The 51874-nt window shown below is 56.9% G+C and carries 44 protein-coding genes (1 of these 44 only partly in view); 12 read left to right on the top strand and 32 right to left on the bottom strand.

Annotated features, from left to right (window positions below):
* The 4 genes from ACN08V_RS06265 to ACN08V_RS06280 all read right to left on the bottom strand — a co-directional run.
* Nucleotides 1–3839, bottom strand: the 5' portion of a protein-coding gene (locus ACN08V_RS06265) for a DEAD/DEAH box helicase (RefSeq protein WP_419104915.1). The gene continues 94 nt to the left of window position 1, outside the view; 3839 of the gene's 3933 nt are visible here — the first part of the coding sequence; the start codon lies at nt 3837–3839; its stop codon lies off the left edge, out of view.
* Between the two features lie 195 nt (nt 3840–4034).
* Nucleotides 4035–4493: a cell shape determination protein CcmA gene (locus tag ACN08V_RS06270; protein WP_419104916.1), complete on the bottom strand. Its 459-nt coding sequence runs from the start codon at nt 4491–4493 to the stop codon at nt 4035–4037.
* Nucleotides 4490–5257, bottom strand: coding sequence for a MurR/RpiR family transcriptional regulator (locus ACN08V_RS06275; protein WP_419104917.1), 768 nt, complete (start codon nt 5255–5257; stop codon nt 4490–4492). The genes ACN08V_RS06270 and ACN08V_RS06275 overlap by 4 nt, the downstream gene beginning before the upstream one ends.
* 91 nt (nt 5258–5348) lie before the next feature.
* A complete protein-coding gene (locus ACN08V_RS06280) occupies nt 5349–6926 on the bottom strand; it encodes an alpha-glucoside-specific PTS transporter subunit IIBC (protein ID WP_419104941.1) in 1578 nt (525 codons plus the stop codon).
* 343 nt (nt 6927–7269) lie between these two features.
* Between ACN08V_RS06280 and ACN08V_RS06285 the strand changes: the two genes are divergently transcribed.
* The 3 genes from ACN08V_RS06285 to ACN08V_RS06295 are packed head-to-tail and all read left to right on the top strand — an operon-like array spanning nt 7270 to nt 11636.
* Nucleotides 7270–8100, top strand: a complete 831-nt coding sequence (locus ACN08V_RS06285) for an endonuclease/exonuclease/phosphatase family protein (RefSeq protein ID WP_419104918.1) — start codon at nt 7270–7272, stop codon at nt 8098–8100.
* 35 nt (nt 8101–8135) lie between these two features.
* Nucleotides 8136–9860 (top strand): glycoside hydrolase family 13 protein, encoded by a 1725-nt coding sequence (locus ACN08V_RS06290; RefSeq protein ID WP_419104919.1) that lies wholly within the window; start codon nt 8136–8138, stop codon nt 9858–9860.
* 60 nt (nt 9861–9920) lie between these two features.
* Nucleotides 9921–11636: a glycoside hydrolase family 13 protein gene (locus ACN08V_RS06295; RefSeq protein WP_419104920.1), complete on the top strand. Its 1716-nt coding sequence runs from the start codon at nt 9921–9923 to the stop codon at nt 11634–11636.
* 218 nt (nt 11637–11854) lie between these two features.
* Here ACN08V_RS06295 and ACN08V_RS06300 read toward each other — a convergent pair whose 3' ends face one another.
* The 9 genes from ACN08V_RS06300 to groES form a co-directional block, all read right to left on the bottom strand.
* Nucleotides 11855–13210 (bottom strand): GH25 family lysozyme, encoded by a 1356-nt coding sequence (locus tag ACN08V_RS06300; RefSeq protein ID WP_419104921.1) that lies wholly within the window; start codon nt 13208–13210, stop codon nt 11855–11857.
* Nucleotides 13211–13842: 632 nt separating this feature from the next.
* Entirely contained in the window at nt 13843–15435 is a 1593-nt protein-coding gene (guaA, locus tag ACN08V_RS06305) for a glutamine-hydrolyzing GMP synthase (RefSeq protein ID WP_419104922.1), read from the bottom strand.
* A 167-nt stretch (nt 15436–15602) separates the two neighbouring features.
* Nucleotides 15603–16154 (bottom strand): DUF3817 domain-containing protein, encoded by a 552-nt coding sequence (locus ACN08V_RS06310; protein WP_419104923.1) that lies wholly within the window; start codon nt 16152–16154, stop codon nt 15603–15605.
* Nucleotides 16155–16245: 91 nt separating this feature from the next.
* Complete coding sequence (locus tag ACN08V_RS06315) at nt 16246–17193, bottom strand: SURF1 family cytochrome oxidase biogenesis protein (protein ID WP_419104924.1); 948 nt, start codon at nt 17191–17193, stop codon at nt 16246–16248.
* An 83-nt stretch (nt 17194–17276) separates the two neighbouring features.
* A complete protein-coding gene (locus ACN08V_RS06320) occupies nt 17277–18404 on the bottom strand; it encodes a GuaB3 family IMP dehydrogenase-related protein (protein WP_419099350.1) in 1128 nt (375 codons plus the stop codon).
* Between the two features lie 88 nt (nt 18405–18492).
* The gene (gene guaB / locus ACN08V_RS06325) at nt 18493–20010 is read right to left on the bottom strand and encodes an IMP dehydrogenase (RefSeq protein ID WP_419104925.1); all 1518 of its coding nucleotides are present in this window, start codon (nt 20008–20010) and stop codon (nt 18493–18495) included.
* A 199-nt stretch (nt 20011–20209) separates the two neighbouring features.
* Nucleotides 20210–22351 carry an acyltransferase family protein gene (locus ACN08V_RS06330; RefSeq protein ID WP_419104926.1) on the bottom strand — a complete coding sequence of 714 codons (2142 nt, stop codon included), beginning with the start codon at nt 22349–22351 and terminating at the stop codon, nt 20210–20212.
* Nucleotides 22352–22564: 213 nt separating this feature from the next.
* On the bottom strand, nt 22565–24160 hold the full coding sequence (groL, locus tag ACN08V_RS06335; RefSeq protein ID WP_419099347.1) for a chaperonin GroEL: 1596 nt from the start codon (nt 24158–24160) through the stop codon (nt 22565–22567).
* 54 nt (nt 24161–24214) lie between these two features.
* On the bottom strand, nt 24215–24505 hold the full coding sequence (gene groES, locus ACN08V_RS06340) for a co-chaperone GroES (RefSeq protein ID WP_419099346.1): 291 nt from the start codon (nt 24503–24505) through the stop codon (nt 24215–24217).
* A 238-nt stretch (nt 24506–24743) separates the two neighbouring features.
* Here groES and ACN08V_RS06345 point away from each other — a divergent pair, with 238 nt between their 5' ends.
* From ACN08V_RS06345 to ACN08V_RS06355, 3 genes are all read left to right on the top strand, one after another.
* Nucleotides 24744–25955, top strand: coding sequence for an MFS transporter (locus ACN08V_RS06345; RefSeq protein WP_419104927.1), 1212 nt, complete (start codon nt 24744–24746; stop codon nt 25953–25955).
* Nucleotides 25948–27267: a THUMP-like domain-containing protein gene (locus ACN08V_RS06350; RefSeq protein ID WP_419104928.1), complete on the top strand. Its 1320-nt coding sequence runs from the start codon at nt 25948–25950 to the stop codon at nt 27265–27267. Before ACN08V_RS06345 ends, ACN08V_RS06350 begins: the two co-directional genes overlap by 8 nt.
* A 212-nt stretch (nt 27268–27479) precedes the next feature.
* Entirely contained in the window at nt 27480–28619 is a 1140-nt protein-coding gene (locus tag ACN08V_RS06355) for a glutamate--cysteine ligase (RefSeq protein ID WP_419099343.1), read from the top strand.
* 11 nt (nt 28620–28630) lie between these two features.
* On the opposite strand, the gene tsaD is transcribed toward ACN08V_RS06355, so the two are convergent.
* From tsaD to alr, 5 genes are read right to left on the bottom strand one after another with little or no spacing between them, the layout of a single operon-like run.
* A complete protein-coding gene (gene tsaD / locus ACN08V_RS06360) occupies nt 28631–29731 on the bottom strand; it encodes a tRNA (adenosine(37)-N6)-threonylcarbamoyltransferase complex transferase subunit TsaD (protein ID WP_419104929.1) in 1101 nt (366 codons plus the stop codon).
* Nucleotides 29732–29790: 59 nt separating this feature from the next.
* Complete coding sequence (gene rimI / locus ACN08V_RS06365; protein WP_419104930.1) at nt 29791–30327, bottom strand: ribosomal protein S18-alanine N-acetyltransferase; 537 nt, start codon at nt 30325–30327, stop codon at nt 29791–29793.
* A complete protein-coding gene (gene tsaB / locus ACN08V_RS06370) occupies nt 30324–31004 on the bottom strand; it encodes a tRNA (adenosine(37)-N6)-threonylcarbamoyltransferase complex dimerization subunit type 1 TsaB (protein WP_419104931.1) in 681 nt (226 codons plus the stop codon). Before tsaB ends, rimI begins: the two co-directional genes overlap by 4 nt.
* 4 nt (nt 31005–31008) lie before the next feature.
* Nucleotides 31009–31605, bottom strand: coding sequence for a tRNA (adenosine(37)-N6)-threonylcarbamoyltransferase complex ATPase subunit type 1 TsaE (gene tsaE / locus ACN08V_RS06375; protein WP_419099339.1), 597 nt, complete (start codon nt 31603–31605; stop codon nt 31009–31011).
* Nucleotides 31606–31631: 26 nt separating this feature from the next.
* Nucleotides 31632–32882 (bottom strand): alanine racemase, encoded by a 1251-nt coding sequence (alr, locus tag ACN08V_RS06380; RefSeq protein ID WP_419099338.1) that lies wholly within the window; start codon nt 32880–32882, stop codon nt 31632–31634.
* A gap of 137 nt (nt 32883–33019) precedes the next feature.
* On the opposite strand from alr, the gene ACN08V_RS06385 reads away from it, so the two are divergent.
* The 3 genes from ACN08V_RS06385 to ACN08V_RS06395 all read left to right on the top strand — a co-directional run bounded on the left by ACN08V_RS06385 (nt 33020) and on the right by ACN08V_RS06395 (nt 36736).
* The gene (locus ACN08V_RS06385; RefSeq protein WP_419104932.1) at nt 33020–34237 is read left to right on the top strand and encodes a glycosyltransferase; all 1218 of its coding nucleotides are present in this window, start codon (nt 33020–33022) and stop codon (nt 34235–34237) included.
* A gap of 9 nt (nt 34238–34246) precedes the next feature.
* Entirely contained in the window at nt 34247–35023 is a 777-nt protein-coding gene (locus ACN08V_RS06390; protein ID WP_419104933.1) for a phosphatase, read from the top strand.
* A 240-nt stretch (nt 35024–35263) separates the two neighbouring features.
* Nucleotides 35264–36736, top strand: coding sequence for a sugar transferase (locus ACN08V_RS06395; protein WP_419099335.1), 1473 nt, complete (start codon nt 35264–35266; stop codon nt 36734–36736).
* A 71-nt stretch (nt 36737–36807) separates the two neighbouring features.
* Here ACN08V_RS06395 and ACN08V_RS06400 read toward each other — a convergent pair whose 3' ends face one another.
* The 3 genes from ACN08V_RS06400 to glmS all read right to left on the bottom strand — a co-directional run bounded on the left by ACN08V_RS06400 (nt 36808) and on the right by glmS (nt 40192).
* The gene (locus tag ACN08V_RS06400) at nt 36808–37737 is read right to left on the bottom strand and encodes an ADP-dependent NAD(P)H-hydrate dehydratase (RefSeq protein WP_419104934.1); all 930 of its coding nucleotides are present in this window, start codon (nt 37735–37737) and stop codon (nt 36808–36810) included.
* A gap of 17 nt (nt 37738–37754) precedes the next feature.
* Nucleotides 37755–38183 (bottom strand): holo-ACP synthase, encoded by a 429-nt coding sequence (locus tag ACN08V_RS06405; RefSeq protein ID WP_419099333.1) that lies wholly within the window; start codon nt 38181–38183, stop codon nt 37755–37757.
* A gap of 125 nt (nt 38184–38308) precedes the next feature.
* The gene (glmS, locus tag ACN08V_RS06410) at nt 38309–40192 is read right to left on the bottom strand and encodes a glutamine--fructose-6-phosphate transaminase (isomerizing) (RefSeq protein WP_419104935.1); all 1884 of its coding nucleotides are present in this window, start codon (nt 40190–40192) and stop codon (nt 38309–38311) included.
* 140 nt (nt 40193–40332) lie between these two features.
* Between glmS and coaA the strand changes: the two genes are divergently transcribed.
* The 3 genes from coaA to mscL all read left to right on the top strand — a co-directional run bounded on the left by coaA (nt 40333) and on the right by mscL (nt 42649).
* Complete coding sequence (gene coaA, locus ACN08V_RS06415; RefSeq protein ID WP_419104936.1) at nt 40333–41289, top strand: type I pantothenate kinase; 957 nt, start codon at nt 40333–40335, stop codon at nt 41287–41289.
* A 1-nt stretch (nt 41290) separates the two neighbouring features.
* Nucleotides 41291–42130 carry a M15 family metallopeptidase gene (locus ACN08V_RS06420; RefSeq protein WP_419104937.1) on the top strand — a complete coding sequence of 280 codons (840 nt, stop codon included), beginning with the start codon at nt 41291–41293 and terminating at the stop codon, nt 42128–42130.
* A gap of 141 nt (nt 42131–42271) precedes the next feature.
* Nucleotides 42272–42649 carry a large conductance mechanosensitive channel protein MscL gene (mscL, locus tag ACN08V_RS06425; RefSeq protein ID WP_419099329.1) on the top strand — a complete coding sequence of 126 codons (378 nt, stop codon included), beginning with the start codon at nt 42272–42274 and terminating at the stop codon, nt 42647–42649.
* Nucleotides 42650–42942: 293 nt separating this feature from the next.
* On the opposite strand, the gene glmM is transcribed toward mscL, so the two are convergent.
* From glmM to infA, 11 genes are all read right to left on the bottom strand, one after another.
* Nucleotides 42943–44298 carry a phosphoglucosamine mutase gene (glmM, locus tag ACN08V_RS06430; protein WP_419099328.1) on the bottom strand — a complete coding sequence of 452 codons (1356 nt, stop codon included), beginning with the start codon at nt 44296–44298 and terminating at the stop codon, nt 42943–42945.
* Between the two features lie 25 nt (nt 44299–44323).
* Nucleotides 44324–45427 carry a polyphosphate kinase 2 gene (ppk2, locus tag ACN08V_RS06435; protein WP_419104938.1) on the bottom strand — a complete coding sequence of 368 codons (1104 nt, stop codon included), beginning with the start codon at nt 45425–45427 and terminating at the stop codon, nt 44324–44326.
* A gap of 198 nt (nt 45428–45625) precedes the next feature.
* Nucleotides 45626–46114 carry a 30S ribosomal protein S9 gene (rpsI, locus tag ACN08V_RS06440; protein WP_135013062.1) on the bottom strand — a complete coding sequence of 163 codons (489 nt, stop codon included), beginning with the start codon at nt 46112–46114 and terminating at the stop codon, nt 45626–45628.
* A gap of 35 nt (nt 46115–46149) precedes the next feature.
* Nucleotides 46150–46593, bottom strand: a complete 444-nt coding sequence (gene rplM / locus ACN08V_RS06445; RefSeq protein WP_419099326.1) for a 50S ribosomal protein L13 — start codon at nt 46591–46593, stop codon at nt 46150–46152.
* Nucleotides 46594–46883: 290 nt separating this feature from the next.
* Nucleotides 46884–47843 carry a tRNA pseudouridine(38-40) synthase TruA gene (truA, locus tag ACN08V_RS06450; protein WP_419104939.1) on the bottom strand — a complete coding sequence of 320 codons (960 nt, stop codon included), beginning with the start codon at nt 47841–47843 and terminating at the stop codon, nt 46884–46886.
* 114 nt (nt 47844–47957) lie between these two features.
* Nucleotides 47958–48650: a 50S ribosomal protein L17 gene (rplQ, locus tag ACN08V_RS06455; RefSeq protein ID WP_419099324.1), complete on the bottom strand. Its 693-nt coding sequence runs from the start codon at nt 48648–48650 to the stop codon at nt 47958–47960.
* A gap of 96 nt (nt 48651–48746) precedes the next feature.
* A complete protein-coding gene (locus ACN08V_RS06460) occupies nt 48747–49742 on the bottom strand; it encodes a DNA-directed RNA polymerase subunit alpha (RefSeq protein WP_419099323.1) in 996 nt (331 codons plus the stop codon).
* A gap of 146 nt (nt 49743–49888) precedes the next feature.
* The gene (rpsK, locus tag ACN08V_RS06465; protein WP_083090739.1) at nt 49889–50293 is read right to left on the bottom strand and encodes a 30S ribosomal protein S11; all 405 of its coding nucleotides are present in this window, start codon (nt 50291–50293) and stop codon (nt 49889–49891) included.
* Between the two features lie 71 nt (nt 50294–50364).
* A complete protein-coding gene (gene rpsM / locus ACN08V_RS06470) occupies nt 50365–50733 on the bottom strand; it encodes a 30S ribosomal protein S13 (protein ID WP_237202258.1) in 369 nt (122 codons plus the stop codon).
* A 156-nt stretch (nt 50734–50889) separates the two neighbouring features.
* Nucleotides 50890–51003, bottom strand: a complete 114-nt coding sequence (gene rpmJ, locus ACN08V_RS06475; protein ID WP_004005257.1) for a 50S ribosomal protein L36 — start codon at nt 51001–51003, stop codon at nt 50890–50892.
* A 140-nt stretch (nt 51004–51143) separates the two neighbouring features.
* Nucleotides 51144–51365: a translation initiation factor IF-1 gene (infA, locus tag ACN08V_RS06480; protein WP_083090737.1), complete on the bottom strand. Its 222-nt coding sequence runs from the start codon at nt 51363–51365 to the stop codon at nt 51144–51146.
* Nucleotides 51366–51874 lie beyond the last annotated feature (509 nt).

Here is a 51874-nt window from a genome sequence, read left to right on the forward strand (position 1 = left end):
TTCCAGCCAGTACGGGCTAAAAGCTCAGGAATCAGGCGGGACCGTTCACGCACGCTCAAAGCCGCATAGGCGTCAGAACCATCGGAGATAAGAGCCAAAGGCACCCGAGCAGGAATGACATGTTCCTGACCGCTCATCAGCTTACGTGTACGTGGGCTAGCCATAGCACCGGCAAGCAGTGAATCCTGATCACTGGTCATCACCAGCGACAGCAGCGGAACCGGCGACTGGTGCAAGGTCGTGGACTGAGGGTTCAACCGGCGCAAGAGATCATTGAGCAGCCAGTCCCCCATATCAATTGCTTCGAGGTGATCGTTAGTGAGGAACTCATTGACCGGCAACTGATCGGTAATCGGGCCAGCCATCTGCCGCTGAGCCTTGACTTCCTGCTCTTTGCGGTAGGCAAGAAGTAGGCGGTAGACATCGAAGGCACCGTACTCGAGGCGTTGGGGGTCTAGGTCTTCCGGGCTTAGACAGGTGACAAAACGAGTGAGGTGACGAGCCCGGGTCATAGCTAGCACAAAGCTCTCACGACCGTACCGCTCAGATAGATGCCCAAAGTGGTGGGCCGCTCCCTGGGCAAGTTTTCCAGCCCCCAAAGCGAAGATAATGACGTCGCGTTCCATATCAACCGCGCGAGACACATCGACCACACGGAAGGACTCATCACCAGCAGCGAAGAAGGGGGTGAACTGCGGGTAGCGTACCAGCATCTGACGCACAGCCTCAGCGATACGCTGGGCATGGCGAGCTGTAGCGGTCACAACCGCCAGGGTCTGCCTGGGGGTACGGTAAGCGTGCTCAATCACCATCTCGGCGACTTTTTGCACCTCCGGGCTGGGCGAATCAAGGCTGGCGTTCTCAGAAACCTTGCCGGTGACGTTGACATACTCCACGGTTAGGGCCGGAGTGTCATCGGTGATCTCTTCGCCCCAGGGGTAGCTTGATAGCTCACCCCGATAGAAGTGCTCGTTGAGATAAGCAAAGAGTGCCGAATCCACAGCACGGTTTACGGTAGAGAGGCTACGCCCCGGTAGTATCCGTGACAGCGCCTCAAAGGTGCTGACAATCTTCTGGTCACGGACAGGGGGTGCGTTCCGTGCAACAGCAGAGACCATAAAGGGTGCAGGGAAACCGCTGTGCGGGTCACCCAAGGCAATAACCTGTTCAGCGCGAATGAGAGCAGGCAGGTTTGCCGCGAGCGGAGTGGACTCAGCATCGAGGAGGATTACCGCATCAAAACGCATGCTGGTTGGTACCTTGCCCGATAGCGAGAAGGGGCTTGCAATCCATAAGGGTAGCAGCGTGGTTGCCATCTTAGGTGAGTGTGTCAGCACCTGTCCCAGGTTAAACTCGTGTGCCTTGAGCTGGCTCCGCAGGTAAGCCGTCTGTTGTTCTTCTTCCTGGATCCGACGTCGCCAGGTATCAGCTACAGCGGCGTGCAGGCGCGCGGGCCCCGATGAGATATGGGAGTAGTCAGCCCTGCGGAACCGGGTCTCGAGGGCACGTAGGGCATCACCGTTGAGAATCTCAAGCTCTTGCGAAGCCAGCATCATTTCCAAAGCGGTCTGCCACCAGGCCAACTCAAGTTCAGCTGGGACAGCCCCAGCATCAAGCTGGCGCTCATAAAAGTCGGCAAGCAGTTCCGAGAGCCCCATCTCGGACAGCTGGCGGTAGAGGCTTTCGCGTTCTGGCAAGGTCTGGAGCAACCACTGATCCTCCACCAGAGAATTTAGGCGATTCTCAAGTGCACTCAAACGGGTCTGTGCGAAACGGGTACCAGCCGGTGAATCCTCCAGCACGATAGCTAGACCGGTAAACTCATCGAGCAGGCGCATGTAATCAGCACGCAACTCAGCCAGGTTCCGGGGAATTAGAGGAAGGCGCTGGTCCTTGACCCAGGTAATCCATTCCTCCCGCTGGCCCTGAACAATGAACAGGCTCTCGTGAAGGTCTAGAACAGACTCACCGGGGACAATATGTTCCTTAGCGGTCTTACGCAGGCGGGTACGCTGAATGCTTGACATCTCGATGCCGTGCTCGCGCCGCCAGGTGCTGCTGGCGGTTGCCGCAATTAAATCGGTGACCGGGCGGTCAAAAATATCTGCCCTGAAGTAGGTCAGCGTCTCCGAAATTCTCTCCAGTAAATCAAGTTGCAGACCCCAGTCGTCCATGGTGGTGGCCTGTTCCATACCGGTCTCATCAGCCATCAGTCGCATCTTGGCCGAAACATTTGCCAGCGAGGCACTCAGACTCTTAACCAGGTTGTGAGCCGCAGCGGTATCTTCGGCGCTGGCCAGCTTAGCCTTGTACCAGGCCGAGACACGGGTCGAGGGGCGAAAACCTCCCAGTTCCGCGTACCTCTGCAGGCGCTGAACGGTAGCGCTACGGGACACCAGAGCGTCCATAGTCTTGCGGGGTAGGCGCACACGGGTGGCGGGGGGCTCTTCCTGCGCGGTGAGAGCCGCTAGGGTCTGTAGGGCATCGTAAACTGAGCAGCCCCAGCGCGACTCGGTAAAGCGCAATGACTCAGTGTGGCCGCGTAATTTATTGCGGGTTTCGACAAGCTCCCGGTGAATCTCGCTGACGTTTGGGGCGGGTGCTTTCTCATCGCGAATAATCGCCTGAATAAACTCCTGGCGGTACTCTTCTGGACTCCGCTCAACCAATAGTGTGAAGGCCAAATCAGTCATGTGAACCCGGTTGAGTACCCGGCCAAAATCTGCCAGGGTTGAGCGCTTCTCACCGACCACCAGAACAGACTTACCCTGGTGGATAAGGGCCGCCGCTATATTGACTGCGGTACCCAGCTGATCGGTGCCCGGTGCCGCTGTTACGGTCATGGAGTGGCCCTGGTGCGCTAAGTCAACGATTTCCTGAGCTCTGGCATCGGCGTCAAGCACCAGCATGTCGGTGTCGGGGTCACGGGTATCCAGTGAGGGCCGGTTGTTATAAATCGGTGCCACAAAAGGCTTCTCAAGCGGGTTGAGCTTGAGCTGGGCTATATCACGCACCAGATCGGTGTGGGCATCAGCCGGCAGTTCACCCGTGCTTTCTTTCAGGTCAGCAAATGTTGAGATGAAATAGTTGGACTGAATGGTCATGCCGGGGATATTCCCGGTAGTTGCCCTCATTCTCTCAATCACGGGCTCTGGGTCCAGCTTGCTCATGGAGTTTGCTAGCTGAGCAACGTCCATGGTGCCCAGGTTAATCCCGTACTCTTTTTTGATTTGACGTACCATAGCGGGGTTCAGCTGGGCGGGGCCGGTTATCTGAACCTCAAAGTCATCGCTGGTGGGGTGCGGGGTCAGGCTGAGCGGTGCCATCAGAATAGGGGCAATAAAACGTTTCTCCCCTATCATGCGGCCCTCACGAATGTCGTGGGAGAGCCAGGAGGCTGTACCCGCTACGAAGTAGCCGGCGTCTAGCCCGTGGCCGGTGGCCAGCTCAAAGATTTTAGTGCGTAAGGCCCGGGCGGCAACCATGCCGCTTTCTAGTCTTGCTTTATCGCGCAGAATGGTCGATAGGCGGGTCTTGCGCCCCATGAACATCTGAGCAACACCCGACGAATTTGCCTCAGTCAAATCAATATGCACATAGTCAACCTGATTGAAGTCAAGCATGGCATCGGGGCCGGTGTAGATTTCCATCTGCTCAGCCCAGGCCTCAAGGCCAGCCTGGATCTGGGCGGTGGTCTGGTCGTCAGTGACCGCAGGGGAGGAATCTGGGGCGTGCTCAGCTACGGTGCCAACGCCAGTATCCCCCCGGGTTGATTGGGGGGTAGGGGGCTGGGCATAGTCATGTCCCAAGGCTGGTTTGGGTGCAACCTGCTCGTTCACTGAAATACTCTGGCTTTCTGCACGTTTTTATGTCTCTACTATCATAGTTGCTCCTTCAAGCTACTACTGCAGTAAAGACTGGTTGCGGCTTATCTTTCCGCTGTACTCGAGAAAGTGTGACCATGACTTAATAAGACTTCACGCGGCAAGCTTTTCCTGATGAGAGCAGAATCCCCGGGACGGTTAGGAACCTATCTAGCCTGCAATATAGAGGTTAAAATTTGCGACCAAAACGAGCAAAGAGAGAAAGCCAATAAGTGCCATGCCGCCCAGGAGCACCCACTTCATGCGGGGGGCGAAGGGCTCGCCAGTGGTGTCCCAGAGGGAACGAGTATAAAAATAGCTCAACAAAAATCCGGGAATATTACCGACCAGTAATTGTTGCGCCACGGCAAAAATGCCAAAAATACGCTCTGTGCTTTCATTCTCGACCTCAGCACCCCTAAGCAGACCGGCCATAATAATTGAAATACAGCTGGTGATAAATGCTAGAGCAATAGCAGGTTGGTTGAGCATTTCTCTGATACTCACCTGCGCACTTTGGGACACTGCATACTGGTAGGAAAAGTAGATAAAGGGGCTAACGATCCAGTACCAGAACATAAAGGTTCGCAGTTTTTGGGTATTACGCAGGGCGTAGAAGATGGAATTCATGAATCTTTTTCTTTAAGGTCAAGGTACTGGATGTACTGGCGAACGATATGGTCCAAGAGCACGCTCAAGGTCACAAAAGAGTGGAAGGGCTCCGTATGGATGCTGGTCACGGTCGGGGTGCTCTCATAGTGAAGGGCGTGCTCAGCCACTGCCGAAATAGAGTTAACACCCAGAGCCGTGATAGCGATCATGGGCACCTTCCGCGAGGCCAATGCCCGAACTGTGGGTAGGGCACTCTCGGTTTCACCGGACAGGGAAGCAATAATCACCAGGTCTTCTGGTTTCATCACCCCGATGCTGCCCCTGAACTCAGTCGAAGCAGGGATAACGTGTGTAAATTTTCCGCAGGTTAGCAACGATTTGGAGAACTCCTGAATCGCGGTCCGCTGGGCGAACCCGGTGCCGTAGCAGTAAATAGTTCGTGCGGTGTCAATCTTCTGCACAATAGGCGTGAAGTCGGTAGCCATCAACCCCTCATAGGTTGTGAGGATGTCGTTGCGCCCGCTTTCCAGAAAATCAATAGGAGGAGTCGTGGGCCCAGCTAGGGAGTTCTTGACAAAGAACTTTAGCTCGGCAAAACCCGAGAAACCCAGTTTCTTGGTCAACCTGATGATGCTGGAGGTTGAAGTGAAAGTCCTGTGCGCCAGGGCGCTAATAGTGGAATCGGCGACAAACTCTTCGTTGTTCAACATGAAAGCGAGTATCTCGCGTTCGGTGTCGCTCAAACGGCTTTGGTGCGCGTTGACAAGTTCTTGTAAATCCACCAAGGGCTCCTGAGTCTTTCACGGTCACTGCGGTGATTACAGTATAGGTGTTTTCTCAGAAGCCCTCGATGGGAAAATAAATGGCTAGGCCTTATTTACCTTTATTGACCAGTTCCTCGAACTTGTCACGGACCTGGGGCACGTCCATACCCACAATGACTTGCAGGGCCTTACCCTTATTGACCAGGCCAAGCGCACCTGCTGACTTAAAGTCAGCTTCGGTTCCCACCAGCTCGGGGTTATCAACGGAGATTCGCAGGCGGGTCGCGCAGTTATTGACTTGGGCGATATTTTCAGGGCCGCCCAAGAGAGCCAGGAAGTCGCTTGCTCGCTGGGTGTAGGGGTCGGTTGCTTCTGCGGTAGCAAGACCCGCAGCGGCGTCCTCAGCCCCCAGGGCACCCTTCTTTTTGGCTTCCTTGTATTCAGCCTTGGTGTAGAGCTTGGTTTGGCCGCCATCGGCTTCACGCCCGGGGGTCTTGAAATCAAATTTGAGGATGAGGAAGCGGAAGACCACAAAGTAGATAAGAGTGAAGCAGAGGCCGATAGCAATCTGGGTCAGCACCATACCTGAGTGGTTGGGCCACATGGGGATCCAGTTTTGGAAGAGGAAGTCAATCAGACCGCCGCCCATGTTGCCCACAACGCCGAAGCCATACATGGTAGCGGACATTGTTGCCGCGAGAACCGCGTGGACGGCGAAGAGCGGAGGTGCAAGGAAGAGGAAGGTAAATTCCAGGGGCTCGGTAATACCAATCAGCATTGCGGTCAAGCAAACCGGTATTAGCAGTGCCAGGGTTTCCTTGCGCTTCTCGGGGCGAGCGGTGGTGAAGAAAGCCGCTGCAATACCCAGAGGGCCGAAGACCTTGGAGTTACCGTGCAGGGCAAAACCGCCACCGGGGAAGAGTTCCTTGACGGGAGTGGTGCTGTTAGCAAAGGTATCCAGGTTAGCAACCCAGTACTTGGTGATGCCATCGGGAACAACAGCCGGGCCGAAGACGAAAGGTGTGTAGATGAAGTGATGCAGGCCGGTGGGAATCAGGATGCGCTCTAGGAAGGTGTAGAGCCAAACACCGAACACACCAGAGTTCATGAAAAAGCCCTGGAGAGACCCGATACCGGTCTGAATGGTAGGCCAGACCATAACAAAGGCAAGAGCTACAGGCATCATGAGGAAGAAGCCCAGACCGTAGACGTACTGGGTACCCTGGAAGATACCCAGGAAATCGGGAAGTTTAGTGCCGAAGTAGCGGTTATGCAGCCAGACCACGATGGCGGAGATGATAATAGCACCGAAGATACCGGTGTCCAGAGTCTTGATACCGGCAATCATCTTCAGACCGGTACCGGCAGCACCTTCTGAAAGATCTACGCTGTAGTCAACGCCAAAGTTCTCGCCCCAGATGCTCAGGATTGAAGCAACGAAGTAGTTGAAGGTCAGGTAAACCATACCCGCTTCAAGAACCGCGCGGGCCTGAGCGGTCTTCGCCAAGGCAATAGGAAGACCCAGAACAAAGAGGAGTTCCATCTGGTTAAAGACGGTCCAGGCTCCTGACTCCCAGACTGACCAGAAGTTATACCAGCCGGTACCCTCAGCGGCAATACCGCCTAGAAGCTGCTCGTTCTTGCAGATGATAGCGATACCAACGGCAAGACCGGCGAATGCAAAGATGAGGACGGGGGCTAACATGGCCGAGCCGAACCTCTGAATCTTCTCCATCATCGGATAAGAACCTTTCGTGTGTAGGTCGCACCTGTCCCTTTGCCTCTGGGGCAAGTGGGATCTGTCAAGTGCTGACCGTGTAAGTACTAGGCCTATCTAATCACCCTCTGTTCTATTAGTCCCCCGCTTATACTCACTTTGGAATTAATGCCACGAACTGGCACGTTTTACGGGAGCCGGTAAAAATACCGGCCCCGGGGCCCCTACTACCGGGGGCGCTATGGCGGGGTTTTACCTAGGATAAATGGAGCAGAGAAAATGTCAGGGCACGAAAGAATGAGCCGAGGCCGCTATGAAGCTCCTAACCCTCAATACCCACAGTTGGCTTGAGATTCACCAGGTTTCCAAAATCTATGAGCTGGCGCAGTTTATCGTCCAACAAAAAATTGATGCCGTGGCCTTGCAGGAGGTTAACCAGTTTATCCACTCCCCCATCCTTGAGCATCCGCTGGGGTATGCGGGCGGGGCTGACCGCCCCGTGCGTCAGGACAATTTTGCGCTACTGCTCAACCAATTCCTGGCAGAGCTAGATCGCCCCTACCATTGGGCCTGGGCGGTCTCCCATCTCGGTTTTGAGCGCTATGACGAGGGGGTCGCGCTGCTCACTCGCGAGCCGATGCAAAGGCTTGAGTGTATCGATGTGTCCCCTACTTACACGGATCAGGACGTTGCGCGCAGGGTCGTCATTGCTGCCAAGCTGGGCGCTGAGCACGGTGGCCTGTGGGTTACAAGCGCCCACATGAGCTGGTGGGAAGTAGAGGGGGCCTCGCTCTTTGCACAGGAATTTGAGATTCTCAATAGGTCTCTCAGAGAGCTTGCTGGCTCTGAGACAGTATTACTTGCCGGTGACTTCAATAATGCGGCAGAGGTAACCGATGAGGGGTACACGCTCATGCGGTCTTTGGGCTGGCACGATACCTATCTGACCGCAAGCCAGATTCAAGGGGAGCATACTGTGCATAAGGCTATCCACGGCTGGACTAACTTCACCCAAGCCCTCCGGATTGACCTGGTCTTAGCCAACCAGCCTCTTGAGGTGGCCCAGCACAGCGTGGTGTTTCCCGATACATCAGATCAGGCTATCTCGGACCACTCCGGGCTTTTGCTCACTCTCAACCTCTAAATCGTTTCTCTCCTACAGTCTGAGGAAGGTACCCCATGACCGCCCCATCTCACCGCGAAACAGCCTGGTGGCAGGAACCCGTTGTCTACCAGATTTACCCACGCAGTTTCAAAGACTCCAACGGCGACGGCATCGGTGACCTACCCGGTATCACCGAGAAGATTCCCTACCTGGCCAGGCTGGGGGTAGACCTTATCTGGCTCTCCCCCATCTACAAGTCACCCAACCATGATAACGGCTACGACATTTCCGATTACCGGGCCATTATGCCTGAGTTTGGCACCATGGACGACTTCGATACCCTACTGGCCGCCGCTCACCAAGCGGGTATCAAAATCATGATGGACTTGGTTGTCAACCACACCTCCGATGAACACGAGTGGTTCATCCAGGCCAAGAGCAGTAAGGATAACCCCTACCGCGACTACTACATCTGGAAAGACCCCGCCGGGTATACCGAACGGGGAGAGCCAATCCCGCCCACCAACTGGATTGCCGCTTTTTCACCGTCCACCTGGGAATGGGAACCGACTACAGAACAGTTCTACCTACACATGTTCTCAGTCAAACAACCAGACCTGAACTGGGAGAACCCCACCGTCCGCCAGGAGGTCTATGACCTTATGCGTTTCTGGCTGGATAAGGGCGTAGACGGCTTCCGCATGGACGTCATTAACCTCATTTCCAAGGACCCTGCCTACCCCGATGACCCGGCTGTGGCCGCTGGGTCTAAGACCGATTCGCTGGGTATGGTGGCCAACGGTCCCCGCGTCCACGAGTTCCTTCAAGAGATGAACCGTGAAGTTCTTAGCAAGTACCCCGTGATTACCGTGGGCGAAACTCCACACGTCGATACCGCAGATGGCTTGCTCTACACCGGCTTTGACCGGGGCGAACTCCAAACCCTCTTCCAGTTTGAGCACATGGGCCTGGACGGCAACCCTAACCCGGCCCTGGGTAAGTGGAACGACACCCGCTTCAAGCTCGTAGACCTCAAAGACACCCTCAGCCGCTGGCAAAACGACCTGTCCGGTAAAGCATGGAACGCCCTCTACTGGAACAACCACGACCAGCCCCGCGCGGTCTCCCGCTTTGGTAACGACTCGCCCGAATACCGGGTACTCTCAGCCAAGATGCTCGGCACCGTACTCCACTGTTTACAGGGCACCCCCTACATCTACCAGGGTGAAGAACTCGGCATGACCAACGTCTACTTTGAAAATATCGAGGACTACAAGGACATCGAGATTCACGATGCCTACCGCAAGCTGGTTGGCTCTGGGCTGGTCAGCCACGAAGATATGCTCCGCTACATTTCTCAGTCCGGGCGCGATAATGCCCGCACCCCTATCCAGTGGAAGGCAGAAGCCCACGCAGGGTTTACAGGCGGAAAACCCTGGCTCAAACTCAACCCCCGCTACACCGAAATCAACGCGGAAGAGGCACTCGCTGACCCCGGTTCGGTCTTCTACCACTACCAGCATCTCATTGCCCTCCGCCGCCAGCACCCGATCATGGTCAACGGGACCTATGAGCTCCTAGACCCCAAGGATGAGCAGGTCTACGCCTACTACCGGCACGGTACCGGCGCATCGGAGCAAGAGACTCTATTGGTCATTGCCAACTTCACCGATAGCACCCTGGAGCGCACCTATCAAGAGCCCGCAGGAGAACATACTCTGCTGACATCTAACTACCCCGATGACGCCCAAAACACCCTGCGACCCTACGAGGCCAAAGTCTATCTCTACCAAGCCTGACGGTAAGCTGGCCTTAACCCCTATCCCATAAGATCTAAGCACGCACAACAAGGAGCACCCATGGCAGATAATTCAGGTAAAAAATGGTGGAAAGAAGCGGTCGTCTACCAGATTTGGCCCCGTAGCTTCCAGGATTCCACCGGCAACGGTGTCGGCGATATCCCGGGTATCACAGCCCGCCTGCCCTATCTAGCAGAGCTAGGTATCAACGTCATCTGGCTTTCCCCGGTCTTTGCATCACCCAACGACGACATGGGCTATGACATCAGCGATTACCGAGCCATTATGCCCGAGTTCGGCACCATGGAAGATTTCGACACCATGCTGGAGACCGCCCATTCACTGGGCATCAAAATTCTCATGGATCTGGTCGTCAATCATTCCTCCGACGAGCATGAGTGGTTCAAGCAGGCCCGCTCAAGCCGGGATAACCCCTACCGCAACTACTACATCTGGCGCGACTCCTCCGGTGTGGATGCTGAAGGTAAGCCCCTACCCCCCAACAACTGGGGTAGCGAATTTGGCGGGCCCGCCTGGAAGTACGACGAACATACAGACCAGTGGTACCTGCACATGTTCTCGGTTAAGCAGCCCGACCTGAACTGGGAGAACCCCGCCGTGCGCCAGGAAATCTTCGACCTGGTGAACTTCTGGCTCGATAAGGGTGTTGACGGTTTCCGCTTGGACGCTATCAACATTATCTCTAAGCCCGAGGGCTTACCCGATGACCCGTCGGTTGTGCCCGACAAGCACAGCTCATCTATCCCCTTTGTTATCAAAAACGGCACCCGCGTTCACGAATGGATGCACGAGCTGAACATGGCAACCTTTGACCACTACGACTGCATGACCGTGGGTGAGATGAGCTGCACCAGCCCCCAGGATGCAGTTCAGTTCTCGGGCTTCACCTCCGATGAGCTCCACATGATTTTCCACTTTGAGCACGTCGGCCTGGATAACGCCCCCGGTGAGGGCAAATGGTCATATCAGCCCCTTGAGCTGACCGCCCTCAAACAGGTTCTCAACACCTGGCAGCTTGAGCTGGCAGGCAAGGCCTGGGGTTCACTCTACTGGAACAACCACGACCAGCCCCGCATCGTCTCCCGTTTTGGGAACGACAGCCCCGAATACCGGGAGCGATCCGGCAAGATGCTGGCAACAGTACTCCACGGCATGCAGGGTACTCCCTATATCTACCAGGGCGAAGAAATGGGCATGACCAACGTGAAGTTCGAGTCGATTGAGGATTACAAGGACCTCGACTCCATCAACTTCTACGACGATCTTGTCACCCAGCGCCAGCAGATCAGCGCCGATGAGGCTATGGCTCTCATCCATCTCAAGGGTCGAGATAATGCCCGCACCCCCATGCAGTGGTCAGCTGGGCACAAGGCCGGATTCAGTACCGCTGAACCCTGGATTGGGCTGAACCCCAACTATGTGGACATCAACGCTGAAGAAGCAATGAGCCGCCCCGACTCACTCTGGCACCATTACCGTCAGCTCCTAGCCCTGCGCCGAGGTGAGCTTAAAGACCTGCTGGTCTACGGCACTTTTGTTCCTCTTGCCCCTGAGGACACCGAGGTTTACGCCTACGAACGTCACGGTGAAGGGGAGAAACTGCTCGTGGTTGCTAACTTTACCGACCGTGAGCTGACTCGCGAATTTGAGCTGGCAGCACTACCGGGGGTAGAGCTAGTACTGAGCAACTATGCAGATGATGCCGGGAGCGCCCTGCGCCCCTACGAGGCAAAGATCTATCGAGTAGTTGCTTAGTTTCCAGGAGCGCACCATCATTTATATTTGCTAGATATTTTGGGTGCACAAGCCCCTGACTGCTGATTTGAGCCCCTGTTTCAGCTTCGGCTCAAGCACCTCAAGCTTTGTGATTCTACCAGCACCTCAAAGGTCGCCGCAGAGTCAGAGCCCCGCCCCTATCACGGGGGCGGGGCTCTTTGTAGCTGTGATCCACTCGGAAATGGATAGATCACATACTAGGGACGGTAAGTGTAGCGGTACATGAAAGCCGCCATAGCTGCCCTAGTCGTTGGTGCCTGCGGGCGGAACGTACCATCGGCCCAGCCCTGAGTAATACCCTGATCAGCGAACCACCTAATCTCACGAGCAAAAGCATGCTGGGCAGAGACATCGGAGAAGACCGAACCAGCACTGGTAGCAGGCTCACCAGCTAAGCGGTAGAAGAAAGCCGCCATAGCCTCACGCGAGATACTCTCACCAGGCCGGTAAGTTCCATCGGGCCAGCCCTGGCTAATGCCGCGGTCAGCCAACCAGTTAATTTCTTTATAGAAGGGGTGAGTCACAGGAACATCACGAAAACGAGAAGCCTGCGGCGGCGTATAAGCAGGCGAACCAGCCATACGGTAGATAAAGGCGGCCATGGCCTCACGCGAGATACTCGCCTCAGGTCGGAAAGTACCATCAGGCCAGCCCCGCGTAAGGCCTGCAGAAGCCAACCAATTAATTTCACCAGCGAAAACGTGGCTAGCCGAGACGTCCCGGAAGGCAGCAGGGCTCTGATAGGGCGAAACACCACCCACCGGCTTGTAATTAAAGAATGTTGCGAAAGCCCTCAAATCGCGCACTGACCCGTTGAAATAGTTAGAGTCCCCAGCAAAGGGGCCGGTCGATGAGTACTGCCAGATATCGTAGGTCCACCAGCCCGAGGGCATAGCCCCCGGGAGGCTACTGTAACTGGCCAGGTGCAAGGGCAGGTAGTTAAAACGGGGAGTATCCCCCGTACAGGTTCGCCACCAGTCAGTGGTTGAATAAACAGCAGGGTAACGGCCGGTCAAGGCTTTGTAGGTCTGAACAAAATCATCGATCCAAGCAACCATCTGTGCCTGAGTCATATTGAAACAGGTGTTACCGAATTGGCTATAAGGGTTGTACTCAATATCCAACAGGCCGGGCAGAGTCCTACCATCGGGGCTCCATCCACCACCATTTGCCACAAAGAAATGGGCCTGTTCAGCACCGCTCGACTGAGTCGGCAGGGCAAAATGGTAGCCGCCTCGCGGCATACCAACTGATTGGGCACCCCCATATTGGGAGGAGAAAGTAGGAGACGTATAGTAGTTGCCCTCCGACACCTTGACATAAGCAAAACGGGCACCCTTGGCATACTCCATTTGCCAGTCAATATAAGGTTGCCAGCCCGATACGTCCAGGCCGTACACCCCTAGCGCATCAGCCTGAGGGGTCTGGGCCTGAGGGGTCTGGGCCTGAGGGGTCTGGGCCTGAGGGGTCTGGGCCTGAGGGGTCTGGGCCTGAACGTCATCACCTGTGTCCCTTCCCAGTTGCTCAGCACGCCAGCTCTGGGCTTTCTTCAAGCCCTGGCCCATCTGGGCGCCAGGGCTCTTACTCCCAGGCTCAGGTGGCGCTGAATCACTTTGGTAAGCGCTAACAGGCAAAGATGCTGCATCGGGCTCCGGAGCCTCCAAGGCATGAGCCGCTGGCAAGCAGTTGCCAAGAGCCAGCACAATACTCGCAAGAGCTATCTTAAAAAAACTACTGTTCACGGGCCGTGGGGGTGGCCCGCTCAAGGTTAAAGGGTACATGTGTGTGTCGTTTTCCAGTTAGGGGGAAATATGCAGGAAGAAGGGCTGCCTACCCGAGGGGGGTGGTAAACAGCTCCCTTAATAAACTAACTGCTCTCCCCCAATTTGTAACCCCCTGCGCATAAAAGAATGGGTAGGAACCTTCCAGACACCTACCCATTCACTAGATGAGACGAAAACTCTCACAATTCAAGAAGCCAGGCTGAAACTGCTTGCCAGAATCACACAGACACCGGCTCAACACTGTGCTAAGACCTCGGCATACATCAATCATTATTTCCCACCCTTGGGCGAAAAATTGAAGTAGAGGAACCCGCCACGCTCGTGCTGTTTCCCGCCTCACCGCTTCGCTATGCTCGGCGAATAACAAAAATTTTATTTTCCCCAGGTGGGGAAAATTTTTGTTATTCCCACTCAATTGTTCCCGGAGGCTTTGAAGTCACATCCAGAACCACTCGATTGACCTCAGCCACCTCATTAGTAATCCGGTTAGAAATCTTGGCCAACAGGTCATAGGGCAAACGTGACCAATCTGCGGTCATAGCGTCCTCAGATGACACCGGGCGCAACACAATCGGATGTCCATAAGTACGGCCATCACCCTGCACACCCACAGAACGCACATCAGCCAACAGAACCACAGGGCACTGCCAAATCTGCTCGTCCATACCCGCAGCGGTCAGCTCTTGACGCACGATCGCATCGGCCGCACGCAGAATATCCAGGTTATGCTTGTTCACCTCACCAATCACACGGATACCCAAACCGGGGCCGGGGAAAGGCTGACGCGCAACAATCTTCTCGGGAACACCCAGCTCGCGGCCAATAGCACGAACCTCATCCTTGAACAGCGTACGCAGAGGCTCAACCAGCTCAAACTGCAAATCATCGGGGAGGCCACCCACATTGTGATGCGACTTGATATTCGCCGCGCCCTCGCCGCCACCGGACTCCACCACATCGGGGTAAAGGGTGCCCTGCACCAAGAACTTGATGTCCCCGCCCTCAGCGCCAGCCTCTTCAATCAGCTTGCGCTGAGCAGCCTCAAAGGACCGGATAAACTCGCGGCCAATAGCCTTACGCTTAGCCTCAGGCTCAGTGATACCTGCCAAGGCACCAAGGAACCGCTCAGACTCATCAATAGTTACAACCTTGATACCCATGGTGGAGGCGTAATCCTGCTCCACCTGCTCACGCTCACCCTCACGGAGCAGACCGTGGTCGATAAAGAAACAGGTCAACTGATCACCCACAGCCTTGTGCACCAGAGCGGCCGCAACAGAGGAATCAACGCCGCCAGACAGAGCACAGATAACCTGATCATCGCCTACCTGCTCCCGGATCTTGGCAACCTGCTCATCAATGATGTTGCCGGTTGACCAGGACTTCTCCAGACCCGCAACCTCAAACAGGAAGTTCTCAAGAGCAAGCTGTCCGTAGTCCGAGTGCTTAACCTCGGGGTGCCACTGCACGCCACCGAGCTTACGCTTCTCGTCGACAAACGCGGCAACAGTCGCGCCCGGGGTCTTAGCCAGAACCTCAAAACCTTCGGGGGCTTCAGCCACAGAGTCGCCGTGGCTCATCCACACGTTCTGGGTGGCAGGGGTACCGGTCAAGAAAGAAGAGTTCTGCGCGCACAGGACAGCGTCGGTTGCGCCATATTCACGCAAACCGGTCTGGGCGACCTTGCCACCCAGCGTCTGGGCCATGACCTGGAAACCATAGCAGATACCAAATACGGGTATGCCAGCTTCAAAGAGGGCAATGTCACCCTTGGGTGCACCTTCCTCATAAACAGATGAGGGGCCACCAGAAAGAATGATGGCTGCAGGGTTCTTAGCAAGCATCTTCTCGGTTGGCATGGTGTGAGGCACCAGCTCCGAATAGACACCAGCTTCTCGCACGCGGCGGGCGATCAGCTGCGCATACTGGGCGCCATAATCAACGACCAATACCGGGCGCTGATCCAGCTCCTCGTTGGGGGTGTGAGTAGTCACAGATGTTTACCTTTTCGGTTGTGGGTTTGGACCAGATAGACGGTACACGCTCAGCGGCAACCGAAAGACCCGGTCCCAGGGAATTCCATAGGTCTTATTCTAAAGCAGATTGGGGTCTGGCTGGCAGGCATCCCCCCAACCTGTCAACAGTTGCAGTAGCTACCGGGCTAATACCGTTTAGTTGCCTGCGGGTTGGAATCGAGCAGGGCGAGGGTTTCCGCATGAATCTTGTGCTCAACAATGAAGGAAAGGAAGGGGACCACGCCACCTAAGGCCATCACAATCATCTGCGGCAATGCCCAGCGCATCAGCAGCCAAAGACGGAAACAAGAAATCAGATAAATGACGTAAAACCAGCCGTGAACGATCAGAACCCAGGTGGAAATATTTACACCGCCGTGCAGGTTACCGGTTTCCCTATTCAGCCAGCCCAGGGCAAGGCTCTGCCCGGTCTGCGCATCCCTTCCGCCCGCAATAAGGTCATAACCAACGATGTAACGCGTAATCATCTCAGCAACCAGCAGCAACAAGAAGATACCCGATATCCAGGCGCACCACTTATAGAAGGTGAGAGCACCACGAATCTGGGCCTCCGTTCCGCCAAACTTCTTGCGAACGGTAAAACCACCGCGTGTATTTGCCTCAGCTTTGCCCTCTGCTAGGGTTACTTTCTTGCCATCGATCCGATTGACCGGGCGGGGGGTAGGTTCTTCAGTCACCTTGTTCCCTCTTTCGTGGGTTAATTCGTTCTTCTGCGCCAGTTACCGGATTAGGGTTAAGCTGGCAGAGGCCTTATTTGTCTGAGAAATCTTAGTGTGACTCGGTATTATTAGTTGATTGGACCTCATCGAAATAATAGTAGGTCTTATCCGCCGGGTCGTAGTAGTAGGGGCGGCCGGTTTCTTCGTCTACCCAGTACTCCCCCTCATACTCGAAGTAGAGAGCCGGATCATTTTTCTTTTCAACGGCGTCCTTAAGCATGCGATACCACAGATACAGCGCAAACCCAGCAAAAACCAGCCATTCTAGGGCGTAGAAGATGTTGAGCCAGTCAACATTCTCATCGGTGACCTGAGGCGCCCGCACCGGCAGGAAGTTATCGGTCTGCCCGATGATGGTGGCGTTTATAGCTATAGTTCCGTCATCAGCCAGCGGTGTCCCCTCTGTGCTCTCAGAATCAAGGGTCAGGATTCCGTCATAGAGCGGGGCGTTCCACACATTCGTGAGGTAGGCAGGGCTGGCTGACCCCAGTAAACGGTCCTTGTTCTCAAGCTGGGAGTGTCTCTGGTTACTATTGACCGGTGGGTCATTAGCCACGATACGACCGGCTACCGTCACCGGCCCTTGAGGTTCCGGAGGCACAAGGGGCTCCTTAGACCAGCCGCGCACCACAGCGATACCCCGGGGGCTAGATCCCATACTGGTTTCCACGTTCTGGCTATCTTCCGGGGTGAATAGAGCAATTACCCAGTAGCCTTGGACACCATCTTTAAGCCTGTTTTCTACCAGGTAGGAGGAGCCTGGAGTATAGGTACCTCGCGCTTCAACTACAGTATCTACAGTGCTAGCGAGCTGAGCACTGTGTGGTTGGAGAACTTCGGTGTAGGGGTCTACCCTATCCTTGGCCGGGTCAGCGGTAAGCTGCCCCATGGTCGATGAGTTAAGCTGCCACTTACTGAGCATGACAAAGCCGCTGGACAGAGCCAGCACCAGGAGCAAGCCCAGCAACCAGCGTGGGGTTAGGGCAGTTTTCAGCAACTCAGAGACCTCTTACAAACATGGGTGACAGCGCGCAGGCCCCGCTCCCCTGCATGTGAGCAGCAAGAGCGAGGCCGTCGACGCTACTTGACGTAGGGGGTGAAATTCACATCGATACGCTGGAAAGATTTCAGGTCGGTGTACCCGCAGGTAGCCAGCGCCCGTTTGAGGGCACCTACCAGGTTAGAACTACCGTCGGTGTGAGCCGAGGGGCCGTAGAGAACCTCCTTGAGGGTTCCCACGGTACCCTGGTAGGTGCGTACACCGCGCGGGAAATCTTTGGAATGGGCTTCGTTACCCCAGTACCAGCCGGCACCAGGGGCCTCAAGGGCACGAGCCAGAGGCGCACCAATCATGACAGCATCGGCCCCCATAGCCAGAGCCTTGACCATATCACCGGAGCGGCCTAGTGAACCGTCAGCGATCACATGGACGTAGCGGCCACCCGATTCGTCCAGGTAGTCCGAGCGGGCGGCTGCTACATCGGAGATAGCAGTTGCCATAGCGGCCTGGATACCCAGGCCCCGGCGGGTAGTGAGGGCCGCACCGCCCCCAAAGCCAACCAGGACACCAGCGGCACCGGTGCGCATCAGGTGCATGGCGGGGGTATAACCGGTTACACCGCCCACCATCACAGGGACATCGAGCTCGTAAATAAACTTTTTGAGGTCTAGAGGCTCACGGCTAGTCGAAACGTGCTGGGCAGAAACAGCTGCACCGCGAATCACAAAGATATCAACACCAGCTTTCACCACAGTCTCATAGAACTCCTGGGTGTTCTGCGGGGTCAGCGAACCTGCCACAATGACACCGGACTCACGAATCTCAGCAAGGCGAGCCGTTATCAGCTCAGCCTTAATGGGTTCCGAATATATCTGCTGCATGCGGCGGGTCGCGGCTGGGGCATCCTCTGCATCCAGTGCAGTGATTTCATCGAGTAGGGGCTGGGGATCCTCATAACGAGTCCATAACCCTTCCAGGTTAAGAACACCCAGGCCACCGAGCTTACCCAGAGCGATAGCGGTAGCCGGTGACATCACCGAGTCCATAGGAGCACCGATGATGGGGGTCTCGAACGCGAAGGCATCAATCTGCCAGGTGACGTTCACATCGTTGGTATCCCGGGTCCTGCGGGTAGGAACCAGGGCAATTTCATCGAGCGAGTAGGTGCGGCGAGCACGCTTGGACATACCAATTTGGATGTCGTTCATAGCTTTTCCTTTCACCGGTCTAGCCGGTTGGTGGCTTTCTGCTCAGGCCCGCCCAATTCTAGGGGCAGGCGGTGCTAACAATCTGCGCTTAGCGGCGGTAGTTGGGGGCTTCTACCGTCATCATGATGTCGTGCGGGTGTGATTCCTTCAGACCTGCCGAAGTGATCCGCACAAACTGGCCCTTGTGCTTGAGTTCATCGATAGTGTGGGCACCCACATAGAACATGGTCTGGCGCAGGCCGCCTTCGAGCTGGTGCAGTACAGAGGACAGGGGGCCACGGTAGGGCACCTGACCTTCGATTCCCTCGGGAATCAGCTTCTCCTCTGAGGACACATCGGCCTGGAAGTAGCGGTCCTTAGAGAAAGACTTCTTACCCCCGCGGGACTGCATTGCCCCCAGTGAGCCCATGCCACGGTAGGCCTTGAACTGCTTGCCGTTGACAAAAATTAGGTCGCCGGGTGATTCTGCGGTACCGGCCAGCAGGGAGCCAAGCATCACGGAGTCAGCACCTGCGACCAGGGCCTTACCAATTTCACCGGAGTGCTGCATACCGCCGTCCGCGATCAGCGGAACACCGGCAGGGATAGCGGCTTTAGCCGATTCATTGATAGCGGTAATCTGGGGCACACCAACGCCGGCGATAATGCGGGTGGTGCAGATAGAACCGGGGCCAACGCCCACCTTCACGGCATCGGCACCGGCATCGATAATGGCCTGGGCACCGGCCCGTGTAGCGGCCTGGCCACCCACAACATCAACGTGGGCGGCTGCGCTGTCTTTCTTGAGGCGGGCAATCATGTCGAGTACGCCCTGGGAGTGACCGTTGGCGGTATCCACGAACAGGGCGTCAACACCGGCTTCGATCAGGGTCATGGCGCGCTCGTAGCCATCACCAAAGAATCCGATAGCGGCACCGACGCGCAGGCGACCGTCCTCGTCCTTAGTGGCTCGGGGGTACTGCTCGCTCTTGGTGAAGTCCTTGACCGTAATCAGACCGGTGAGCTTACCTGCTTCATCAATCAGGGGCAGTTTCTCGATTTTGTTACTTGCCAGCAGGTCGAAGGCTTCGTCCTTGCTCATGCCCTCATGACCCGTAATCAGGGGCATCTTGGTCATGATGTCACGGACCTTGGTGGTCTCAAAGGTGGACTCGGGTAGGTAACGGATGTCGCGGTTGGTGATAATACCGACCAGAACACCGGAATCATCCACCACGGGAAGACCCGAGACCTTGTAGTGCCCGCAAAGCGCATCAAGGTCAGCAATAGTGGCATCGGGACCGACGGTCACGGGGTTGGTAATCATGCCCGATTCGCTCCGCTTGACGCGGTCCACGTGGTCGGCCTGATCCTGGATTGAAAGGTTACGGTGGATAACGCCCATGCCACCCATGCGAGCCATAGCAATTGCCAGGTTAGCTTCGGTGACGGTGTCCATGGCCGCAGAAATAATGGGTGAACCGATAGAGATACGGCGGGTTAGGCGCGTTGTGGTATCTGCCTCGGAGGGAATGACATCGGTGTTGCCAGGTAGCAGGAGAACGTCGTCGTAGGTAAGTCCGGTAAAGCCGAAGGGGTCTTCGCTCAGAGCAGTAGGAGTGGTCATGGAGGGGTTGCTACCTTTCGAAGGGGGTCATCTAGCGCGGGCGACACTATCTTTAATCTTAGTCTGCTTGGCTGGCTTGTGCGAGCGGACGCCCCGGCCCCTTGCAACAGCTCTGCACTGGCAGGTAGGAAGCCTCAAAGCCCATAACTACCAGACTAGCCCACCCATTCCCGCTCTAGGTATATCCAGTCAGCTCATCTTAGAAAGCTGAATCATCTGCGGCAGTCTGTGCGCTTTGATCAGCACGATGCACAGCCTCCAAGAGGCGAGGGTCGAAGTAGGGGCCCAGAGTTTCTATATAGGTAGCGGTGAGGTGGTCATAGTCAAAGTAGGTATAGATGTTACCGATACTGGCAGGACATTCGTTGTTGGGGCAGACCAAGTCTGAAAGGTTGAGAGCCGCAAACCCTGGGTAACGCCCTTCCAACGCGGTTAAAGGGCTCTCGAATACGTCCTGGCCTGGTTCCATGGTGCACTCATCGAATGTGCCAAAGGAGTCAAGGCAGTCCTTGTGCATGGTTTCCATGCGGGGCGTGTCACGAACCCCGATAACTCTGATATCCGAATGGGTTAGCTCATCTATACGCTGTTCAGCATTGGCAAGGACGGTATCGGGCAGTTCTGCCTCCGATTTGGTGCCCTGGAGTATGACGATATCCGGGTGTAGTTGCTGTATGTAGTTGGAGCTTTCTTCGGCCCATTCTTGGCATTCAAAGCCGTTGGAGTAGGCCTCGTTATCTTCTTGCCCTAGGAAGCAACCGGGGCGGGTCAGGGCAATCAAGTTCCAGCCCTCTTCCGCTGCCAGGGGGCGCAGGGCCGTAATCCACATCTGGGTGTGGGAGTTGCCCCAGGCAACCACCGTCCCGGTGGGATTGGGTGTCTGCACCACGAAGTTGCAGTCCCGCTCCAGGTACTCGGGTAGGTCCAGTTCGGGTGCGGCCTCGGTGCAGGAGGGGCCTAAATCAGCCCAGTCGGCATCCAGTACGGCCCGAATAGGGATTACGGTGGCGTCCTCGTCCCCTGTGTACTCGTAAGTGGAGTCCAGCATAGCGGCCCCGACGTTATTCGTTGCCCGGTGTTCTTCAGCGGCTACCGCCTGCCGGTAGATGGATGAGGTCCATGCGTAGGAGGGAGCCAGAGCCAGGCCCGCGAAGAGGGTAGCTGTGACAAACCCGGCGACGATGGAACGGTTGGGCCATGCCCAGTCCCGAAGCGGCTGCTCGACGGCTTTAGTCAAGGCCCAAGCTAGTAAACCAGAAATGAGGAGGAGAAGCAGTCCCGCGACGAAGCCAGCCTTGGCCTCTTTGGTCTGGGAGAGGTAGAAAATGAGGATTGGCCAGTGCACCAGGTACAGGGCGTAGGAGAAACCGCCCAAAGCCAAGAGGGGGCGCCAGGTAAGTAGCTTTTCGGGGCCCCAGAGCGTGCCGGTATCCCCCGCCATGATCACCAGAGCCGCGCAGAGGGTAGGCCAGAGCGCAACATAGCCGGGGAATGTACCGTTCACATCGAGTACAAACCCACAACTCACCAAGCCCGCAAGACCTGCCCACCCCATCAGAGCGCGCAAGTGCCGGGGCAGTTTGAGCGCAGGTAGCCAGAGCGCGACCAGGGACCCCAGCGCAAACTCCCACAGCCGGGCCTGGGTATTAAAGTAGGCGGTGGTCTGGTGGGCGGCAGTCTCGTCAATGGAATAGGACAGCGACAGGGCAAAAATCAAGCCGAAAGCAAGGGTCAACAGCCAGCGCGCCCAGCGTCGGTGCTTACCCAGGGGCAGGGCAAGGAGCAGGAAAATCAGCGGCCAGAGCACATACATTTGCCCTTGGACTGAGAGCGACCAGAAATGCCGGAAGGGTGAAGCCTGCGATGAATCCGCCGCATAGTAGTCCACGGCGTTCTCGATTGACCAGTAGTTGTGCTGGTAGAGGACCACAGATTTAGCTTCATCAATAATGGGTAGCCAACGCTCAGCCGGAATAAAAAAATAGGTGCCCAGAAGGGTCAGCAGAACCGTAATAGAAGCAAGTGGAAGCAGGCGTTTAAAGACATGAACCCAGTAGGCCAGCAGAGTTTTAGCGCCCCACCAGCTCCCCGGCTCAAGGATTTTACCCTCTTCCAGCTTTCGGGTGAACGAGCCAGTTAGCAAAAATGCAGAGATAAGCAGGAAGACATCCACGCCACCTGATACCCGCCCAAACCACAGGTGGTAGGCGGCCACCAGGAGCAGAGCCAGTGCCCGCAGCCCCTGAATTTCGGGGCGCCAGGCTCGTTCTGCCTGGAGGGTGACGGTTCGTATGGTTCCGGTAGAGGGCGCCCGGTGCTGGCGGAGTTGAGAATCATTCATAGCTTCTAGCGCCGCGTAGTGCTGTGGGCTTCCTCCTTTCAGCCTACTGGTGCTCTGGCCTGCGACCTGCTAGCCAGGTCCAATCTTTCTAGCTCTTGCATCCTACCGCCACTTTCAGGTGTTTTGTTAATACAAATAGTTCTGCCCGCTACGGTGTTGGTCACCATAGCGGGCAGAACTTGAGGCGGCTGGTATACCTAACGGACAGCTATTTTATTGAGCCTGTTCGTTCTCGTCCTCAGCGGGCTTCTCAACGACCAGGGTCTCGGTGGTCAGAACCAGCGCAGCAATGGAGGCTGCATTTTCTAGTGCTGAACGGGTTACCTTGACGGGGTCAATGACACCGCGAGCGATGAGATCCTCATACTCGCCGGTTGCGGCGTTAAAGCCGTGACCGATGGGCAACTCAGCGACGCGAGAGACAACGACGTAGCCATCCTGGCCTGCGTTCTCAGCAATCCAGCGTAGAGGCTGAACCAGGGCACGGCGCACAATGTCGATACCGACCTGAGCCTCCTGAGAGTCGAGCTTGACGCCATCCAGGGCAGCAAGCGCGTGAACCAAGGCGGTACCGCCACCGGCTACGATGCCCTCTTCAAGAGCTGCGCGAGTGGATGAAACAGCGTCCTCGATGCGGTGCTTGCGCTCCTTGGCTTCGACCTCAGTTGCCGCACCTACCTTAATAACGCCAACACCGCCGGCCAGCTTGGCCAGGCGCTCCTTGAGCTTTTCGCGGTCCCATTCGGAGTCCACGCGCTCAATTTCACTGCGAATCTGGGCGACGCGGTCAGCAACAGCCTCGGAGGTGCCACCGCCGTCAACGATGGTGGTGTTGTTCTTGGTAACTGTTACGCGTCGCGCTGAACCGAGCTGTTCCAGGGTGACAGCGTCCAGGGAGATACCCAGTTCACCGGTGATGACAGTAGCACCGGTCAGAACGGCAAGGTCCTGGAAGATTGCCTTGCGGCGATCGCCAAAGCCAGGAGCTTTGAGGGCCACAACATCCAGGTTGCCGCGGAGCTTATTGACCACCAGGGTGGAGAGGGCTTCACCGTCCACGTCCTCGGCAATGATAGTCAGCGGCTTCTTGGCCTGAACAATCTTTTCCAGGACGGGCATAATCTCGGCAACGGTTGAGATCTTGCCCTGGTAGAGCAAAATAGCGGTGTTTTCCAAGACAGCTTCGGCACGCTCGGGGTCGGTCACGAAGGAGGGTGACAGGTAGCCCTTATCGAACTGCATGCCTTCGGTGACCTCAAGCTCAATCTCGGTGGTTGAGCCGTCTTCAATGGTGATAACGCCATCCTGGCCGACCTTAGAGAAAGCCTCGGACAGCAGTTGACCAATTTGAGGTGACTGGGCAGAGATAGCGGCAACGTGAGCCACTTCTTCTCCCTTAACTTCGCGGGCATTCGCCAGAAGGCGCTCAGCAACCAGCTTGGCTGCCTGCTCAATTCCCCGCTTAATCTCACCGGGGGCGGCACCAGCGGCAACGTTCCGCAAGCCTTCGGCAACTAGTGCCTGAGCCAGAACGGTTGCGGTGGTGGTGCCGTCACCAGCAACGTCGTTGGTGCGGGTTGCTACCTCTTTAGCCAGCTGAGCGCCGAGGTTCTCGTAGGGGTCCTCCAGCTCGATTTCGCGGGCAATGGAGACACCGTCGTTGGTGATGATGGGCGCGCCCCACTGCTTATCAAGAACCACGTTACGGCCGCGGGGGCCCAGGGTTACCTTGACAGCGTTGGCCAGTTTATCAACACCGGCCTGTAGGTGCTTACGCGCCTCATCGTTGAATTCAAGCTGTTTTGCCATGAATCCTTACTTCTTTCTTTGGGTACTAACGGGTGTGGTAGGTTCCGCTAGAACTTAGGAGACAACAGCCAGAACGTCGCGGGCTGAGAGGATCAGGTATTCAGCGCCACCGAACTTAACTTCGGTACCGCCGTACTTGGAGAAGATGACAAGGTCGCCTTCTGCTACATCTACGGGGATGCGGTTGCCCTTGTCGTCGATGCGGCCGGGGCCTACAGCGATAACCTTGGCCTCCTGGGGCTTTTCCTTGGCGGTATCGGGAATAACCAGGCCGGATGCGGTGGTCTGCTCTGCTTCGACGATCTGGACGACAATGCGGTCTTCGAGGGGCTTGATGTTTGCCACGAGGTACTCCTTATGAGAAGGCTTAAAAATAGAAATTATGGGGTGACCGGTGCTGCAGCGCCCGGTGCTGGTATCGTCGCGGTCTTACCTACCGGGCATCTTTAGCACTGTAAGCGGTCAAGTGCTAACTAAAACTTTAGGCCGGTAATGGCTCAGGGAGCAAGATACGGCGCAGGTTTCGCACACAGCGCACCTTTTTGTGTGTTATAGACTACTTTCTGGTGATGTGGAGGTACCCGTGCTCAAACTGATTTTCTGGCCTGTTCTAGTTCCTACCGTCCTCTTTTCAATGGGGCTAGGTGCTATCGTTCCCATTCAGATTCTGGCAACGATCAGGCTCGGGGCTTCTCCCGCCTTAGCAAGCTCGTTAGTAGCGGTTGCAGGTGTCTTTGCTCTACTCTGTACCGTGCCAGTTGGCGGTACCATCGACAGGGTAGGCGACAAACGAGCCATGACCTACGCCACCACCAGCGCGGCTGTTTCTTTCCTCCTCAGCGCCCTCATCCTCATCTTTCCCTCTCCTTGGGCCCTGGGCCTCTACGTTCTGGCCTACCTCGCTCGGGTTCCCTCGCAGGTAGCCTGGGGCCTCGCCCGCCAATCAGTCCTTGCCGAAACCGTTGCCGAAAGTGACCGGGGCAAGGCCATGACTGCCCTGGGTGGTGCCCAACGCGCAGGCTCACTCGCTGGTCCTCTCGTCTCGTCCCTGCTTCTGCTCTGTTTACCGCTCTGGTCAGTTTTTCTCTTCGCCCTAACCGCTGTCGTCCTAGCCACACTATGCCTGCAACTTCGCAGACTCAACAGCGCCTTTGACAGCGCAACACAAGCCGCTCAATCCGCCCGTTCCGAGGAAAGCACCGAGCTAGCAGTGCGCTGGAAAGCCGTCTGGTGCGCGGGCCTGGCGGTAGTTGCCCTTTCGCTCTGCCGCGTTACCCAGCCCATTGTGATTGCCCTGTGGGGCCTGCACATCGGCTGGTCCGACGCCCAGATCGCTCTAGCCATTGCTTTAGGCTCTGCTCTTGAGATGGTCCTGATGGTCCCCGGTGGCTACCTCAAAGACAGGGTAGGCCGCTCCGCCGTTCTAGCCCTCTGCCTTTCCTTCTTTGGTGCAGGCTTCATCGTTCCACCCTTAGCAACCAGCCATAGCGGGTTTATTGTGGGATTGATTCTCATGGCCATCGGAAACGGATTTGGTGCAGGCATCAACATGACCATCGGAGCCGACCTGAGCCCCAGCACCGGGCGTGCCCGCTTCCTCAGTAAGTGGGCCATGTTCTCGCAGGCGGCAGTAGTAGCTGGGCCTCTGGCTATCTCCGGGACGCTTCTTGTCTTCTCCTTACCTGCCGCCTGCACCCTCATCGGCGGACTCGGCCTTACCGGTGCGGTGTGGGCTCTCGCTAGCCAACCCATCACCAAACTCCCCACCGGCACTAGAATGGTAGGCAATGCCTAGCCTGACCCCCGCCCCAGCCCACCCATTCACGCACGAACAGCTTGCCGCTATCGACGAGTTCACCCCCTACTCCACCGACCGCGCTCTAGCAGCAGCCAGCACCCTGCGCTCACGCGGCTTCAGCCCAGAAGACAGTTCAGCCATACTCACCCAGGCAAAGCTCCGCACCCAGGGAGCAGATAAGTTCGGGGATAAGGCCCACAGTATGCTCCTGACCGAAGCAGGCTACGAGCAGGCCACCCGGGCCGCCGTCGCTAAAGGTCACGCCCAACGTTTCAAGGACGCAGGGATCACCTCTGTAGCCGACTTAGGGTGCGGCATCGGCGCTGATTCCCTAGCCTTTACTGCCGCAGGCCTTGCCATCACCGCCGTAGAACTAGACCCCGCAACCGCCGCTTTCACAGCCCACAATCTTGCCCACTACCCCAACTCGCAGGTGCTCGTCGGCAATGTCGAAAACATTAACGTTCAGACCCTCACCACCGCAAACGGTCAAGCGATTCAAGCACTCTGGCTCGACCCGGCCCGCCGCGAAGTTGAGGGTGGCGCAACCACCTCCCGACTCTTTGACCCCGAAGCCTTCTCCCCTCCCCTCTCCTTGATCGAAAAACTGGCGGCAACCGGCATGCCCATGGGCGTCAAAATGGGCCCGGGCCTACCCCACGAACACATTCCCGCCAACTGCGAAGCCGAATGGGTATCCCACGGTGGCTCCGTTGTAGAAGTAGTGCTCTGGTTCAACGCCCTGGCCCGCAAGAGGGTGCGTAGAGCAGCCAGCCTACTCTCCAAAAACCCACAAGAACCAGAACTTCTGGAAGACATCACCTCGGCTCTCGACTCCCCCGAAAGCACCGGCACCCACCAATACGAACCCACCATCGGTGAACTAGCCACCTACCTGGCTGAACCCGATGGAGCCGTAGTACGGTCCCACCTTGTCTCCGACCTAGCGCACAAACTGGGCGCCCACCTCATCGACGAGCGAATCGCCTACCTGACCACAGACACTCTAGAACCCACCGCGCTCGCCCAGTACTTTGAAGTCCGGCAGATACTTCCCCTGCATGAGAAAGCCCTCAAACGCTGGGTCAAGGAAAACGGCATCACCGCCCTTACCGTCAAAAAACGTGGGGTAGATATCGTTCCAGAACAGCTTCGAGCCAAGCTCCTCGCCGGTGCTAAAAAGAAAAAGGGGCAAGCTCGCAAGGAGGCAACCCTCATTCTCACCCGGCTGGGTCAGGGGCTGGATTCTCAGCGGCTTGCAATCTGGGCTGAACCTGTACAGGTGCCGCTGACCAAGGGCGGGAGATGACTCAAGGAGCCTTCTCCTCTGCCCGGTGCTATTGTCATCAACACCCTTAAAGGCCAGCCCCCAAGCCAGTTGATAAGATCAGCATCGGGCAAATACAAAGTAAGAAACACCCCCGACCCGCCCCCCGTCACACGGTGACACCCAATTCATGGAGAGGGCCCACTGGCCCTAAGATAGAATCAGCGACAGCACCCGTCCCCAGGAGCACCACTATGCAGTTTGCATCCTCAGCCCAGTCCACCCTTGGCGTGGAATGGGAACTTGCCCTGGTTGACCCCGTTAGCCGTGAACTAGCGGGTAGGGCTGATGAGGTTCTGGCACTGATTCAAGAGCAAAACCCCGACCTACTAGTGCCGGGGCCGGGCGCGCACATTACCGGTGAATTCCTCAATAACACGGTTGAAGTTGTGACCGGCATCTGCCGCACCCCCGCAGAAGCTGCCGACCAGCTGGCCCAAGCAACAGCAAAACTCAAGGAAATTACCGACCGGCTCGGACTAGCCTTTTTCTCCGCAGGAACCCACCCTTTCTCTCAGGCTTTAGAACAGGTGGTAGTGGGCAAAGAACGCTACCTGCGGGTGCTTGACCGCTCCCAATACTGGGGCCGCCGCCAAATCATCTATGGGGTACACGTCCACACCGGTGTAGATTCCCGAGCCAAAGCTCTACCCGTCCTCAACGGGCTTACCAACTTTTACCCCCACCTCCTAGCGCTCTCAGCCAGCTCCCCCTTTTGGGAGGGTGAAGACACCGGCTTCGCCTCCCAGCGATCCCAAATTTTCCAGCAGCTCCCTACCTCAGGCCTACCTTTTACCTTTGAGAGCTGGGAAAACTATGAAGACTACCTAGAAGATCTCGTTGCCACCGGCGTGATTGATGACCCCAGCGAGAACAGGTGGGATGTCCGCCCGGTACCCAAGTACGGCACCGTTGAGATGCGGGCCTACGACGGGCTGGCCTCCATTGCCGATATCACCGCGCTCACCGCTTTTACCCAGTGCCTGGTCGAGTGGTTCTCCCGTCAGATTGAAGCAGGTAGGCGCATTGAGCCGCTCAAGCCCTGGCACCACCAGGAAAACAAGTGGCGGGCAGCCCGATACGGCACCGATGCCGTAGTGATTGTGGATAACGCCAATGCAGAACGCCCCATCACCGAGGACGTCCTGGGCCTGCTCAACAAGCTAGAGGGCATAGCCGCTGATCTGGGTTGTCAGGCTGAGCTGGCCGATATTGAGCGTATCTGCCGTGAGGGAGCTGGCTATCAGCGTCAGCGCCGAGTAGCGCACGAGAACCGGGGCGACCTGCGCGCGGTGGTCGATGACCTGGTAGCTCAGGCTACCGAAGGACTCTAGGCCCCTGCACCCTAGAGGGAAATAGTGGTAACAGGTAGCGAAGAATCAGCGGTGAAATCAAGACCGGAGGGCGCACGCCCTTCCGATACCAGCCGGGCACCCAGAGCCGCGACCATGGCCCCGTTATCCGTGCACAGGCTCAGCTGAGGGATCACCAGCTTAACCCCGTTCTCTGCACAGCGCTGGGCAGTCAGCGAGCGCAGGCGTGAGTTCGCCGCTACACCGCCACCCAGAAGCAGGGTATCAATCCCACGTTCGGTACAAGCTAGCATGGCCTTGCCAGTGATCACATCAACCACCGCTTCCTGGAAACTGGCGGCAATATCGGCCACGGGCACTTCTTGACCGCGAGCTTCAAAGCCTTCCACCACGCGGGCCACAGCGGTTTTGAGGCCGGAGAAGGAGAAGTCGTAGCGGTGGGGTCCGGGTTCTTGGGCTGTTCCCATAAATTTGCGGGTGGATAGGCCGCGGGGGAAGGCAAAGGCGGTGCCATCGCCACCGGCGGCGGCTCGGTCAATGGCAGGCCCGCCGGGGTAGGGCAGCCCCATCAGCCGGGCTACCTTGTCGTAGGCTTCACCGGCGGCATCATCGAGGGTCGCCCCCAGCAGTTCTACATCGCCGGTGATATCCCGGACCGCCAGAATCTCGGTATGACCACCGGAAACGAGCAGTGCACCTAACCCGCTGGGGGGTAGACCGTCCAGAAAGTCGGCGGTGTGACCTTCAATGCCGCAGTCATCGAGCAGGCCAACTCCCACGTGGGCTACCAGGTGGTTAATACCGTAGAGGGGCTTGCCTGTAGCGGTGGCCAGAGCTTTAGCCGCTGAGACACCCACCATCAGGGCACCGGCAAGGCCAGGGCCTGCCGTCACGGCGATAGCGTCAATCTCGTCCAGGGTCACCCCGGCTTCATCCAGGGCTGCGCGCAGGGCCGGAATCATGGCGTCTAGGTGGGCGCGGGAGGCAATCTCAGGGATCACACCACCAAAGCGGACGTGCTCGTTCATGGACGAAGACACGGTGTTGGTCAGCAGGGTCTGGCCGCGCACGATACCGATGCCGGTTTCGTCGCAGGATGATTCAATGCCAAGGACAAGGGGCTGGTCTGTCATGGTTAGTCTTCTTTGCTGAGGTTTCTAAGGGCCGGGATGAGGCCTGGCCGGGTGCGGGGCTAGGCGGAGGCCGGACTATCTGCGGGGTCTGCTTCGATCGCAGGCGGGAGCTCTTTGCTCATAATTAGAGCATGGACCCCGTCGCGGTAGTAGCGGCGGCGCGTGTGAATGTGCTGGTAGCCGTTGCGTCGGTAGAGGTCCTGGGCGCGGGGGTTATCGGCTCGTACTTCGAGCATGATTTTTTCGGCTCCTCGGGCGCTGGCTTCCCTGGCCAGGTAGTCCAGCATGGCCCGCCCGTATCCGAGCCCTTGGTAGGCTGGTAGCACGGCGATGGTCTGCACATCGGCGGTGTCGGCTACGCTCATGCACCCGGCGTAGCCAATGACCTGGGCAGGGCCGGTATCATTGGCCGGAGCTTCAAGCAGGATGTAGGCCCGGCTGGGATGGGTGATTTCAGCCAGAAACATGTCCAGGGGCCAGGCATCGGCGGGGAAAAGCGCAAGCTCTAGGGTGTGAACGGCAGGGACGTCGTGCAGGGTCATGGGCCGGGCGGTAACTCCGCCCGCTAGACCGGTGGGCAGGGCAGCTAGACTCATGAGCCCAGCGCCTTCTTGCGAGCAAGAGGAACCTTGGCATCGGATTCACGCAGGTAGAGCGCAGAGGTGTCCTGGCTCAGGTTCTCCACTCCTAAGCGGCAGGCGGCAGCAAGTAAGCTAGGGGCATCGGGCTGGAGGCTTTCGAAGCCCTCCTGGCTCTCAAGGGCCTGAGGGTAGAGGCCAGCACCAAAACCGTAGGAAGGTAAGTGGGGAGCCTGCGAAGCAGAGCCCACGGTGGGACCATCCAGCAGGGTATAGCCGGTGCCGGTCAGCTCGTAGACGGCGGTGTAGACCTCACGGCGGCGGGCGTCGCTAGCAACCAAGAACTTCTGGTGCCCCCGGGCGCGGGCGGTATCCGCAGCAGCTTCTGCCAGAGCCTGCAAGCTCATCAGGCCATAGAGGGGCTTATCCCAGGCAAAAGCCAGCGTGCGGGCCGTAACGATACCGGCGCGCAAACCAGTGAAGGGGCCGGGGCCGGTACCTGTGATCAGGGCATCCAGGTCTCTTCCCCGGTAGCCAGCTTCAGCCAGAACCTGCTCCACGAAGGGCGACATGACCTCAGCGTGTGAGCGGGTATCGGTGGTAGCCCGGTGAGCCAGGACGGTCAGGGTACCGCCCTGATAGGAGCCCAGGGCTACAGAGGCGGTTGCAGATGAATCAAGAGCGAGTAAAAGCACTCCCCTAGTCTAGCCCCACTGAGGTGAGGGTGTCTGTGAGCTGCTTCCAGGTGGCCTCCCAGCGGAGCCCGGTCCCCAGCAGACGAAGGCGGCGCGGTTCGGGGTGCCCGTCCTCATCCTCGCGCTCCGTTTCTTGGCCGGGGGCGTAGAGCTGGTAGGGGTCGGTCTCTGCCAGGTCTGCCCCGGTGACCCGTGAAAACTCTAGGTCCAGCAGGTTCTCGCTCAGGTGCTCTGCCTTATCTCTGCCCCACTCAATAACGGTCACGGAGGTATCTAGGGAGTATTCCAGGTCCAGGTCATCGAGTTCTTCGGCTGAGGCCAGTCGGTAGGCATCCACATGCACCAGGTCGGGCCCGCCGGGGCGGGGTCCATTGGGCAGGTTGGGGTGGACGCGTGAGAGCACAAAGGTGGGTGAGATGACGCCTTGGCGTACTCCTAGGCCCTCACCGAGCGAGCGGGTAAAGGTGGTTTTACCTGCGCCTAGCTCGCCGGTCAGAATGAGCACATCGCCGGCGTGGAGGTAGGGGGCTAGAGCTAGAGCCAGCGCACGGGTATGTTCGGGACCGGTGATTTCAAGGTCAAGCAGGAGGGGCTTACTCATGGTTACTTTCGTAGGCTTGCGGGGTCTTATTTCTGGGGCGCGGTCCGCCATGAACCGCCAATGCTCACCCGCTGGATACGAGGGGAGATGCGGGTGACAATTTCGTAGTTGATGGTTCCGGCAGCCTGGGCCCACTCAGTGACAGCAGGATTCTGCCCGGTACCAAAAAGGACGGCGGGAGCGCCCAGGTAGCCTGCGGCGGGGTCTGCGAGGCCGGGAGCGCCCAAATCTACTACCATCTGGTCCATGGCAATTCGTCCGACTTCCCGGTAGGTGCGGGCGGCCTGACCGGCAGGGTAGATACGTACCGGACCGCCGGTGGCGACCCGAGGCACACCGTCTGCGTAACCCACCGGTATGAGGGCCAGGGTGGTGGGTTGATCGGTGATGTAGTTCAGCCCGTAGGAGACGCCCTGACCGGCAGGCACTTCTTTGACCACGTTAATGAAGGTTTGTAAGTGCATGACCGGTTTGAGGCCCAGATCTTCGGGGCTGTGACCGTCCAGAGGCGAGAGGCCGTAAAGGCCCAGCCCAACGCGTACAGCATCTCGAAGCAGGCTGCCGGGGTTTTCCTTCTCAGGGGCGGTAAGCGTTGCTGGGGTATTAGCCAGGTGACGGAGCCGGGGTTCAAGCCCCGCGGCCTGCACAATCGCAAGGGCCCGGTCAAAGGCTTCCGACTGGTCGGCGGTTTCAGGGCGCTGAGGCTCATCGGCAACCGCTAGGTGCGAAAAAAGTCCGTAGACGCTAATAAGCCCGGCTTTTTCAAGCTCCCTGGCATAGCCTGCCAGCGCAGGTAGCTCCTGCAGGGTGACGCCGTTACGCCCCAGCCCCGTATCCACTTTAAGGTGAACAGGCACGGGCTGTTCTTGGCCTCTGGCGCGGTGGGCCAGGGCAATTTTTTCCAGCTCCCAGCGGCTAGAGACTCCGAGCTGGATTCCGTCGGCCAGAGCCTGTTCAAAGTTCGTTCGGGGGGTGTGGAGCCAGGCAATGAGCGGCGCATCAATTCCCGCCTGCCTCAGGGCGTGGGCTTCTTTAAGGTGAACCACCCCCAGGTAGTCGGCACCGGCGGCCAAGGCTGAGCGGGAAACATCCACTGCACCGTGCCCGTAGGCATCAGCCTTAATCACGGCAATGAGGTCGCGGTCCCCGATGATTTCTTTGATACGGCGCACGTTGTGTTCCACCGCATCCAGGTCAATGATGGCTAGGCGTTCAGCATCACCGGGCGCGTCGGTGGGTACATAGCCGTACTGGCGGTAGGCGCTTTCAAGGGTCATGCTTTGCTCCTGCTCTGAGCCAAGGTGTGAGGGTTTATATTCCTACCATAAACCACGCGGGCCGCCAGCGTCCGGTGGGTGGCAGATCTGAGGGCTGGGCCATCGGTGAGGGTGAGTGCTCAGGTACAGTAGGTAGGGTGGCACAGCAACCCTCAGATTCTCTGCATCTGCATGTCTTTTCCATGCATACCTCCCCCCTAGCCCAGCCTGGCAGGGGGGATGCCGGTGGTATGAATGTTTATATTGACCGTTCTCTGCGAGCGCTCTTAGCTCTTGACCCCGCGCTCACAGTGGAGGTCTTTACACTTCGTACCGATGGTGGCCCCTCTGGCACAGATACTCTAGGTGAGCGGGCGCAGGTTCACAGTCTGGTTCTTCCCCGTGCGGTTGGTCTTGCCAAGGCTGATCTTCCGGCTTTTATCCCCGATTTTGCTCGTGCAGTAGGTGAAAAAGCTACCCGTGAGCCCAGTGTTCTTCACGGCCACTATTGGCTTTCTGGGCTGGCCGCGCGTGAGGCTTACCCTCATATACCCCTGGTTCAGACCATGCACACCACCGCCGCGGCTAAAAATGCCCGGCTGGGTGAGGGCGAGTCTCCCGAACCTGCCGAGCGGTGGGAGGGCGAGAAGCAACTAGTAGAAGAAGCCGCGACGTTGGTGGTCAATACCAAGTTTGAGGCTGACCAGATGCGCCGCTACTATGGTGCAACCGATGACAGGCTCTGCGTGATTAACCCCGGTGTCGATACTTCTATTTTCTACCCGTCTACTCGGGTATCAGCCTTGAACACCGGGAGCGACACCACCGTTCATCTGGTCTTTGCTGGCCGCCCCCAGCCCCTCAAAGGCCCTCATCTCTTGGTGGAAGCTCTTGCCCTTCTCCCTGAGGATTTGCAGGTCAGTCTCGATATTATGGGCAGGTCGGGAGGCACCTACGAGCAGGACTTATTGGAGCGAGCGCACCAGCTGGGTCTGGGCCAGGCTGTCACGCTTGGCTCTTCGGTGTCAGCGGTTGAGCTGGCTGATGTCTTCCGCAGGGCCGATATCGTTGCCTGTCCTTCGTCCTCTGAGACCTTTGGTCTGGTGGCCCTTGAAGCTCAGGCTTGCGGAACTGCGGTAATCGCCAGCAAAGTAGACGGACTAGTAGAGGCTGTCGCCGATGGTCTTACAGGTATCCTGGTTACCGAGCGAACCCCTCACGCCTGGGCGCAGGCGATAGAATCATTGGTGCGGAACCCCGATTTCCGCCTGGGCTTAGGGGCAGCGGGCGCAGCGCGGGCAGGCCGCATGACCTGGGAGCAGACAGCCCGCGCCCTTGACCGCATCTACCGTCAGCTTTCACTAGCACAACCCTAAGGATTCACCGTGGCATTTAACATGAGTCGCTCAGAGTTTTCCGCCTACCTGAACCAGGCTCGCATTACCGGGCAGGTCGCAACTCCGCGCGAAAACAACCTGTCCCATTTCCAGGGTTTTGTGGATGGCAACGAGCACCTGGACTTCGGAGTCAGCTGGACGCGCGATTGGACCTACCAGGACGTCTTTGAGCTGATGGCCCGCCGGGTAGGCACCAGCCCAGACCCCGCCCATACTGAGGGCCAGGACACCATCAGCGCAGAGCTCTGCATTGACGCGCTCACCGTCTATGCCCGTATCTTTGGGCAGGCCGTTAGAGAGAAGCAGTCTATTCTTTTTGCGACAGGTCACCCCGCTGGCCTTTTCCCCGTCTATGTTGCTATGGCTCAGGCGGCACACGCTCACGGTGCAACAGTCCTGGGTATTGATGAAGGCGATTCTTTCCTTGACGGGGATATCCGCCAAATCTTTGATGTGGTTATGTTCCAGCAGTACGGCAATCTACAGCACACCCATTTTCCCGGCCCCATGCAGTTGGCTTTGACCCAGTTGGAAAAGCTGGGGACTCTCCCCCAACTTGTTGTAGCCGATCACGGTATGGCTGGTTATGCGGCATCGGCAGGTCTACCCACTATTGGTATCGCCGACTGCAACGATCCTGGCCTGTTTGTCTCTGCCGAGCAAGGGCAGATCCTGGTAGCTGTACCTATGGATGACAATGTCCTTCCGCATCTTTATGAACCGGTCATTGACTTCATCTTGAGCACTGCCGGTCTGGACCGATAAATTGCCTGCCATGTGCTGAAACTCCCTAAAAATTTCTTCCGGGCTGTCTTAGACTATAAAAAGGAAAATCCGAGAACCTGTGGGGGAGATCATCTGCTTCTCACCGAGAAGCTGTGAGGGTTCTGCCTCTTTGAGCGATCCCCTTATTAGTTCATCCTGATAGTATTAAGAATCCAGTCGCACAGGCTTGTACCACCGCTCGCACCGGGTACAGCCAACACTTTAGGGGATATCGCAATAGTGAATGATCAGCGCATCGAGGCACGGTGGGAAGAAACCAGAAACCGCCGTACCTGGCATCCAAAAATTCGAATCGCCCTTTATCTAGCAGATATTGTGGCTATTTCAATCACCTTTGCGATAGCACATGTCGCAAGTTTTGGTTTTGCTAATTCCGGGGTTATGGGGCGTAAGGAACTGCCCTGGGGCTATATTGCAACCGGCGTAGTGTTTGGGATTATCTGGTTTCTTGCCCTGTCTGTGGCCAATAGCCGCAACATCCGTTACCTGGGCCAGGGCAACGACGAATATCGCTTAGTGACAAAGGCTACCAGCTATTTCTTTGCACTCATTGCGATTTTTTCTTACCTGACCAAAATAGATTTTGCCCGCACCTACGTTATCTTGGCCTATCCTATTGGCCTCTTACTTCTTCTCTGTGCCCGGTGGAGCGTCCGTCGCTGGCTGGTTCATTGGCGCAACCGGGGTAGGGCCTTGTCCCGAGTCATGATTATTGGGGATGTCGCCTCTGGCAATCACCTCCTCAAGACCTTAGAAGGCGCAAGAACCTCAGGCTTAAGTCCTGTTGCGGCCTACCTTCCACGCCTGAGTCCTGGGACCCGTTTAGATGACGAGAACCTACCTGTTCTTGGCTATTCGCCCGACCCTGCAGAGGTCTTACAGGTGGTGCGTGACAATAATATCCATGCCGTAGCAGTATCAACCGGGCACGGCCTGAACCCTACCGAGCTTAGGCGACTGGGCTGGGCTCTAGCGGCCGCTCATGTCGCACTCATTATGGCTCCGGCCCTGACCGATATAGCAGGCCCCCGTATCCATACCCAGCCGCTGAACGGGGTTCCGCTCATCCACGTCCACACTCCCAGGATCGACGGGGCAAAGGCAATTGTTAAAAGGAGTATTGACGTTTTCGCTTCGGCTTTCGGCTTGATTGTCTTAGCCCCTCTGCTTGTCTCCATTGCCCTGCTCGTGAAGTCCGACGGCGGACCGATTTTCTTCCTGCAGGAGCGCGTGGGCATCAAGGGAACCAGCTTTCACATGATTAAGTTCCGTTCTATGGTTCCCAATGCTGAAGAGCTCAAAGATCAACTCATCGATAAGAACGAGGGTAACGGTGTGCTCTTTAAGATGGCCGATGACCCCCGCATCACCAAGATCGGTAAGTTCATTCGCAAGTACTCTATCGATGAGCTCCCCCAGCTCTGGAACGTGCTCATCGGCGATATGTCGCTGGTCGGTCCTCGCCCACCGCTGCCCGCTGAGGTTGAGCAGTATGAGGAGGACGCCTACCGTCGGCTACTGGTTAAGCCAGGTATCACGGGTCTGTGGCAGGTTTCTGGCCGTTCTAACCTCTCCTGGGAAGAGTCCATTCGGCTTGATCTCTACTACGTTGAGAACTGGTCTGTTATTGGTGACTTCGTGATTCTATTCCGCACCGTCCGAGCTGTTTTTGCCAAGGAGGGCGCATACTAGAAGCCCTGTTCTCTGGTCTGAACCAAGGCGCCCCGTGCATTTCTGCTACGGGGCGTATCTTTTTTTCTGTTTTATGCGGGATGTGAGGCTAGGGTTTGGGCCACTGCACCGGGTATGTGTTCAGCCACCAGGGTAGGCGGTAGCGGGCCTGGCATACCGGCTGGGTGTACATGTTCGGCGGCTTTTCCGTGGATCAGGACGGCGGCGGCGGCCAGCAGTGCGTAGTCTTTTGATTTCCGGGCCTCAGCGGGTGTCTCTGCCTGGTAGCGGGCTAGGAGCGCGCCCAGAATGCCGGCGAGGGTGTCTCCGCTACCGGCAGTTGCCAGCCAGGGGCTGTTGCCCGTGACGGTGTAGGTCTGCCCCGATGGTTCACTGATGGTTGTTGAACCGCCTTTGAGCAGTACTGTGACGCCGAGAGCGCCAGCAAGAATTCTGGCGTAGCGGGCTGGTTCGTTCTCAATCTCATGGCGGCTAGGTACTTCAGTAAGCTCCGGGAGCAGCTGGGGTTTAAGGGTAGCTAGCCAGGTCAAGGCATCGGCGGTTTCACCTGCATGCGGGGTGATGATGTGGTGGGCGGCCAGTTCTAGACCGTCAACTGCAACCAGTTGGCTTGCGAGTGCTACCGCACCGGCATCAATAACCCCGGGTTCTCTGGCCTGCAGGATCTGCCGTAGCTGGTTTTCGCGGTCTTGACCGCTGATACCGCTGCCCAGCGCCCAGGCATCGACCCGGGTCTTCTCCGGGGTGCTGGTTACTGTGCAAACGGCTTCTGGAACGGACAGGTGCATCAGGAGGTTGAGGGAGGAAGTTCCCAGGAATCTGACCATACCTGCACCGGTATTAACTGCGGCACGGGCCGACATGAGCGCCGCACCGGGGTAGCTATCGCTTCCGGTGAGTAGCCCCAGCACACCTCTGGTGTACTTGTGTGAGGTGCCTGTAGGGGCGGTAAGCACCTGTGCGCATTGCTCAAGAGTCAGTGGCTGAGGTCCATGAGTCATAGCTTACTTTCTTACTACTACTGTGATGTGCTGGGTGGTAGGATTCCGCGGGGCGAGGGGTCGTGTTCAGCTAGATAGGCCATTTCTTCTGGGCTGAGCCGTTCTGCCATGACAGTAGCGGTCGCTACGGGTTCATCGTGGCTGATGGTCAGGTGCAGACGGTTAATTCCCAGCTCATGTGCTCTTTGGGCCACGGTTCCTTGGATGGTGAGATAGGGCGCACCGTTGGTGTCGTTCTCAACCCAGCAGTGGTGCCAGACCAGTCCGGCAGGCGCTCCGAGAGCTTTGGCTGTAGCTTCTTTTGCCGCAAAGCGGGCAGCTAGGGAACGGACTGGTTTGCCGCGTTCTGAAGGCACAAAGAGGCGCTCTTTCAGGCCCGGTGTTCGCTTGAGGAGCTCAGCAAAACGGTCAATGTTCACTACATCGACGCCGGTTCCCATAATCATGCCTGCACCTTCCAGGTAGGTGTTTATAATCCTTGCCCCATTCTAGTCGTGGTTTGAGTGGGGAAATAGAAGCCCCCGTATCCTTGCGAGGATACGGGGGCGTATAAACAACCTAGCGAGAGCCTTTACTCAACGGTCACCGACTTGGCCAGGTTACGAGGCTGGTCAACGTCGTAGCCCTTTGCGTGGGCTACCGAGCATGCAAAGATCTGCAGCGGAACGGTAGAGAGCAGGGGCTGAAGCAGGCTGGGTGCGGAGGGGATGCGGATGATGTGATCAGCGTGCTCCTCAACAGCGGTGTCGCCCTCTTCTGCGATAACGATGGTCACCGCGCCGCGGGCGCGCACTTCCTGGATGTTAGAAACAACCTTGGAGTGCAGTGAATCGCGGCCGCTAGGTGAAGGAACAATCACGAAGATCGGCTGGCCTTCTTCAACCAGGGCGATGGGGCCGTGCTTGAGCTCACCAGCGGCGAAGCCTTCGGCGTGTAGGTAGGCGATTTCCTTGAGCTTGAGTGCGCCTTCGAGCGCTACGGGGAAGCCCACGTGGCGGCCCAGGAAGAGAACCGATTTGGAGTCCTTCATGGACTTGCCAAGGTCCTTGACCTGGTCTTCTGCATCGATGACAGCCTGAATCTTTTCGGGCATCTTCTGCAGTTCTTCAAGGATTGAGCGGATTTCGTCCTTGAACATGTTGCCACGTAGCTGAGCCAGGTAGAGGCCCAGCAGGTAGGCTGCAGCGATCTGTGACAGGAAGGCTTTGGTAGATGCAACAGCGATTTCGGGGCCTGCGTGGGTGTACAGAGCGGCGTCTGATTCGCGGGGCAGGGTCGAGCCATTGGTGTTGCAGATGGAGACAACCTTAGCGCCCTGTTCCTGGGCGTGGCGGACGGCCATGAGAGTGTCCATGGTTTCGCCGGACTGTGACAGAGCCACAACCAGGGTCTTCTCGTCAACAATCGGGTCACGGTAGCGGAACTCGTGAGCGAGTTCTACCTCGGTGGGGATACGACACCAGTGCTCGATGGCGTAACGGGCGACCTGGCCTGCGTAAGCGGCGGTTCCACATGCGACCACGATAATTTTGTTGATGCTTCGCAGGGTTACATCGTCAATCTTGAGTTCATCGAGGGTGAGGTTGCCCTTTTCGTCCAGACGGCCAAGCAGGGTGTCGCGGACAGCTGCAGGCTGCTCGTGGATTTCCTTCTCCATGAAGGAAGAGAAGCCGCCCTTTTCAACAGCGGCGGTGTCCCATTCAATGGCAAATTCTTTACCCTCAGCGGGGAAGCCCTCAAAGTCGATGATGGAGTATTCGCCACCGGTGATGGTAACGATCTGGTCCTGCCCCATTTCGACTGCACGCTTGGTGTAGTCGATGAAACCTGAAACGTCTGAGCCCAGGAAGTTTTCGTTATCACCCAGGCCAATAACCAGGGGTGAGTTGCGGCGGGTTGCCACAACGCGATCCGGAAAATCAACGTGGATAGCCAGAATGGTGAAGGCACCTTCCAGGCGGTTGGATGCCCGGCGCACGGCCTCTGTCAGGTCTTTGTTTTCCAGTTTGTTGTAAATGCTGGCGATGAGGTTAGCGGCGATTTCGGTGTCAGTCTGCGACTTGAATTCCACGCCTTCTGCCAGCAGCTCAGCGCGAAGCTCAGCGAAGTTTTCGATAATACCGTTGTGAACGACTGCTAGCCGCCCATTGTCAACAACATGGGGATGCGCGTTGGTGTCGGTGGGGCCGCCGTGGGTTGCCCAACGGGTATGGCCGATACCGATCGTGCTTGCGGGAAGGGGGCTTGCCGCTACCTCAGCCTCCAGGTTAACCAGTTTGCCTGACTTTTTACGGAATTCAATTCCGTCTTCGCCGATGAGTGCTACACCGGCCGAGTCATAGCCACGGTATTCCTGGCGACGCAAGCCTTCAAGAACTACGTCGTACGCGCTATGGTCAAATTTCTTACCGTCTGCGGCAGTGCCCAGACTTACATATCCTACGATTCCACACATACTCTCATACTACATTGCCTATCACGCGCCTCTGATGATTTACTGACTGATCACTACGACACAGTTTGACCTTATAAACGCCGAGGTTACCGCGCTGTCATATTCAGTCAGGTAGAGGCTGTGGCCGTAGACTATAGAGAATGAGCAACCCACCTCTCTACCTCAGGCACTCTCCCTTTATTGAGCTAGACCGGGAAACCTGGTCTCGGTTAGCGAGCGAAATTGAGGTTCCGCTGAGTGAAGACGAGTTAGAACAGCTTCAGGGGCTTGGGGAAACAATTGACCTGGACGAGGTCAGCCAGGTTTATCTCCCTATCTCCAGGTTGCTCAATCTCTACGTCAATGCAGCAGCCAGTACTAACCATATGACCAATGATTTTCTGGGTATTCGGGGTCAAAAGGTTCCTTTTATTATTGGTGTGGCTGGCTCTGTAGCTGTTGGTAAGTCAACTACCGCCCGTGTACTGCAGGAGCTCCTCCGCAGGTGGCCCTCAACCCCCAACGTCCAGCTTGTGACCACCGATGGTTTCCTCTACCCCAACGCTGAGTTAGAGCGGCGCGGGCTGATGGGCAGAAAGGGATTTCCCGAATCCTATGACCGGCGGGCTCTCCTGCGCTTCGTCTCGGACGTCAAATCAGGCTCCCCCTCAGTGACAGCGCCTAAGTATTCGCACCTGTACTACGACATTATTCCCGGGGAGCATATTGAGGTTACCAGCCCCGATGTACTCATCGTTGAGGGCCTGAACGTGCTAGCTCCTGCCAAGCTGGGGGCCCATGAAAGCTCGGCTCTGAGCCTGGCTGATTTCTTTGACTTCTCCATCTATGTGGATGCCCGGACCAGCGATATCGAGTCCTGGTACGTACAAAGGTTCCTTAAACTCCAGCGTTCTGCCTTTACCAACCCGGAATCCTACTTCAAGCGGTACGCCAACCTTTCTGAGGAGGCCGCGCGTGAGCTTGCTTTAAGTATTTGGCGTTCTATCAATGAGCCCAATCTTCGAGAGAATGTCCGACCAACGCGGGGCCGGGCACAACTTATTCTCAAAAAATCACATGACCATAAAATTCGTCGCGTACTCCTGAGAAAGAACTGACGTGCAAGAGCTAAGACACACCCCGCTTGCTATCGCGGGAATCATCACCATGGCCTTAACAGCTTGCTCTTCTACAGGAGAGGACACTGTAAAGTTTTCGCCTACTCAAGGAGAGGAGGTCTCTGCCCAAGCCACTTCTTTAGCGTCAGCAACATCTGCTGAAGCATCAGCCGGTGCTTCAGTCAGCCCGGCTTCAGAGCAGGCCAGCACCAGCCCGGCTAAAGCTACCCCCCAGGGGTCAGAGCCAGCTCAGCCTGGGCCCACCTACTTTGCGGACACTTCAAGAGCTTCTTCACTGAATGTGGTGGTCAACAAGCAGAACCCTCTCAACCCCTCAACTTACGCACCAGCCGATCTGCAACCCATCGGTGGTGTCTATCTGCGGGCCCAAGCCAGCCAGGCGGCCCAAAAAATGTTCGCTGATGCGGCAGCAGCCGGTGCACCGATGACTGCACTCAGTGGCTACCGCTCTTATGAGACCCAGCAGGCAACCTACGCAGGCTGGGTCGCCCAGTACGGCCGGGAAGGGGCCGATGTTGCCTCCGCCCGCCCAGGTTACTCGGAACACCAAACCGGTCTTGCCCTTGATATTGGTAGTGGCAGTGACTGCGATCTTCAGCCCTGCTTCAGGGACACCGCCACGGCTCTCTGGGCAGCTGAGCACGCCCACGAGTACGGCTTTATTGTTCGCTACCCCTGGATGGAACACGAAACCACCGGCTATTGGTACGAGTCTTGGCACCTGCGCTACATCGGAAAAGAGCAAGCCAAAGCCTACAAAGAATCAGGGGCGAAAACTCTCGAAGAGTTCTACGGACTACCGGCAGCACCCTCCTACTAGCTTTCAGCCACCACTCGGGTTTTCCACACCTACCTCTCACGGTAGGTTTTAGCCCTAGTGTGAGTAAGTGCACTAGGACTATATCCGAAATGGTGGCTTTTTGTGTGTTCACTTGCCTTTTAAGGCGCTAGTGTTGGACTCATGCTTAGTGGATTTAAAGATTTCATCACCCGCGGTAACGTCATCGACCTGGCAGTTGGTCTGATTATTGGCACCGCCTTCACCGCCGTTATCACTGCCCTGGTTGAGTCGGTTCTTATGCCGGCCATCGCCATGATTGTTAAGGCTCCGAGCTTTGACCAGTTCCTGGTGTACGGCGACATCAAGATTGGCGTTTTCCTGACCGCAGTTGTTAACTTCCTGCTCATCGCAGCAGCTGTTTACTTCTGCATCGTAACACCCATCAACAAGCTCAACGAACGTCGCGCTGCCAAGCTCGGCCTCGAAGAAGAAGCTGAAGAAGAGGATCCCCAGGTTGCTCTTCTCAAGGAGATCCGTGACGCCCTGAGCGCCAAGTAATCTCATATAAAACTCCTATAAATCACCAGGGCCCCGGTAGCACAAGCTACCGGGGCCCTACTTTTTCTCTCCCACCTTCATCAGCTATCGGTCCCAGTCGATAGAAAGGCCTTAAGTCTCTCCGCAAAGAGAGACAAAGCTAGCTCTGGCACAAGGCCAATGATTCCCTACCCCCCTTGCGCCTAACAGGAGCTATCTCCCCCCCTGCAGAGAAGCCACAAAATTCCTGCAAAGAGAAGGCGGGCCTCCCCTAGTGGAGAGACCCGCTGTAAGTCTTTAGGCCCGAACGCGCTCTACAGAGCTAACTCACGAGAGACCACATCGGCAAGAGCCTGAGCAGTGGCATCGGCGACTTCCTGAGTCTGGGCCTCAACCATGACGCGCACCAGAGGCTCTGTGCCTGAGGCCCGAAGCAGTACACGGCCACTATCACCAAGTTCAGCTTCTGCCTGTGCAATAGCTTCCTGGAGGGGCTGGCAGGTAGCAACGCCGGAACGGTCAACACCCTTGACGTTGATGAGCTTCTGGGGGGTTGCTTGCATACGGTTAGCCAACTCGGAGAGAGGCAGACCTGTTCGGGCAACCTCAGCGGCAAGATGCAAGCCGGTGAGAACACCATCGCCGGTCGTGGCATGATCGCTCATAATCACGTGACCTGACTGTTCACCCCCCAGGTTGTAGCCGTGCTTGTTCATGGCTTCAAGAACATAGCGATCCCCCACCTTGGTACGCACAAGCTTGATGTCATGATCCCTGAGGAAATGCTCCAAGCCCAAAGAACTCATGACGGTTGCGACCAGGGTATCGTCTTTGAGCCTTCCTGCTTCTTTCATGGAAAGAGCAAGAATGGCCATAATCTGATCACCATCTACCAGGTTGCCCTGCTCGTCTACCGCCATACAGCGGTCAGCATCACCGTCATGGGCAATGCCCAGGTCAGCGCTGTGCTTAACAACGGCTTCTTGAAGTAGCTCGGGGTGAGTAGAACCCACACCGTCATTAATGTTGTTGCCATCGGGCTCGGCGCCAATAAGGAAGACTTTGGCGCCCAGGGCGTGGAAAGCGTCTGGGGAAACACCTGAGGAAGCGCCATTGGCGCAGTCCAAAACCACTTTGAGGCCGTTGAGGCGGCGGTGTTCTGGCATGGTCGACATCAGGTGTGTCACGTAGCGGTCTTCGCCGTCTGTTAACAGACGAACTCGCCCAACATCACCGTGAGTGGGGTAACGGAAGTCTTTGGAACGGTAGAGAGCCTCAATGGCGTTCTCAATCTCATCATCCAGTTTCTTACCGCCCCGGGCCAAAAACTTAATGCCGTTGTCTTCTGCGGCGTTGTGCGACGCGGAAATCATGACACCAAAGTCTGCGCCGGTGCTTGCTACCAGGTAGGCAGCTGCAGGCGTGGGTACCATACCCGCGTCAAGGACATCAACGCCAGAAGCCGCGAAACCAGCGGTCATAGCTGCACCAATAAACTCACCGGAAATACGGGAGTCATGAGCGATGACAGCCTTGGGGCGAGTACCTTCTTCAACCGTATTGAACCCTAGGACGATGGACGCGGCCTGCGCTAGCTCCATAGCAAGCGCAGGAGTGATGAGATCGTTAGCGAGGCCGCGAACACCGTCGGTTCCGAATAATCTAGTCATTACAGACTATTCTACGCTCTCAGAGCTACTTTTCTTCACGCAGGACGGGGAAACCCTCTGGATTTTCGATGCTATCGTCGTCATCCTCCAGAACGTCCGAGCCCTTACCAACAATCAAGGAGTCTGTGGCCCCAACCAGGGCGTGGTCCTTATTGGGGTACTCAAACTGGCTGAGCACATGGCGCATAGCTTCTAGGCGAGCACGCTTCTTGTCGTTTGATTTGACCACGGTCCAGGGAGCATCACCGGTGTCAGTGTAGAAGAACATGGCTTCCTTGGCTGCGGTGTAGTCGTCCCACTTATCCAGCGATGCTAGGTCGGTAGGTGAAAGCTTCCACTGGCGCACAGGGTCGGTACGTCGTGAATTGAAACGGGCCAGCTGCTCTGCACGGGTGACAGAGAACCAGAACTTGATGAGCCTAACTCCGGAGTTCACCAGCATACGTTCTAGCTCAGGAACCTCACGCATGAACTCGTAGTACTGCTGGGAGGTGCAGTAGCCCATGACGCGCTCAACACCGGCACGGTTGTACCAAGAACGGTCCATGAGCACGATCTCGCCGCCTGAAGGAAGGTGCTGGATATAACGCTGAAAGTACCACTGGGTCTGCTCAATATCGGTGGGCTTCTCCAGGGCCACAACACGAGCGCCTCGGGGATTAAGATGCTCCATAAAGCGTTTGATGGCGCCACCCTTGCCTGCGGCATCGCGGCCCTCGAAGATAATGAGTACCTTCTGGCCGGTTTCTTTAATCCATAGCTGCAGTTTGAGAAGCTCAATCTGCAAGGCACGCTTCTCTTTTTCGTAATCTTTACGTCCTAGTTTCTTATCGTAGGGGTAGCCTACCTTCCAGGCATCAGAGAGGCTCTCCTCTCCCCCCTTGAGTTTCTTGGTCAATGATGCAATCTCATCGAGCTCTGCACTGTAGTCTTCAACGACAGAGACCCGACGAGTTGTTTTAGCCAGGGCGGCCTTGACAGCTTGTTTCTTAGTGTCCTCAGGTCTGCCGGCGTGGGCCTCTTTGCCCTCAGTAACCGGGGGTGTAGTCTGTGTGTCCTCTTCCGCTGCGGCTTTTTTGCCTGGTGTGGGGTTCTGACCGGTTGCACGCGCGTCATTAGCAGATGCCATGGGCATCCTTTCTCTCGGTGTAGTTTCCACCACTATCTTAGAACGCCTCTGGGAGTAAACCCACTGTTACAGAACTTTTGACCCTAACCGGGAGCAAAGCTCTCTTACTAGGCTGACCAGGAAATACAAAAGTGCCCCCTCCCAAAAAGGGAGAGGGCACTTCTCAAACAGCTGAGGCTGAAAGGATTCCAGTAAAGCTTAACGCTTGGAGAACTGTGAAGCCTTACGTGCCTTCTTAAGACCAGCCTTCTTACGCTCGATAACACGAGCGTCGCGGGTCAGGAAGCCTGCCTTCTTGAGAGCGGGGCGGTTGTTCTCGGCATCAATCTCGTTCAGTGCACGAGCAACGCCAAGACGCAGTGCGCCGGCCTGGCCGGAGGGTCCGCCACCTGAGATACGGGCGAAGACGTCGTAAGCGCCTTCAAGCTCAAGAAGCTTGAAAGGATCGTTTACTTCCTGCTGGTGCAGTTTGTTGGGGAAGTAGTTGTCAAGCTCGCGACCGTTAACGGTCCACTTGCCGGTACCGGGTACCAGGCGAACGCGAGCAACAGCTTCCTTACGGCGACCAACAGCCTGACCACCAACGGTCAGTGCGGGGCGGGCAGCCTTCTCAGCTACAGGAGCTGAGGATTCGGAAGTGTAGCTAGTGAGCTCTTCTTCGGTGGTGTACTCTTCGTTCTGAGCCACGATGTCTCCTTTAATAGTTCTTTCGTAGGCCCGAATTACTGGGCAACCTGGTTGAATTCGTAGGTCTTGGGCTGCTGAGCTGCGTGGGGGTGCTCAGAACCAGCGTAAACCTTGAGGTTCTTGAGCTGCTGTGCAGCCAGCTTGTTCTTGGGGAGCATGCCCTTGACGGCCTTCTCTACGGCGCGAACAGGGTTGGTTTCCAGCAGTTCAGCGTAGTTGACGGACTTGAGACCACCGGGGTAGCCCGAGTGGCGGTAGGCACGCTTCTGCTCAAGCTTTGCACCGGTCAGTGCAACCTTTTCTGCGTTGATGATGATGACAGAGTCACCCATGTCAACGTGAGGTGCGAAGGTGGGCTTGTGCTTGCCGCGCAGCAGGATTGCGGTCTGGCTTGCGAGACGGCCGAGAACAACGTCAGAGGCATCAATGATGTGCCACTGGCGGTTGTTATCGCCTGACTTCGGAGTGTAAGTGCGCAAAATTTCGCCTTTTCTCGTTTCGGGTAGCGCTAGTTGGGTATCGCGCTAGATTACTGTGAGTGCGTGGGGCAGGATTCGGGTGAGGTCCAAACACAACTGCCTACCAAGCTCCTAAGACCACTTATTCCCCGTTATTGTCCTGCAACTAGACCGAAGAACAGGGTACGAAATTAGGGCGGTATACGCACAACGTATGAAACTATACCCAATCTTCTAGCTTTAAGCCAGAGCTAAGCTCCCTTAAATAGGCTTGTTTGACTGACCTCACCTTTAAATCACACGAATGTTATTTAAAGAGTTCTTAGATTCCTTGCCCTATTGGCCTGCCTGGCGTATCCGGAGGCTTCTGGGTAGCTAATCCGTGCCAGAGCTAAGCCTCGTGGGGCGGCCAGACGAACCTGAGAATCACGTACCGGCGTGCTGATGCGGCTCTGCAACCAGGCAATATCGCGGGCACCCTCCCCTACCATGACCAAAGAAGCTATCAGGGTTCTGACCATATTGTGGCAAAAAGCATCTGCCCTGATAGTTGCCTCGATGAGGCCGTCTTCTCTGCGTTCAAAGCTCAGTTCCCGAAGCTCGCGAATTGTTGTGGAACCGGCCCTGGGCTTGCAGAAAGAAAGGAAGTCCTTAAGGCCCAGCAGTTCTTCTGCTGCCCTGTTCATTAGCTGCAGGTCAAGCCCAGCATTAACCTGCCAGGCAAGGTGCCTGTTGAGCGGATTACTACCCCGTTCCTCCTGGTGATCTTCAATCAGGTAACGGTAGGACCGCTCTAGGGCAGAAAAGCGGGCATCGAAGTCGGCAGGCACCTCACGGCACTCTGTCACAGTGATTGCTTTCTGGAGATAGCCCTGCAAGCGGGTGGGTAGCCCGAGCTCAGCCTCTGCATCGGCCAGCGCCCGGCTCAAGGCCCCCCGCAGTTTACGGCCTAGTGCCTTACCGGGGTCAAGATTTAGGTTCTTACCCGGCATTCTTTCCCAGGCAGAACGCGAGACGTCGAAGTGCACTACCTGGTGCAGGGCGTGGACACCGGCGTCGGTTCTACCAGCCACAGTAGTGTATATGGGCACCCGAAAAATGAGGGCAAGCGCTTCTTCCAGGACACCCTGTACAGTAATCAACCCGGGCTGTTTAGCCCAACCTGCAAAGGGGCCACCGTCATAGGAAAAATCTACCCGCACGCGCACCGTGGAGTCAGCGGTCTCTTCCTCATCCGCAGATAGCACAGCGCCCAGGGGGTGTTCAGTCATGTCTTTCCTTCCCAGCGTCCTGCATGTATTTCTTCCACTGTAGCGGCAAACAGAACCTTAGCTTAAAACAGCGGTGGCCTCCCCCTGAGGGAAGGCCACCGCAGACACCGAAAATTATTCGGAGATGGTCTGTGCTGCTGCACCACCAGCAGGTGCGTAACCTGCTGCTTCAGCTGATTCCTTGGTGTCGAACCAAATCTCAGCCTGGGTGTTTGCATACCAGCGTGAGCCGGGTACGTGGTACTTCATGGAGTCAGCGTTGCCCTTGATCTCGAAGCCCTCGGGAGCTTCGCCGGATTCCAGAGGAGCGTGTGCGCCTGCGGGCAGGTCAGAAGCCTGAGCTTCTTCTGCTACGGGAGCGGCAGCTGCTGCGGGAGCAGGGGTCTCTTCCTGAGCTGCTGCACTATCTGCAACCTTGGTTGCTTCGGAAACAGCTGCTGCGGTTGCTACGGGCTCCATGACCAGTTCGATAACGGCCATAGGAGCGTTATCGCCCTTGCGGTTACCGATCTTGGTGATGCGGGTGTAGCCACCGGGGCGTTCTGCCATTGCGGGTGCAATGACGGTGAACAGTTCGTGGACAACTGACTTGTTACCGATGGAGCGCAGGACGCGACGGCGAGCGGCGAGATCACCCTTCTTAGCGAAGGTAATCAGGCGCTCAGCGACCGGACGCATGCGCTTGGCCTTGGTAACGGTGGTGGTGATGCGCTTGTGCTCGAAGAGCTGCTGAGACAGGTTGTTCAGCATGATGCGCTCGTGGGTCGGTGATCCGCCGAGGCGGGGACCCTTAGTGGGAGTAGGCATATTAATTTCTCCTGGTAAGCCGTTCCTCAAGCCGTCAGGCTAGTGGAACCAAAGATGTTTGACTGGTGTAACGCGGGTGCGTTGACTGCCGGTGTCTTAGTAGTCGCTGCCGTAGCTGTCGTCGTCCTGCAGGCGGGCTGAGAGATCCATACCGGCGGGTGAGTCCTTGAGGGACAGGCCGAGCTCGGTGAGCTTTGCCTTGACTTCATCGATGGACTTGGCACCGAAGTTACGGATGTCCATGAGGTCAGCTTCGCTGCGGGTCACGAGCTCACCCACGGTGTGGATGCCCTCGCGCTTGAGGCAGTTGTAGGAGCGGACGGTCATGTCCAGGTCTTCGATGGGCAGAGCCAGGTCTGCGGCCATTGACTCGTCAGCGGGTGACGGGCCAACTTCGATACCTTCAGCGGCAGTGTTGAGTTCACGGGCAAGGCCGAAGAGCTCAACGAGGGTGTTACCTGCTGATGCGACTGCGTCGCGGGGAGCAATTGCTTCCTTGGTTTCGACGTCCAGGGTAAGGGAGTCGAAGTCGGTGCGCTGCTCAACACGGGTTGCGCTAACGCGGAAGGTAACCTTCAGGACGGGTGAGTAGATGGAGTCAACCGGGATACGGCCGATCTCTGCATCACCTGACTTGTTCTGGGCTGCCGAGACGTAGCCACGGCCGCGTTCGATGGTCAGTTCTGCGTTGAAGTTTGCGCGGTTGTTGAGGGTTGCGATGTGCAGATCCGGGTTGTGGATCTCGACGCCTGCGGGCACCTCAATGTCGGCTGCGGTGAGCTCACCTTCGCCCTGCTTGCGCAGGTAAGCGATAACGGGTTCGTCGTTCTCAGATGAGATGGAGAGCTTCTTGATGTTCAAGATGATCTCGGTGACGTCCTCGGTCACACCTTCTACGGTGCTGAATTCGTGCAGCACACCGTCGATGCGGATGCTGGTTACAGCGGCACCGGGGATTGATGAGAGAAGGGTGCGACGGAGGGAGTTACCCAGGGTGTAGCCGAAGCCGGGTTCGAGGGGCTCGATGGTGAAGCGTGAACGGTTTTCCGATACATGTTCTTCACGTAGGATGGGGCGCTGTGCAATGAGCACTATGTTTCCTTTCGGTGAGCATCCGCTATATGAGCTCACAGGTTGGGAAAAACGAGTGAGGAAGCAGACGAAGCAGTCTGTTCATTGATCGGCTACCGTGAGGTGGCCAATCGCCCGATGTTCGGGACGCGTCTAGACAGCGAGGTTTAGACGTGGCGGCGCTTCGGGGGACGGCAACCGTTGTGGGCAACGGGGGTGACGTCCTGGATGGAGCCAACCTCGAGGCCGGTAGCCTGAAGTGAGCGGATAGCGGTTTCGCGACCGGGGCCGGGGCCCTTAACGAAAACGTCTACCTTGCGGACACCGTGCTCCTGAGCGCGCTTTGCAGCGGTCTCAGCGGCCATCTGAGCTGCGTAGGGGGTTGACTTACGTGAACCCTTGAAGCCCATTTCACCTGCGGATGACCAGGAGATAACCGCACCTGAAGGATCGGTGATCGATACGATGGTGTTGTTAAAGGTTGACTTGATGTGTGCCTGACCGGCAACAATGTTCTTGGAAACCTTGCGGCGGCCGGTTCGTTTGGCCGCTGCGCGAGTCTTGGGAGGCATTTTTGATTCTCCTACAAAGTTTTGGTGGAAGTGTTGGCCTTACGCGATGTGTAAGACTGAGACAACACTGTTTACTTCTTCTTACCGGCGACGGTACGCTTGGGGCCCTTGCGGGTACGAGCGTTGGTCTTGGTGCGCTGGCCGTGTACGGGAAGGCCACGGCGGTGACGCAGACCCTGGTAGCTACCGATTTCTACCTTGCGGCGGATATCAGCAGCAACCTCGCGGCGAAGGTCACCTTCAACCTTGTAGTTGCCTTCGATGAAGTCACGAAGTGCTACGAGCTGTGAGTCGTCAAGGTCCTTGACGCGGGTGTTGGGGTCAACACCGGTTGCAGCTAGCGCTTCTTTTGCACGGGTCTTGCCCACGCCGTAGATGTAAGTAAGAGCAATTTCCACGCGCTTTTCGCGGGGAATATCGACTCCAGCGAGACGTGCCATGGGGCGTTCTCCTTGTTTTCGCAGAGGTCTGTGACATCACTGCCCGGTTGTTCCGGTCCCCGGCCTCTGTGCCCGAGGGTATCCTGATTGCTCAGGAGCGGTGCCATTTTCTGTCTGCCACCGGTGAGGGTGGACTTTTCTCAGCTGTCCTGGGTGTTAGCCCTGGCGCTGCTTGTGGCGCGGGTTTTCGCAGATCACCATGACCACACCGTGACGGCGGATCACTTTGCACTTGTCGCAGATCGGCTTAACGCTCGGCTTGACCTTCATCGCATTCCTTTGCGTTGATGTTTCAGCTAATGCTTTGGACGGGCGGGGTAAGAGGTTCTGTGTCCGGTTGCCCGGTGGTAGAACTGTTTACCCCTTTTACACGGCGTAAACGCCGCATAGTGCGACGTTTGCCTTTGTGTTTACTTGTAGCGGTAGACGATACGACCGCGTGAGAGGTCGTAGGGGCTCAGCTCCACTACTACTCGGTCCTCAGGCAGGATTCGAATGTAGTGCTGACGCATCTTGCCTGAGATGTGTGCCAGTACTTTGTGTCCGTTGTCCAGCTCAACGCGGAATGATGCGTTGGGCAGTGCTTCGACCACGGTACCTTCGATCTCGATGACGCCGTCTTTCTTGGCCATATCCTCCGCTTTACGTTCGTGCCCATTTTTGTGTGGGCAGTTGGTAGTATTTTTTCTGCGTTCGGGGCTTGTTCTCAAGGGGTGAGCTTGGCTCCGCATGCGCGCAAACGCTTGGCACAGACAACCAACAATCTAATATACGGCAAATACCCCAGAAAGTTAACGGTTTCCTCAAAACATAATGAGGTTCACATTAACTCGCTGGGGCTTTGTTGCTGTTGCGGTTCTTGCTTGAAGCGGACACAAGATGATGGAGGAGCAGTCCCCCGTATGCCTTCAATTTATTAGCTTGGGCATACTCCTATGCTGGCTGGGATTTATTCTGCTGGTGGCCTGCCCCGTCTGCTGGCTTGGGCTGGCGTTTAGGGGGCAGACGGGGCGTACAAGCAAAAAGAGGAACTTATATACTCTTAGTCCTCTTTGGCGGCTAGCTGGCCGCATGCTCCGTCGATATCGCTACCGCGTGTGTCGCGCACGGTGGTGGGAATGCCATGGGCGCGGAGGCGCTC

Source organism: Rothia sp. P5766, from assembly GCF_048513555.1.
Lineage (GTDB): Bacteria > Actinomycetota > Actinomycetes > Actinomycetales > Micrococcaceae > Rothia.

Excerpts from the sequence above, each read along its gene's own strand:
- ACN08V_RS06270 (WP_419104916.1), bottom strand. The coding sequence starts at position 4,493 with ATGAATTCCATCTTCTACGCCCTGCGTAATACCCAAAAACTGCGAACC.
- ACN08V_RS06285 (WP_419104918.1), top strand. The coding sequence starts at position 7,270 with ATGAAGCTCCTAACCCTCAATACCCACAGTTGGCTTGAGATTCACCAG.
- ACN08V_RS06290 (WP_419104919.1), top strand. The coding sequence starts at position 8,136 with ATGACCGCCCCATCTCACCGCGAAACAGCCTGGTGGCAGGAACCCGTT.
- ACN08V_RS06295 (WP_419104920.1), top strand. The coding sequence starts at position 9,921 with ATGGCAGATAATTCAGGTAAAAAATGGTGGAAAGAAGCGGTCGTCTAC.
- ACN08V_RS06320 (WP_419099350.1), bottom strand. The coding sequence starts at position 18,404 with ATGAACGACATCCAAATTGGTATGTCCAAGCGTGCTCGCCGCACCTAC.
- guaB (WP_419104925.1), bottom strand. The coding sequence starts at position 20,010 with ATGACCACTCCTACTGCTCTGAGCGAAGACCCCTTCGGCTTTACCGGA.
- ACN08V_RS06330 (WP_419104926.1), bottom strand. The coding sequence starts at position 22,351 with ATGAATGATTCTCAACTCCGCCAGCACCGGGCGCCCTCTACCGGAACC.
- groL (WP_419099347.1), bottom strand. The coding sequence starts at position 24,160 with ATGGCAAAACAGCTTGAATTCAACGATGAGGCGCGTAAGCACCTACAG.
- ACN08V_RS06350 (WP_419104928.1), top strand. The coding sequence starts at position 25,948 with ATGCCTAGCCTGACCCCCGCCCCAGCCCACCCATTCACGCACGAACAG.
- ACN08V_RS06355 (WP_419099343.1), top strand. The coding sequence starts at position 27,480 with ATGCAGTTTGCATCCTCAGCCCAGTCCACCCTTGGCGTGGAATGGGAA.
- tsaD (WP_419104929.1), bottom strand. The coding sequence starts at position 29,731 with ATGACAGACCAGCCCCTTGTCCTTGGCATTGAATCATCCTGCGACGAA.
- rimI (WP_419104930.1), bottom strand. The coding sequence starts at position 30,327 with ATGAGTCTAGCTGCCCTGCCCACCGGTCTAGCGGGCGGAGTTACCGCC.
- tsaE (WP_419099339.1), bottom strand. The coding sequence starts at position 31,605 with ATGAGTAAGCCCCTCCTGCTTGACCTTGAAATCACCGGTCCCGAACAT.
- alr (WP_419099338.1), bottom strand. The coding sequence starts at position 32,882 with ATGACCCTTGAAAGCGCCTACCGCCAGTACGGCTATGTACCCACCGAC.
- ACN08V_RS06400 (WP_419104934.1), bottom strand. The coding sequence starts at position 37,737 with ATGACTCATGGACCTCAGCCACTGACTCTTGAGCAATGCGCACAGGTG.
- ACN08V_RS06405 (WP_419099333.1), bottom strand. The coding sequence starts at position 38,183 with ATGATTATGGGAACCGGCGTCGATGTAGTGAACATTGACCGTTTTGCT.
- glmS (WP_419104935.1), bottom strand. The coding sequence starts at position 40,192 with ATGTGTGGAATCGTAGGATATGTAAGTCTGGGCACTGCCGCAGACGGT.
- coaA (WP_419104936.1), top strand. The coding sequence starts at position 40,333 with ATGAGCAACCCACCTCTCTACCTCAGGCACTCTCCCTTTATTGAGCTA.
- mscL (WP_419099329.1), top strand. The coding sequence starts at position 42,272 with ATGCTTAGTGGATTTAAAGATTTCATCACCCGCGGTAACGTCATCGAC.
- glmM (WP_419099328.1), bottom strand. The coding sequence starts at position 44,298 with ATGACTAGATTATTCGGAACCGACGGTGTTCGCGGCCTCGCTAACGAT.
- ppk2 (WP_419104938.1), bottom strand. The coding sequence starts at position 45,427 with ATGGCATCTGCTAATGACGCGCGTGCAACCGGTCAGAACCCCACACCA.
- truA (WP_419104939.1), bottom strand. The coding sequence starts at position 47,843 with ATGACTGAACACCCCCTGGGCGCTGTGCTATCTGCGGATGAGGAAGAG.
- rplQ (WP_419099324.1), bottom strand. The coding sequence starts at position 48,650 with ATGCCTACTCCCACTAAGGGTCCCCGCCTCGGCGGATCACCGACCCAC.
- rpsK (WP_083090739.1), bottom strand. The coding sequence starts at position 50,293 with ATGCCTCCCAAGACTCGCGCAGCGGCCAAACGAACCGGCCGCCGCAAG.
- rpsM (WP_237202258.1), bottom strand. The coding sequence starts at position 50,733 with ATGGCACGTCTCGCTGGAGTCGATATTCCCCGCGAAAAGCGCGTGGAA.
- rpmJ (WP_004005257.1), bottom strand. The coding sequence starts at position 51,003 with ATGAAGGTCAAGCCGAGCGTTAAGCCGATCTGCGACAAGTGCAAAGTG.
- infA (WP_083090737.1), bottom strand. The coding sequence starts at position 51,365 with ATGGCCAAGAAAGACGGCGTCATCGAGATCGAAGGTACCGTGGTCGAA.